We start from the raw sequence: 56808 nt of genomic DNA on the forward strand, positions 1-56808 counted from the left end.
AGCGTCCGACGATGGCGTACGCAAGATCAGTCAGGCGCGGCGGGCGACCGTCCATATCGGCGGCCCTTCCATCCTTGCCTACAAACTTTTCTCCGAGGCCGAGTTGAGCTTGGCATTGGGGGGTACAAATGTGATACATGCTGCCGTCCTCGCGGGAGACGCGGGTAAGGCGGTCCAGAAGCGCATGGTTGCGCTCGACCGATATCGGGGCGGAACCCCGGACGATCTTGCAATGCTTGCGGCCGTTGCTGACGAAGATGATGCCGCAGAGGATATGGAATGAGCGATACGAAATCGGGCGACGACAAGACGTTGAGTGTTACACCGAAGAAGACCTTGACGCTGAAGCGCCCCGGCATGGAACAGGGCACTGTGCGCCAGAACTTCTCGCACGGCCGTACCAAGTCGGTCGTGGTCGAGACCAAGAAGCGCAAGTTCTCGCTGCCCGGCGACAAGCCGGAGCCGGCTGCGGCTCCGCCTGCGTCTGCGCCCGTCTTCACGCCGAAGCCGGCAGTCGTGGCGGCACCTGTCGTGCAGGAAGCGCCCAAGGCACCGCCCCCGCCGCCGCCTCCGGTCGAGCGCAGCGGCATGGTGCTGAACGAACTGTCGCGCAGCGAAATGGAAGCGCGCCGCAGGGCGCTCGAGGGCTCGAAGGTCCGCGAGGTCGAAGACCGTCAGCGCGCAGCCGACGAGGCCAAGCGCCGCGCCGAGGACGAAGAGCGCCGCAAGCGCGAACGCGAGGACTCCGCACGCCGCCAGGCCGAGGAAGAGGCCCGGTTGCAGACCGAGGCCGAATCGCGCCGTCGCGCCGAGGAAGAAGCACGCCGCCGCGCACCGCAAGCCGCTGAGTTGGCGACCGCCGACGAGGAGGAAGGGGCCAAGCCGAAGCGGGCGACCGCCGGTGCACCGGTGCGCCGCCTGGTCACGCCCGAAGTGGCACGCCCGGCCAAACCCACCAAGAGCGAGGAAGATCGCCGCCGTGGCAAGCTGACACTGAATTCCGCGTTGTCCGACGAGGACGCGCGGGCCCGTTCGCTGTCGTCGATGCGTCGCCGCCAGGAAAAATTCAAGCGCGCAATGCACAATGAGCCGCGCGAGAAGGTCATGCGCGAAGTGATCCTGCCCGAAACCATCACCATCCAGGAATTGGCGCAGCGCATGTCCGAGCGTGCTGTCGACCTCGTCAAGTACTTCATGAAGCAGGGCCAGATTCTGAAGCCGGGCGACGTCATCGACGCCGATACGGCCGAGCTGGTGGCTACCGAATTCGGCCACACGGTCCGCCGCGTCGCCGAGTCCGATATCGAGGAAGGCCTGTTCAACATCGCCGATCGTCCGGAAGACCTCGTGTCGCGTCCGCCGGTCGTCACCATCATGGGCCACGTCGACCACGGCAAGACGTCGCTGCTCGATGCGATCCGCAACGCCAATGTCGTTTCCGGCGAGGCCGGCGGCATCACCCAGCATATCGGCGCCTATCAGGTCGAGAAGAACGGTCAGAAGATCACCTTCATCGACACGCCCGGCCACGCCGCTTTCACGGCGATGCGCGCCCGTGGCGCCCAGGCCACCGACATCGCCATCCTGGTGGTGGCGGCCGACGACAGCGTCATGCCGCAGACGATCGAATCGATCAGCCATGCCAAGGCTGCCGGCGTTCCGATCATCGTGGCGATCAACAAGATCGACAAGCATGATGCCGATCCGCAGAAAGTGCGCTCGGAACTCTTGCGTCATGAAGTCTTCGTCGAATCGATGGGCGGTGAAGTGCTGGACGTCGAGGTGTCGGCGACCAAGGGCACCAATCTCGACAAGTTGCTCGAAGCGATCCTGCTGCAGGCCGAAATCCTCGACCTCAAGGCCAACCCCGACCGCACCGCCGAGGGTGTCGTCATCGAAGCGCAGCTCGACAAGGGCCGTGGTCCCGTCGCCACCGTGCTGGTGCAGACCGGCACCTTGATGCCGGGCGACATCCTTGTCGCCGGCAACGAATGGGGTCGCGTGCGCGCGCTGGTCAACGATCGCGGCGATCAGATCAAGGAAGCGCCGCCGGCAATGCCGGTCGAGGTGCTCGGCCTTCAGGGAACCCCACAGGCCGGCGACCGCTTCGCCGTGGTCAACAACGAAGCCCGTGCCCGCGAGATCACCGAATACCGCCAGCGTCTGGCGCGCGAGAAGGCGGTGGCCAGGCATGCCGGCCAGCGCGGCTCGCTCGAACAGATGATGTCGCAGCTGCAGACGAGCGGGTTGAAGGAATTCCCGCTGGTCATCAAGGGCGACGTGCAGGGTTCGATCGAAGCGATCAATGCTGCCCTGGACAAGCTCGGCACCGATGAAGTGCGTGCGCGCATCGTTCATTCCGGCGCCGGCGCCATCACCGAAAGCGACGTCTCGCTGGCGGAAACGTCGGGCGCGGCGATCATCGGCTTCAACGTGCGCGCCAATGTGCAGGCGCGTGCCGCGGCCGCGGCCGCGGGCATCGAGATCCGCTACTACTCGATCATCTACAACCTGGTGGATGATGTGAAAGCGGCTCTGTCGGGCCTGTTGTCGCCGGAGCGTCGCGAGACCTTCATCGGCAATGCCGAGATCCTCGAAATCTTCGACATCACCAAGGTCGGCAAGATCGCCGGCTGCCGTGTCACCGAAGGCAAGGTCGAACGTGGCGCGGGCGTACGCCTGATCCGCGACAACGTCGTCATCCACGAAGGCACGCTGAAGACCCTGAAGCGCTTCAAGGACGAGGTTTCGGAAGTCCCTGGCGGCCAGGAGTGCGGTATGGCCTTCCAGAACTACGAGGACATGCGCGTCGGCGACGTCATCGAGTGCTTCCGCGTCGAGATGGTGACCCGCACACTCTGAGTTCGAGTGGCTTGTCGATACCGGGCGGTGGTCGAAAGACCGCCGCCTCAGTGCTATTGAGAATGACCGTTTGAGACATGCGGCACGGTCCCATCCCGCGCCTCACGCTTTCAGGATTGAGAAAAATGCCGCGTTCCACGACATCAAGTCCATCCCAGCGCATGCTGCGCGTCGGCGAGCAGGTGCGCCATGCGCTCTCCGAAACTCTGCAGCGTGGCGAGATCATCGACCCGTTGATTGAAAACTCGGTTGTTTCGGTCTCCGAAGTGCGCATGTCGCCCGATCTCAAGATCGCCACCGCCTTTGTTTCTCCGCTCGGCGCCAAGGACGCCGACGCGGTGATCGAGGCGCTGAACAAGCATGCCAAGTTCGTGCGCGGCCGCGTCTCCGGCGCGCTCAGGCAGATGAAGTACATGCCGGAATTCCGCTTCCGGCTGGATACGTCCTTCGACAATTTCGCCAGGATCAACGATCTGCTGAAATCGCCCGAAGTGGCGCGCGATCTGGATAGCGACGACAATAAGGAAGAAGAATAATGGCGCGTCGCGGCAAGAAAAAGGGCCGGCCGGTCTCCGGCTGGGTGGTCCTGGACAAGCCGGTCGGTATGGGCTCGACCGAGGCCGTGTCCAAGATCAAATGGCTGTTCCAGGCCGAAAAGGCCGGCCATGCCGGCACGCTCGACCCTCTTGCCTCCGGCATGCTGCCGATCGCGCTAGGCGAAGCCACCAAGACCGTGCCCTACGTGCAGGACGGCGCCAAGGTCTACCGTTTCACCGTTGCCTGGGGCGATGAGCGTTCCACCGACGATCTTGAAGGGCCGGTGACGAAGAGCTCCGAGCTGCGTCCGGCGGAAGCCGAGGTGCGGACGCTGCTGCCGAAATACACCGGCGTCATCATGCAGACGCCGCCGCAATTCTCGGCCATCAAGATTGCGGGCGAGCGCGCCTACGACCTCGCCCGCGAAGGCGGGACGGTCGACATACCCGCGCGCGAGATCGAGATCGGCCGGCTCGATATTGTCGAGCATAAGCCGGACCAGACGATTTTCGAAGTCGAATGCGGCAAGGGCACGTATGTGCGTTCGCTGGCCCGCGACATGGGCCGCGACCTCGGCTGCTTCGGCCATATCAGCGAGCTGCGCCGGGTCGAGGTTGAGCCGTTCACGCCGGAGGACTTCGTCACCATCGCCGAACTCGAGGCCGCCCGCTTCGGCGCGCAAGGCGAGGACAAATCGGACCCAGAGGCAGATTCTGCTGGCGCGGTGGAAGTGCCGATCGACTTCGGCGCCATTGACGGGCTTCTCGTCGACACGTCAGCGGCGCTCGACTGTCTGCCGCAGATCGCCATCAGCGATGACGCGGCGACAAAGATCCGCCTCGGCAATCCGGTCATCATCCGTGGCCGTGACGCACCGGTGGAGGCGGAAGAGGCCTGCGCGACGTCACGTGGCAAGCTGGTCGCCATCGGCGCCATCGAGCAAGGCATGTTCAAGCCCAAGCGGGTCTTTGCCGGGTGATGCCACACATCTAATGTCGGTGCGACATCGCGGCAGGGGGCTCCATGGCAAAGGCTGACACGGTCAAGAAGCGCGCGCCGGTGAAGACGAGGCGGCCGCCTGTCGGCGCCTCGCCGGGCACATTGATCGCCGATCCAGCGGCGCGGCGCTCCGAATTGCGGCTGACCCTGATCTCGCCGCAGAAGTTCAAGACGATCGACAATGCCAGCATCGACGATGTCGGGGCCAATTGCCGGAAATGGCCGGTCATCTGGCTTGACTGCACCGGCCTCGCCAACATCCAGTTGATCGAGGAGATCGGCCGCATCTTCAGCCTGCATCCGCTGGCGCTGGAGGATGTCGTCAATACCGGCCAGCGGCCGAAAGTCGACTTCTTCGAGGATCACGCCTTCGTCGTCATGCGCATGATCGACGATGTCACGTCGCATCGCTACGAACAGATCGCTCTCTTCCTCGGCGAGAACTTCGTCGTCACCTTCCAGGAACGCGAGGGCGATCCGTTTAATCCGGTGCGCAAGCGCATCGAGAGTTCGGCGCCCAACCGGTTGCGCACACGCGGCGCCGACTATCTCGCCTACGCGCTGATCGACGCCATCGTCGACAGCTATTTTCCGCCGATCGAGGCTGCCGGCGACCTTGTCGACAGCATCGAGGACCAGATGTTGCATTCGACGCACAAGCACCAAATGCGGCAGTTGCACGAATTGCGGCGCGATGCCAACGTCCTGAAAGGCGTGCTGTGGCCCATGCGCGATGCGCTGGCCACCCTGATCCGTAACGACGTGGCCTATGTCGGAGCCGAGACCAAGGTCTTCCTCAACGACACGCTCGACCATTCGCTCAGGCTGATTGAACTGGTCGAGACCCAGCGCGACATGCTGACCGGCCTGATCGAAATGCACTTGTCGCTGAGCCAGGCCCGCACCAACGACGTCATCTCCTATCTCACCATCGTCTCGGTCATCTTCATGCCGCTCACCTTCCTAGTTGGCATCTGGGGCATGAATTTCGACCCCGCGAGCTCGCCATGGAACATGCCGGAGCTGAAGGCGTACTACGGATATCCGTTGTCGCTGCTGTTCATGGCTGCCGTCGCTGTCGGGCTGATTGCATTCTTCAAATGGAAGAAATGGCTTTGACTGGGATTAAACCTGCCATTTGAGCGTCAAAAGCCGGCTTGTGAATTGGGCTGGTGTTTTTCGGGAAATTGCACTATATGCGCCGCAGCATAGCGCCTTGACGCCTTGCATGCACGGCCCCTGCTGGACGACATCCCGGCTGTGGGCGACCCGTTTCCTCAAACAGATAAGGAAAAACACGATGTCGATTACTGCCGAGCGCAAACAGGAATTGATGGGTGAATTCGCAACCGCCAAGGGCGATACCGGTTCTCCGGAAGTCCAGGTAGCCATCCTTTCCGAGCGCATCAAGAACCTGACCGACCATTTCAAGGACCACAAGAAGGATAACCATTCCCGCCGTGGTCTGCTCGCTCTCGTGTCCCAGCGCCGCAGCCTGCTTGATTATCTCAAGCGTAAGGACGACACGCGCTATCAGACACTGATCGAGAAGCTCGGTCTGCGCCGTTGACGAATTGACCGGCGGACTTTCCCGGGGAAGTCCGCCGGTCACGCATTCTGCCAGTCGTATCGGCTGGCCAGACCCGGTTTCGAGCGTGCAGAGGGCCACTCGAAACCGCCCATGGACGGTCATGGGGCAGGATTGCAGGACGCTCGTGCGCGCTCGTCGCGCTTAAATCATCCGAGCTTCCCGTTGTCTTGCCCGTGGCTGCCCGAGAAAGGAAGCCAGGGAAAGGGCATCCGCGCACCGTGAAACGGCGCGCCCCTTTCCGCTTATTAAGGACAAGACATGTTCAATCACCACAAAGTAGAAATCGAATGGGGCGGCCGTCCGCTCATCCTGGAAACCGGCAAGATCGCGCGCCAGGCTGACGGCGCGGTGCTCGCCACCTACGGCGAGACCAAGGTTCTCGCCACCGTCGTTTCGATGAAGGAGCCGAAGCCCGGCCTCGACTTCTTTCCGCTGACCGTCAACTACCAGGAAAAGACCTATGCCGCCGGCAAGATCCCGGGCGGCTATTTCAAGCGCGAAGGCCGTCCGAGCGAAAAGGAAACGCTGGTTTCCCGACTCATCGACCGCCCGATCCGCCCGCTCTTCGCCGCCGGCTACAAGAACGACACCCAGATCGTCGTCACCGTCGTCCAGCATGACCTCGAAAACGATCCGGACATCCTGTCGATTGTTGCCACCTCGGCCGCTCTGACGCTCTCCGGCGTTCCGTTCATGGGCCCGGTCGGCGGCGCCCGCGTCGGTTACATCAACGGCGAATATGTGCTGAACCCGCATGTCGACGAGATGCAGGAATCCAAGCTCGACCTCGTTGTCGCCGGCACCGCCGACGCCGTGCTGATGGTCGAGTCGGAAGCCAGGGAACTTGGCGAAGAGCTGATGCTCGGCGCCGTCATGTTCGGCCACAAGGGTTTCCAGCCGGTCATCGACGCCATCATCAAGCTGGCCGAAGTTGCCGCCAAGGAGCCGCGCGACTTCACCGCGCCGGATTATTCCGCGCTTGAGGCCGCGATGCTGAAGATCGTCGGCGACGAGCTCAGCGATGCCTACAAGAACGTCGACAAGCAGAAGCGTTATGCCGCCGTCGACGCCGTCAAGGCGAAGGTCAAGGCAGCGTTTGCCCCCGCCGAAGGCGAAGACGCCAAGTACACCTCCGAACAGATCGGCTCGGTGTTTAAGGAGCTCCAGGCCAAGGTCGTGCGCTGGAACATTCTCGACACCGGCTCGCGCATCGATGGCCGCGACCTCAAGACCGTGCGCAAGATCGTCTCCGAAGTCGGCGTCCTGCCGCGCACCCACGGCTCGGCGCTGTTCACCCGCGGCGAGACCCAGGCGCTGGTCGTTGCCACGCTCGGCACCGGCGAGGACGAGCAGTATGTCGATTCCTTGACCGGCATGTACAAGGAGAAGTTCCTCCTTCACTACAACTTCCCTCCCTACTCAGTCGGTGAGACCGGCCGCATGGGGTCGCCCGGCCGCCGCGAAATCGGTCACGGCAAGCTCGCCTGGCGCGCCATCCGTCCGATGCTGCCGAGCGCTGACCAGTTCCCCTACACGCTGCGCGTCGTCTCGGAGATCACCGAGTCCAACGGTTCGTCGTCGATGGCTACCGTCTGCGGTACCTCGCTGGCGCTGATGGATGCCGGCGTGCCGCTGGCCAAGCCGGTTGCCGGCATCGCCATGGGCCTGATCAAGGAAGGCGAGCGCTTCGCCGTGCTCTCCGACATCCTTGGCGACGAGGATCATCTCGGCGACATGGACTTCAAGGTTGCCGGCACCGAAGGCGGCATCACCTCGCTGCAGATGGACATCAAGATCGATGGCATCACCGAAGAGATCATGAAGATCGCCCTCGGCCAGGCCAAGGACGGCCGCCTGCATATTCTCGGCGAGATGGCCCATGCTCTGACCGGCGCCCGCCCCGAACTCGGCGAGTTCGCGCCGCGCATCGAGGTCATGCACATCCCGACCGACAAGATCCGCGACGTCATCGGTTCGGGCGGCAAGGTCATCCGCGAGATCGTCGAGAAGACCGGCGCCAAGATCAACATCGAGGACGACGGCACGGTCAAGATCGCTTCCTCGAACGCCAAGGAGATCGAGGCGGCGAAGAAGTGGATTCACACCATCGTTGCCGAGCCGGAAGTCGGCGAAATCTACGAAGGTACGGTCGTCAAGACCGCCGACTTCGGCGCCTTCGTCAACTTCTTCGGTCCGCGTGACGGCCTCGTCCACATCTCGCAGCTTGCCAACGACCGGGTCGCCAAGACCTCGGACGTCGTCAAGGAAGGCGACAAGGTGTGGGTCAAGCTGATGGGCTTCGACGAGCGCGGCAAGGTCCGCCTGTCGATGAAAGTCGTCGACCAGGCCACCGGCAAGGAAATCGCGCGCGAGAAGAAGACAGAAGGCGAAGAAGACGCCGCCTGAGCGATCTGACGGCAAATGAGGCGGGCGCGGCTTAGGTCGCGCCCGTTTTTGTTTATGGAGCACGGCTATGTCCGCTGAAGCGCTGAAGACGCTTTTTCATCCGTTCGCTGCCGAGGCTCTTTCCCCACCGCGCAAGGGCGAGCACATCCTCTTCATTGGCGCCGAACCTGGCCTGCGCTTGCCGCCGGCTTTCGAGGCTACGATGCATCTCGTACAGGGCTTCCGGCCGTATTTCCGTGCGTTGCAGGCGGCGGGCTTCACGGTCACGCCGCAATCGACCGGCGACCGTTTTGATGCCGCGCTCGTGCTCGCCGGCCGCCATCGCGGTCAGAACGAACTGCGCATCGCCGAGGCTTTCGAGCGCGTGGACGAGGGTGGATTGATCGTCATTGCCGGCGGCAAGGAGGATGGCATCGCCAGCCTGCGCAAGCGCGTCGGCGATCTCGCGCCGCTTGATGGCCACATGCCGAAATATCACGGCATTGCCTTCTGGCTGCGCCGCCCGGCCGACACGCAAGCCGCCGCCGCGCTACGCGCTGCCAATCCCGCCTTGCTGGTTGGCGAGCGGTTCCACACCGCACCCGGCATGTTCTCCTTCGATCGCGTCGATGCCGGTTCGAAACTGCTGGTCGAGAACTTGCCCGGCGATCTGCGTGGCAGTGCGGCCGATTTCTGCGCCGGCTGGGGCTACGTGGCGGCGGAGATGGCTGCCCGCTCGCGGGGCTTGTCGGCCCTCGATCTTTACGAGGCCGATTTCGATGCGCTGGAGGCGGCCAGGGGCAATCTCGGCAACACCGTGGCGCAGGGCTTCTTCTGGATGGATCTGCTCGCCGAGCCTGTCGAGCGCCGTTACGACGTCATCGCCATGAACCCGCCCTTCCATCGCAGCCGTGCGGCGGAGCCGGAGATTGGTGCCGGCATGATCCGCGCGGCAGCCAAGGCCCTGAAGCCCGGTGGACGCCTGTTCATGGTCGCCAACCGGCAGCTTCCTTACGAGCCGGTGCTGTCGGCCGCCTTTGCCAGTCATGCGGAGCTTGCCCGCGACGGCATGTTCAAGGTGTTTGCCGCGCGCAGGTAATGCGGAGCGGGGGGTTATCAATGCAGGTTGGCGACGCGCCTCATGTCGTCGGCGACATGCCCGTCGCCAACGCTGATCTTGAGCGGTGCTGGCCGGCCGAACAGGTAGCCTTGCACCACCTCGCAGCCGGCGGCCCGCAGCAGCGTCGCCTGGCTTTCGGTCTCGACGCCTTCGGCGATGATGCTGACGCCGAGCGCCCGCGACAGCCCGACAATGGTCGACACGACCGCGCCGGAGCTGGCATCGGTATCGATGCGGTTGACGAAGGAACGGTCGATCTTCAGCTTGCCGAACGAGAAGTCGATCAGATAGCTGAGATTGGAATAGCCGGTGCCGAAATCATCGACGGCGACCGAGATTCCCATCTCGGCAAGTTCTTTCAAGATGATGGCCGCGCGGTCGCGGTCCTGCATCATCGCCGTCTCGGTGACTTCCAGTTCCAGCCGTGACGGCTTGATGCCGGTGGCCCGCATCGTGTCGCGCACAATGCCGACGAAGTCCTTGGTCATGAACTGGACCGGCGAGATGTTGACGGCGACGAAACAGTCGTCAGGCAGATGGCGGGCATCGCTGCAGGCCTTGCGCAGAACCCATTCGCCGATCGGGTTGATCATGCCGGTCTCCTCGGCGATCTGGATGAACTCCATCGGCGGGATCATGCCGCGTTCGGGATGCTTCCAGCGGATCAATGCCTCGTAGCCGACGATGCGGCCGGTCGGGAGGTCGAGCTGCGGCTGATAGTGCAGGTCGAAATCGCCGCGTTCAAAGGCGCTATGCAGCTCGGATTCGACCCATTGGCGATGGTCGGCCACGCGTCCCATCTCGCTGTCGAAGACCGACCAGTTGCCAACCCCTCTGGCACGCGCATTCTGCAGCGCCAGGTTGGAGCGCCGCAGGATAAGGACCGGATCGATACCGTCCTTGGGCATCGCCACGATGCCGACCGACAGGCTCACCGATTGCTGGTGGCTGCCGAGTTCATACGGCTCCATCATCTCGTCGATGAGCCTCTCGACCATGCTTTCCAGGGTTCCCCGGATCAGATGGTCCGGGAGCAGCACCGCGAACTCGCCGGCCCCGATGCGGCCGATCAGGGCGCGCGCGGGCACGCAGTCGTGCAGCCGCCTGGTGAAGGCGCGGATCAGTTCATCGCCCTGGGTGTAGCCGATAGCGTCGTTGATCTGCTTGAACCGGTCAATGTCGATGTCGATCAGGAACACCGGTTCCCCGGTGCGGCTTGTCGCGCATGCCGCCTCGGCGATCTTGCCGACCATGGCCGAGCGCGCCAGCAGTCCGGTCAGCTTGTCGAAATGGGTTTCGTTGAAGACGAAATCGGCCGATTCATCGATGCCGGCGAAGAAGGACATTGCCGCCACCGATGCCGCCAGCGCGCAAAGCGCGGCCATCACCGAGACCATCATATCAGCCGATATGCCGGCAAACCCGTCGCCGAGGCCGTGCTTCAGGCCCCAGATGCCGAGGACGAAACTGCCAATGCCCGAACTTGCTATCGTGAGCAGTCGGAACACGGGTGTTCGCTTCGGGTTGCTGATGCCAGGCATGAGAAGGTCCCCAGATGGGGAGCTCTATAGCGGAAATCCCCTTAAAATGAGTTTCCGCGAATGAATCCAATTTTACTGGAGAGGATTATTTTCTTTACTGGCAAAGGACCCCACTTGGGGACGCTTCAGTCACGCCCGCCATCCGTCTGCTTCAACTCATCGAGTGTCGGCATCGAGACGATATGATAGCCGGAATCGACATAGTGGATCTCGCCGGTGACACCGGAAGCAAGGTCGGACAGGAGATAGAGCGAGGAGCCGCCGACCTCGTCGATCGTCACCGTCCGGCGCAACGGCGAGTTGCGCTGCTGGTAGGAGAACATGTGGCGCGCGTCAGAAATGCCGGCGCCGGCCAGTGTGCGCACCGGACCGGCCGAGATGCCGTTGACCCGGATGCCGCGTGGGCCGTAGTCGTTGGCGAGGTAGCGCACGCTGGCCTCGAGCCCAGCCTTGGCGACCCCCATGACATTGTAGTTCGGCATGACGCGGACCGAGCCGGCATAAGTCAGCGTGATCATCGAGCCGCCGGCAGTCATCAGCGGCGCTGCGTTGCGCGCCACTTCGGTGAAGGAATAGCAGGAGATCACCATGGTGCGGACGAAATTGTCCCGGCTGGTGTCGGCATAGAGGCCTTTCAATTCGTTCTTGTCTGAAAAGCCGATGGCATGGACGACGAAGTCCAGTCCGCCCCACGCCTTGCCGAGCGTCTCGAACGTGGCGGCGACCGAAGCGCTGTCCTCGACGTCGCAGGGAACGACCAGCGAAGCGCCGAGCTTGTCGGCGAGCGGCTTGACGCGGCGGCCGAAAGCCTCGCCCTGATAGGTGAAGGCGAGTTCCGCCCCATGTTCGGACAATTTCCGGGCGATGCCCCAAGCAATCGAATGATCGTTGGCGACACCCATGACAAGCCCACGCTTGCCCTTCATCAATCCGTCCATGGCCGGCAAATCCTTATATAAAAAAACTTGGCCTTATGCGGAATAGCGCTGGAAAACGAGCGTTGCGTTGGTGCCGCCGAAACCGAAGGAATTCGACAGAACGGTGTCGATCCCTGCGTTGTCGATGCGCTTGCGCACGATCGGCATGCCCTCGAATTCCGGATCGAGCGTCTCGATATGGGCGCTTTCGCCGATGAAGCCGCCTTGCATCATCAGGATCGAATAGATGGATTCCTGCACGCCTGCCGCGCCCAGCGAATGGCCGGTCAGCGACTTCGTCGACGTGATGAACGGCATCTTCTCGCCGAACACTTCACGGATCGCGCCCATTTCCTTGGAATCCCCGACCGGCGTCGAGGTGCCGTGGGTGTTGATGTAGTCGACCGGCGTGGAAACCGTCGCCAGCGCCTGGCGCATGCAGCGGACCGCGCCTTCGCCCGAGGGCGCGACCATGTCGAAACCGTCCGAGGTCGCGCCATAGCCGACGATCTCTGCGTAGATCTTGGCGCCGCGCGCCTTGGCATGTTCCAACTCTTCCAGCACCAGCACGCCGGCGCCGCCGGCAATGACGAAGCCGTCGCGATTGGCGTCATAGGCGCGCGATGCGGTCGAGGCCCTGTCGTTGAACTTCGATGACATGGCGCCCATGGCGTCGAACAGGTCCGACATCGTCCAGTCGAGATCCTCGTGGCCGCCGGCAAAGACCATGTCCTGCTTGCCCCACTGGATCAGCTCGTAACCATTGCCGATGCAATGCGCCGAGGTCGAGCAGGCCGAGGAGATCGAATAGTTGACGCCATGGATTTTGAACCACGTGGCCAGCGTCGCCGACGCGGTCGACGACATCGCCTTCGGCACCGCGAAGGGACCGATGCGCTTGGGACTGCCGTTCTTGAGCGTGGTTTCGGCCGCCTCGACGATGGTGCGGGTGGAGGGGCCGCCCGAACCCATGACGATGCCGGTGCGCTCATTGGTGATGTCGCTCTCGCCGAGACCGGCATCCGCGATCGCCTGGTCCATGGCGACGTGATTCCAGGCCGCGCCCTGGCTCAGGAAGCGCATCGCGCGGCGGTCGATCATGGCGGAAGGGTCGAGCGTCGGCGCGCCCCAGACCTGGCAGCGGAAGCCATGCTCGGCAAAGGAATCGGAAAAGCTGATGCCGGATCTGGCATCATGCAGCGAGGTCTGCACCTCGTTGGCATTGTTGCCGATCGACGACACGATGCCGAGGCCTGTGACTACGACACGTCTCATTCGCAACTCCTTCCAGGGATGCTGGCCAATGGGCGGGCCAGGGCTGCGGTCAAGCGACCGCCGACTGCTTTGACAGGCCGACCTTCAGGTCCGTCGCCGCATATATGGGCTCGCCATCCGCCTTCATCCAGCCATCAGCGATGCCGAGCACCAGCCGGCCGCGCATCACACGCTTGAAATCCACGCCATACTCGACCTTCTTGACCGATGGCGTGACCATGCCCTTGAACTTGACCTCTCCGGTCGACAGCGCCATTCCCCTGCCGGGTTCGCCAAGCCAGCCGAGGTAAAAACCCGTCAATTGCCACAGGGCGTCCAGGCCGAGACACCCAGGCATGATCGGATTGCCGATGAAATGACAGGCAAAGAACCACAGGTCGGGCTTGATATCGAATTCCGCGCGGATGAAACCCTTATCGAAGGCGCCGCCGGTCTCGCTGACCTCGGTGATACGATCGAACATCAGCATCGGCGGGTAGGGCAGCTGGGCATTGCCCTCTCCGAACAGCTCGCCGCGGGCGCAGGCCAGCAATTCTTCGTAGTCGTAGCTGGATTTCGAACCCGCCATCAATTTCGTCCCCATATCGTCCGGGCGGTAGCGTGCCCTTGTCGTTGGTGTCCTAACACAATCTGTTTCAGGCCGGAAACCGGCGTTTGCGCTTAACCCGCCAGTCCGCCCGGGTCAATGCGCGCTATTGATCGCATTCGGGCGACAGAATATATCTCAACAGGGGTCCGGTTTCGGCAGACATTCATTTTTTTGCCATTCTGGGCGTGTCTTGAAGCGGGACTGTGAGTTTGGAAGACCAGATGGACCGGGGCTGCCGGAAGGAAAATGTCGCTGTGGACAAGCGGGTACGTGAAGCCGGCCTGAGGCCGACGCGTCAGCGCATTGCGCTGGCCGACCTGCTTTTCGCCAAGGGCGACCGCCATCTGTCGGCTGAGGAACTGCACGAGGAGGCGCAGGCCGCCGGCGTGCCGGTGTCGCTGGCCACCGTCTACAACGCGCTTCACCAGTTTACCCAGGCGGGGCTGCTGCGCATCCTCGCCGTCGAGGGTTCCAAGACCTATTTCGACACCAATACCTCCGACCACCACCATTTCTACATCGAAGGCGAAAACAGGATTTTCGACATCGCCAACGGCCCGGTCACGGTCACCAACCTGCCGGATCCGCCCGAAGGCATGGAAATCGCCAATGTCGATATCGTGGTGAGGCTGCGTCCCAAGCGTCCGGAATGACCGGCGAGGCCGGAATAATGGGCCAGGGCCAGAACAATCCGTCAGGCCCGAATAATCGGTCTGGCCCGAATAATCGGTCTGGGATGAAGCCCCTCGATTGGATAGTCCGGCTCGAATGGGCTGTCGTGGCGGCGGTTGCGGTCGTCTTCTATGGCGCGACAGGCGTCTCCTGGTGGCTCTTAGCGTTGCTCATCCTGGCGCCGGACCTCTCGATGCTGGGTTATCTCGGTGGCCCGCGCATCGGCGCCATCGCCTACAATGCCTTGCACACCCTGATCGTACCGGTGCTTCTGCTGCTTGCTGGGCATCTCGCCGGCAGTGCGGTCGGCAGCGCCATCGCACTGATCTGGATCGCCCATATCGCGATCGACCGTGCACTGGGTTACGGCTTGAAGCTGTCGACAGGATTTCAGGACACCCATCTTGGCCCTATCGGGCGCAAACGCGAGACGTTCAGTCCTTGACCCGCTCGCCCGGATAAGCGCCCCAGACGACCGACTGGGCAAGCCAGCCGGTGTGGCCGTCGAGCGTCATTTCGCACCACTGGCCGTCGCAGGACTTGATCATGCCCATCACGCCGGGTTCGACGATCGCCACCACCCTGGCATCCTTGTCGGGAGCTTTCAGAAGATTGATCTGGCCGCCCTTGCCGCGCTGCCAGGGCGCGACGATCGCTGTGCGCCGGCCCGAAAGCAGCGACTGGTTGATCCACCCTTCCGAGCCGTCGGCGTCGCGAACCCGCCGCCACGTATCGAACTCCTGGATGATCTCCATCGGCAGGCCAGCCTTCATATACATCCAGTCGACGGAATAGTTGGCGCCGGGGCCGACGCGCGAGTTGACGCGGCCGGATTTCAGGCTGACGAATCGCGGCAGCGGCAGCCCGCTCGGTCCGAGCGTGATGGCGCTCTGGGCTGGGGCGGCCGCGCTCTGCGCGCCGGCAAGCGGAGAATAGAGGAGAGCGCCGAGAAATGCTGCGCTGAGGGCCAGGCGAAGCGACGCGAAACCAGACACTTTCGTTCCTTTCGGCGCCGGCCCGACGGCTGCGGCACCCCTTTTTCTTTGTCTTCGGCGGCACCGCTTGTTACATGGGTAAATCGGCTACCGCGACCAGCTTTCAGTTTCGCCGGTCTTGGTTAAAGAGGTCTCAACGAGGGAAACAATGCCAGGCAAAAAGAAGCCTCTCGTGGTCATCACGCGAAAGCTGCCCGACCCGGTCGAGACCCGCATGCGCGAACTGTTCGACGCAAGACTGAATGTCGAGGACAGGCCGATGACGCAGCCGGAACTGGTCGCCGCGGTCAAGGAAGCCGACGTGCTGGTACCGACCGTGACCGACCAGATCGATGCCGCGCTGATCGCCCAGGCCGGCGACAACCTCAAGCTGATCGCCAATTTCGGCAATGGCGTCGACAAGATCGACGTGGCGGCGGCGGCCAAGAGGGGCATCACCGTCACCAACACGCCCAACGTGCTCACCGAAGATACCGCCGACATGACGATGGCGCTGATGCTGGCCGTACCGCGCCGGCTGGCGGAAGGCGCCAGCGTGCTTACCGGCGACAAGAAATGGGCCGGCTGGTCGCCGACCTGGATGCTTGGCCGGCGCATCTGGGGGAAACGGCTCGGCATTGTCGGCATGGGCCGCATCGGCACCGCCGTTGCCAAGCGGGCCAAGGCTTTCGGCTTGTCCATCCACTATCACAACCGGCATCGCGTGCTGCCGGCGGTCGAAGATGGGCTAGAGGCGACCTATTGGGAGAGTCTCGACCAGATGCTCGCCCGCATGGACATCATCTCGGTCAATTGTCCGTCGACGCCGGCAACCTTCCATCTTCTGTCAGCACGGCGGCTGGCGTTGCTGCAGCCCACCGCCTACATCGTCAACACCGCCCGCGGCGACATCATCGACGAAGAAGCGCTGGTCAAGCTGATCCAGGACGGCAAGATCGCCGGCGCCGGCCTCGACGTTTACGAGCACGAGCCGGCCCTGAACGGCAAGCTCTTGAAGCTCGCCGCCAGGAACAAGGTCGTGCTTCTGCCGCATATGGGCTCGGCCACGCTCGAGGGCCGTATCGACATGGGCGAGAAGGTCATCATCAATATCCGCGCCTTCGTCGATGGCCATCGCCCGCCAGACCGCGTGCTGCCGCTCAGAACCTGAAAACCCTCCAGGCGTAGGCTCGCCGTTTATGAGATCGTTTTGCGCATGGTGATGGACGTCGGCCTGTCATAACCCTCATGCGCCGTCCGTTCGGTCTCGCGAAAGCCGAGCCGGGCAAAGGCGGCATGATTTGCGGTGAGCTCGATCCTCGTCTCGAGATGGATGGCGGACTTGCCGCGGCTGCGGGCCAGATCCTCGGCCGCTTGCATCAGCCGCCGGCCAATGCCTTGCCCTTGGCGGTCCGGGGCGACGGCGAGCTTGCCGATATAAAAACCGTCAGCCCTTTCAAGGGCAAAAACGCAGCCCACGATTCTATCGTCGCCGTCGAGTGCCAGAAAGCCCGTCTCCCGCAGGGCCTTGGCGCGTAGCGCATCGACTGTGAGCAGGTGAGCCGACGACGGCGGGTCGATGATGCCGTCCATGAAGGCGAAGGCACGCATGATGAGGGCAAGCACATCACCCCAGCGGCCGAAATCGGCCGGGATCTGCGTGATCGAAATACGGGATTGTTCCAAGATCAGCGTCTCTTGTAGCGGATCGTCTCGAAACGCGCGGCCAGCGCATCATAGAGCAGCAGCCGGCCGATGAGCGGCTCGCCTATGCCGGTCACCAGCTTGATCGCCTCCATCGCCTGCAGCGTGCCGATGACCCCCGTCAGTGCGCCGAGCACCCCGGCCTCCGCACAGGACGGCACCAGGCCCGGCGGCGGGGCTTCGGGAAACAGATCCCGATAGCTCGGGTTTGGCTTGCCGTCGCTGCCGTTTTCGAAAGGCTTCAGCACGGTCACCGAGCCGTCGAAACGTCCGACGGCTGCATGCACCAGCGGCTTCCCTTCGGCCGCGCAGGCATCGGCCACCACATAACGTGTCTCGAAATTGTCGGACCCATCGACGACGATATCGTACTTGGCCACGAGGGCAGGTGCGTTCTCCGCGGTCAGCCGGAATGTGTGCGTTTCGGCTAATATGTTGGGATTGATACGGCCGATCGCCGCCTCGGCGCTCTGGGTTTTCAGCATGCCGATCGTATCGGTGCCATGGATGACCTGACGTTGCAGGTTGGAGAGCGAAACTGTGTCGTCGTCGATCACGCCGAGCGTGCCGACGCCGGCCGCGGCGAGATATTCAAGCACCGGCGCACCGAGCCCGCCGGCGCCGATCACCAGGACCCGCGCCTGCTTGAGCTTCTGCTGGCCCGCGCCGCCGACCTCCGGCAGCACGATGTGGCGGGCATAACGTTCGATCTCGTCGGCGGTGAGCGCAGTGGTCATATCAGGACCATATAGCGGCCGAAAAACCTTGTCAGGGGTCTTCGGTTGGCCCAATCGTGCCGTGGTCGACCGTCAGGAACTGCGCGCGGCCATGCAGACTGGAAAACAGCGCCGCATCGGTTCCCGTCATGAAAGCCTGGCAGTTCAGTTCCTCCAGGATCGAGAACAGTGCCGCGCGGCGACCGCCATCGAGGTGCGCCGCGATCTCGTCGAGCAAAAGGATCGGCGTCAGGCCGGACATTTCGCCGGTCAGCCGGGCATGCGACAGCACGATACCGACCAGCAGTGCCTTCTGTTCGCCGGTCGAGCAAAGTTCGGCCGGCATGGCCTTGGGCCGGTGCCGGACCACGAGGTCCGAGCGGTGCGGGCCCTCGAGGGTGCGTCCGGCGGCACGGTCACGGTCACGGCCATCGGCAAGCGCCCGTCGGAACCGCTCCTCGACATCGACCGCTGGTGCATTGGCAATCCCGGCCTCCAGGTCACCCGAAAGGCCGATATCGGCCTGCGGAAATGGCCCCGTGTCGGGCAGCCTGCCGATCATGGCGGCCAGCAGCCGCACCATTTCGGCGCGCGCCGCGGCGATCGCCACGCCGGTCTCCGCCATCTGCGTCTCTATCGCCTCGAACCAGCCGGCATCGCGTGAGCCTTCCGTCAGCAAACGGTTACGGCCCCGCATCGCCTTCTCGTAGTCGAGCGCACGCTGGCCGTGTCCGGGATCGATCGCCAGCACCAGCCGGTCGAGAAAGCGCCGGCGATCCGCGGCCGGTCCGGTGAACAACGAATCCATCGCCGGCGTCAGCCACACGACCCGCAGCCACTCCAGCATGTCCTCGGCCCGGGCGGCGGCTCCGTTTATGCGCACCCGCCTGCCGCTCTCCGCCGTGTCGCCTCCGGAAATGCCGGTGCCGATCTCGACCTCGCCGTCAGGTCCGTGGAGCCGGGCATGCAGGGCAAAGCCGCCATCGCCACCCTCACGTGCCACATCCGCGTAAGGCGCGCGGCGCAAGCCGCGCCCCGGGGTCAAAAAGGAGATCGCTTCGAGGAGATTGGTCTTGCCGGCACCATTGTCGCCGGAAAAGATCACGGCGCCAGGAGCAACATCTATCGCCAGGCTTGCATAGTTGCGAAAATTGGTAAGCATAAGCTTACTTATGTGGGTTTGTACCGGCAACCGCTATCCGCCTGTGGAAGTCACCGCAACCAATATCCACCGCCGGTCGTATCGTCAGGCGACGCCGGGCCGGCTATACTCGCATCGGCATCAGCACGTAAAGCGCGGTCTCGTCGGCCATGTCGTGGATCAGTGTTGGCGAACCGGCATCGGCCAGCATGAATTTGGCTTCCGTGCCGGTCAGCTGCGCGGCGACATCGAGCAGATATTTCGCGTTGAAGCCGATCTCGATCGGGTCGGACGAATAGTCTGCAGCCAGTTCTTCCGTGGCGCTGCCTGAATCCGGATTGTTGACGGCAAGCGTCACCTGGCCTTCGCTGATCGAGAGCTTCACCGCACGGCCGCGTTCGGAAGAGATGGTCGAGACGCGGTCGACCGCGGCAGCGAAGCTCTGGCGGTCGAGGATTAGCTTCTTGTCGTTGCCGGTCGGAATGACGCGCTGATAGTCCGGGAAGGTGCCGTCGATCAACTTCGAGGTCAGGACGACGCTGCCGATGGTGAAGCGGATCTTGGTGTCGGACAGTTCGGTGGTCACGGCGACATCCGGATCATCGACCAGCTTCTGCAACTCACTCACCGTCTTGCGCGGAATGATAATGCCCGGCATGCCCTCCGAACCCGCCGGGGCGTCGATCTCGGCGCGCGCCAGGCGATGGCCGTCGGTTGCCACCGAGCGCAGCTTCAGCTTGCCACCGACTTCATGCGTGTGCAGGTAGATACCATTGAGATAGTAGCGCGTCTCCTCGGTGGAGATGGCGAACTGCGTCTTCTCGATCAGGCCCTTCAACGCCACCGCATCGAGACGGAAAATATGCGAGAAGGATCCCGCCGAAAGCTCGGGAAAGTCGGATTGCGGCAGACATTGCAGGCGGAAGCTGGAGCGGCCCGACGTAACCGTCATGGCGTTGCCGTCCTCATCCGTCTTCAGCATCACCTCGGCGCCGTCTGAAAGCTTGCGCACGATGTCATAGAGCAAGTGCGCGGGGACGGTCGTCGCGCCGCCGCGCTCGACCTTGGCGGGCGTCGCTTCCGTCACCTCCAGGTCGAGGTCGGTGGCCTTCATTTCGAGGCTGGCGCCTTCGGCGCTGAGCAGCACGTTGGACAGGATCGGTATGGTGTTGCGCCGTTCGACCACGCGGTGGACGTGGTTGAGCGACTTCAGGAGATTTGACCGTTCCAGGATAACACGCATGACGAAACAGGCTCGCTTGAATGAATGAACGGGTCTCCGGCTACCGGCGCCCCGCAAAAGGTCTGAACAGGCTTCAGAATCTACGCAAACTGACAGGAAAAAACCAGTGAGCGCAAGCCCGCGCCACCGGTTCGGGCCGGTTACGCGGGCTTTCTGGGGATAAAGCTGGCCAACCCTGCAAGCCGGCCGTTCTGGGCCGGTCAGGCCTGGTCGTTGATCAGCCTTCTCAGCAATTCCAGTTCCTGCGCCAGCGTGTTGTCATTGCCGGACAGGTCCTCGATCTTGCGCACGGCGTGCAGCACCGTCGTGTGGTCGCGGCCGCCGAAACGCCGCCCGATCTCCGGCAGCGAGCGCGGCGTCATCACCTTCGACAGGTACATGGCGACCTGCCGCGGCTTGACGATGGTGCGCGTGCGCCGGTTGGACAGCAATTCCGTCTTCGAGACGTTGTAGTGGCGCGCGACGATGCGCTGGATGTCCTCGATGCGGACCCGCTTCGGCTCGCCCGTGCGATAGATATGGCCGAGGATCTCGTCGATGCGGTCGATGGTGATCTGCGGCTCGAACGACTGGCGAAACAAGAGCTGGTTGAAGGCGCCTTCCAGTTCACGTCCGCTACCGGTCACGGTGCGGGCAACGTGGTTGAGGATCTCTTCGGAAATGTCGAGCGATGCATCGTCGATCCTGGCTGTGGCTAGGCGCAGTTTGAGCATGCCGAGCCGCATGGCGAAATCGGGTGCCGACATTTCGAGCGCGACGCCGCCATTGAGGCGCGAACGGACCCGCGGCTCGAGCGATTCCAGCTCCGACGGTGGCCGGTCGGCCGCGACGACGACCTGCTTGGCGCTGTCGAGCAGCATGTTGATCAGATGGCAGAATTCATGCTGGATCGACTTGCCCTGCAGGAACTGCATGTCGTCGATGATCAGGAGGTCGATGTCGCGCAGCTGCTCCTTGAGCGTCAATGCGTTGTTGTCGCGGATCGCCGTGGCGAAGCGCCACATGAAATACTCCGCGGTGAGATAGACGACGCGCGACTTCGGGTTCTGCTTCAGCGATTCCGCGGCGATGGCTTGCAAGAGGTGCGTCTTGCCGAGCCCGACGGTGGCATGCAGGAAAAGCGGATTGAAGCGCACCGCGCTCGACTGAGATTCCGCCACGGCCTTGGCGGCGGCGAAGGCGACGCGGTTCGAGGGCCCTTCGATGAAGGAGCCGAACGTGTAACGCGGATCAAGCGGTGATCCCAGCACATTGTGGCGGAACTCGCTCTCGACCGGCACACCCGGACGCGGCACGGGAGACCGCTCCACCCTGCCTGGGCTGACCGTGCCGGCGGCCAGCGCCGTCTGCGTCTGCCGCGTCATCTTGCGCGCCGGCGCCAATTCCGGTTCGGGCTGGCTGCGCCCCTGACGGGTCGCGGTGCGCACGATGATCTCGATCTTGAGAAGCTCGGGATCCTCGTGCTTCCACAGCTCGGAAATGAGATCGTGATAGTGGCCGTTGATCCACGAGCGCAGGAACGCGGTGGGCACGGAGATGCGGACAATGCCCTTGGAAGCTTCCGCGACCTTCATGCGGCCGAACCAGCTGGAATAGACTTCGGTTCCCAGGCGCGCCTTCAACTGGGCCTTGACCCGGTCGAACTTCTGTTCCGCGTCGCTGGAGACCGCCATCTCGTTTGCTCCGATCAAAGTTCCAGGAAATGGGAGGTCGCCCGTAAGCTCCCTTTCGATGCCGCTCTGCATGATCGAGTTCCTTGCCTTTCTGTACCCGTTTTTCGCTGGGGATGCGCCTCCTGCACCCTTTTTCCAGCGACCGTGTCTTCGCTACGATGCCCGTTGCCGCCGCCGGCAATGAACGTCGCCCACCATCCAAGGGAACCGGTGCCGGCTCATGGAAGCCAGCCCGCGTTGGGTATGTCAGGGCAATACAACACCGTCCGGCGAAAGAGCGCCGGCGCGCCGTCCTACCTGCCATGTCTAGTTACGCCAGTCCCCTACCGTATCGAAAAAGAGCAAACCATACCCGTCCGCGGATTTGATCCGCGTCGCAAATCCCGCCAATTTAAGCTGGCCGCGTCAGGCTGGGTTAAGGGCCAGAGGCCCGTCTCCTTCGATAGATCGGACATTACCGAAATCGCTGTGGATAGGGCAAGGCCACGTCTAACGGATTTTTAAGGAATCTGGTTACCTCGGGCGGGTTGGAGCGCCATGCCGCAGTGCTGTATTTTAACAAAGCCATTGTGATTCAAACCCTTTTCCGACGAATATGAAAAAGCCGGACCGGCGCGAAATTTTCTGAAATAATTCACTTGACAGCCAGTTGTCCTCCCGTCCCTTCGGCGCGTTGTGGACAAGCTGTGGATGACCATCGCTAAATATTTGAAAAGTATCGGTTATTTCTGATGGACATGGTTTTTAAAGTCGACGCTTTTCAAGCGTTCCGATCATCAGCGGGCATGAATGTGCCGGCAAACCATTTCAAACTGTGGACGCTGCATTTGCAGTTGTTCCGGCTATTCTTTTTAAGTACTTGCCGGCAAACGAAAAAACCCGGCGTGATCGGCCGGGTTCGAAGAAGATCGTCCTGAGAAGGCGATCTCAGGCCGACAGCACCTTGAGGCGCTGGGCGAGGCGCGATACCTTGCGGGACGCCGTGTTCTTGTGGATCACGCCTTTCGTCGCGGCGCGCATCAATTCCGGCTCGGCAGCCTTGAAGGCGGCCTGTGCTGCGGCCTTGTCGCCCGAGGCGAGTGCCTCCTCGACCTGGCGGACGTAGGTGCGGACGCGCGAGCGGCGGTTTTTGTTGATCGCCGCGCGGCGGGCGATCTTGCGCGTTGCCTTTTTGGCCGAGGATGTGTTGGCCATGATGCCTCTCTTCTGGTCTGGTCGGCGCACGCGGCGTGCCGCAGGGCGCAAAAAACAAACGGGCAGCCACGGGGCCGCCTCGGTTGGTGGGGCTTATAGTTCAGCTTTTCCGGCGCGTCAACGCCGCCTGGCGTTCTTTTTGGCCGATGCCACGGGTTTCGGTCGCTGACCCCCGACGCACTACCGGTTGGTGAAATTCGGCTTCCGCTTTTCGGCGAACGCCGCCATGCCTTCCTTCTGGTCTTCGAGCGCGAAAAGCGAATGGAACAGGCGGCGTTCGAAGCGCAATCCTTCGGCAAGCGTCGTCTCATAAGCCCGGTTGACGGCTTCCTTGGCCATCATCACCGACGGCAGTGAGAAATCGGCGATTTTGGCCGCCGCCTTGACGGCCTCCTCGACCAGCTCGCCGGCCGGAACGACCCGCGACACAAGGCCCGAACGTTCGGCCTCGGCGGCATCCATCATCCGTCCGGTCAGGCACATGTCCATCGCTTTCGATTTACCGACGAACCGGGTCAGGCGCTGCGACCCGCCCATGCCGGGAATGACACCGAGCGTGATCTCCGGCTGGCCGAATTTGGCCGTGTCGGCGGCAATGATGAAATCGCACATCATCGCCAGTTCGCACCCGCCACCGAGCGCATAGCCGGCCACCGCCGCTATGATCGGCTTTCGCGCCCGCGTGAACTCTTCCCAGCCGACGAAGAAGTCCTGGCTGTAGGCATCCGCATAGGAGATTGCCTGCATCTCCTTGATGTCGGCACCCGCGGCAAAGGCCTTGTCGGAGCCGGTAACAACCATGGCGCCGATGCCAGGATCGGCGCAGAAAACATTCACGGCTGCGACGAGTTCGGCGAGGATCTGGGAATTCAATGCGTTGAGCGCCTTTGGCCGGTTCAGCGTGATCAGTCCGACCTTACCGCGCCTCTCGGTGATGATCGTCTCATAGGCCATGGCTGTTCCTCCTTTGCTCGACACCGGTCTAGCTCACGTCTGACAGGTCCGGCAATAGAAGGTCGAGCGACCGCTCTGCACGATACGTTCGACATGGCCGCCGCAGCCAGGCTTGGGGCAAGGCTCACCCTCGCGGTCGTAGACGGCGAAGGAATGCTGGAAATAACCCAGCGATCCATCGGTGTGCATATAGTCGCGCAGTGAAGACCCGCCGGCCGCGATGGCATCTGATATGACCGAGCGGATCGCCTCGGCGAGGCGTTCGCTTTGTTCCCTGGCCTTCTTGCCTGGCCTGGCGATGGTGCCCGCCTCACGTCGCGGTGACAGGCCGGCGCGCCAGAGCGCCTCCGAGACATATATATTGCCTAAGCCGGCGATCAGCCTCTGGTCGAGAAGCGCTGCCTTGAGCGGCGAGCTGCGGCCTTTCAGCAACGAGGCAAGCAGAACGCCGTCCAGTGCATTGCCGGTCGGTTCGACGCCCAGTCCGGCGAGCATCGGATGCGTCTCCGGCGGCTCTTGCGCAAACAGCATGAAACCGAAGCGGCGCGGATCGTTGAAGATCACACGTGACCGCCTGCCGGCCGCGGAAACGACATGGAACACGACATGATCGTGTGCCGCGCTTTTCGAGCGCTCATGGTGGAACACGCCAGGTGTCTCGTCGTCGTCGCCGGTCTCGATGCGAAAGGAGCCGGACATGCCGAGATGGCAGATCAGCACCGGACCGCCCAGCATATGCATGGTCAGATATTTGGCCCGCCGTCCAAGCGCCGTGATCGTCCTGCCGGTCAGCCGCTCCGAAAACCGTTCGGGGAAGGGGAACCGCAGGTCGGGCCGTCTCATCTCGACCTCGGCCAGGTGGGCACCTTCCAGGACCGGCCGCAGACCGCGCCGGACCGTTTCGACTTCGGGTAATTCAGGCATGGCCGCCAATCGAGGCATAAAAGGATATGCCGTTGCGGCCGCGCGTCAACGCGAGATGTTCGGCAACGGTCTCGCCGATATCGGCAAATGTCGCCCTAAGCCCTATGTCGCCGCCTTTGAGGCCGGGTCCAGTGCCGATGACCGGAATGCGTTCACGCGTATGGTCGGTGCCGCGCCAGGTCGGATCGTTGCCGTGATCGGCGGTCAGGATGAGAAGGTCGCCCTGCTTCAGCTTCGCGAAGGCCTCCGGCAGTCTCCGGTCGAAGGCCTCGAGCGCGGCGGCATAACCGGCGACGTCGCGGCGATGGCCGAATTCGGTATCGAAATCGACGAAATTGGCGAAGACGATATCGCCGTCGGTGGCCTCGTCCATCGCGACCAGCGCCTGGTCGAACATGGCCATGTTGCCCGCGGCCTTGCGAACTTGCGAGATCCCGCGATGGGCGAAGATGTCGCCGATCTTGCCGACGGCGACGACGCGGCTGCCGCGCGCCGTCAGCCGGTCGAGCAATGTCGGCTCGGGTGGCGGCACGGCGTAGTCGTGGCGATTGTAGGTTCGCTCGAACGTGGCTGATGTCTCGCCGACGAAGGGGCGCGCGATCACCCGTCCGATCCTCAGCGGGTCGACCAGCCGGCGCACCACCTGACACAATTCATAGAGCCGCTCCAGGCCGAAATGGACCTCATGCGCGGCGATCTGCAGGACCGAATCGACCGACGTGTAGCAAATCGGCTTGCCGGTGCGGATATGTTCCTCGCCGAGCCGCTCGATGATCTCGGTACCCGGCGCATGGCAATTGCCGAGAATGCCGGGCACCTTGCCCTCGCGGATGATCGCCTCGGTCAGGTCGGCCGGGAAGGCGGGAACCGTGTCCGGGAAATAACCCCAGTCGAAGCGCACCGGCAGGCCTGCGATCTCCCAATGGCCGGAAGGCGTGTCCTTGCCGCGCGAAATCTCTTGCGCCGCGCCGTGGAAGGCATTGGCGAGCAGGTCCGTCCCGAAATGCGTAAACCCCAGTCCTGTCGCGGTCTCGGCCGCCTTGCCAAGTCCCAGCGATGCCATATGGGGGACGAACAGCGGTCCCTGACGAAGCCCTTCGCGATCCGCGCGCCCTTCGGCGCAGGCTTCGGCGATGTGCGCCAGCGTGTTGGCGCCGGCATCGCCATAGCTTTCAGCGTCGGCCGCGCCGCCGATGCCGAAGGAATCCAGGACGAAGAGGAAAGCACGCGCCATCGGGTTATTTGTTGCCAGTGTGGACACCCAGACATAGGGTTCCGCGGCGGCCTTGGCAATTCGGAAACCAAACGGCAACGGCTTGGCGCGATAGTCAACTCCATGTCGCCCCAATGTGCCCGGCGGTCTTGGCAACGAGATTCACACAACGATCGGGTGTTGTGACGAGGGATCCATGGACGGAACAAGAGGCGGGACGGTCCTGTCGACTGCGCTCAAGGCATGGACCGCCTTGATGGCGGTGAACGCGTTCTGGTGCGGACCGGCGTGGGCAGACTGGCGCGATGATATAGGCACATTTCGCATCGGCATCGTCGCCGAGCCCGGCGCCGGCAACACCGTTCCGGGGCTGGCGGTGTTGACGCAAGCCTTTACCAATGCGCTCGGCATGAAGATCGAGTTCGTCGTTGCCCACGATTATGCGGCACTGATCGAGGGACAGGCCAATGCACGGATCGAATACGCCATCTATTCGGCGACCGCCTACGCCACGGCGCTGCAACGCTGCGGATGCATCGAGCCGCTCGTGGCTCCGGTCGATTCCGACGGTGTGGCCGGCATCCGCTCGGTACTGCTGACCAGGGATGGTAAACTGCGCGGCTTGGCCGATATGGAGACCCACCGGGTCGCCATATCGGCGCCGGATAGCGTCGGCGGTTCTCTTTTGCCCTTGGCGGGGTTGGCTGCCGAACACGTCGAGATCGCCGAAGATGCACGGTTTCTTGTCCATGCCCCTTCGGCGTCGGCGGCCGAAACCATGCTCGTCGACGGCGAGGCCGACGCCATGTTCGGCTGGGTGAGGGCAGCGGCCGACGGCCAGCCGCGGCTGTCAGGGGGCACGCAGGCAAGGCTCGAGGCATCAGGCCTTTCGGCGTCGGCCCTCCAGGTTGTGTGGACGTCGGGTCTGCTGAGATACGGTCCCCATGCGGTGCGCAGCGATCTCGATCCGGAAGCCAAGCGTCGGCTGACCGTGTTCCTCACCAACCTCAAATCGACGACGCCGGATGTCTACGATCTTCTGGAATCGAAGCATGCCGGCGGCTTCATGCCCGTGGTTTCAAAAGATTATGCCCCGGCGGAGGCCATCGTGCGCCTGGTGTCGGTCGATGGTGGGCGGCGATAAGGTCTTCAGCAGTCGCCGCAAGGAATCGTGACGCTCCTGCGGGGGCGCAGAAAATAGGTTCCGCCCATCGGGATCGTCGTTGTGAGAGATGGGGTCATTCCAAGCTTCTGCTGGCTGTCCGTCGTCCAGCCGATGATCGGCAAATAGTTGAGATTGCTCTCGACGCGGATGAGGAAGGTGCCGGCGACCCTGAGCGTTGCCGGAACCGTGGTCGCGGTGCCAGCGGTGGCTCCGACGCCGTTCACACCGTTGACCACCTTGCGCGACCACACCACCAGCACCCTCGGCGTGGCTTCGGTGGTGATCTGTATGGCCGTGATGGTGATGTTCGGCGTCGAGCGGTTGTAGGGTTGAAGGGTTACGCTGCCGATCTTCATGATGGCATCGAGGTCCGCCTTGACGATGCTCGGCTGTTGCGTCACGAGGTCGGCGACCATGCTGCCGACACGGCTGACCTTCTTGCTTGTCTCGATGGCCTGCGAAGCCTCCAAGGTCATGAAATACATGACCAGCAGGATAGGCGCGATAAGCGCGAACTCGACCGCCGCGACGCCGCGGCGATTGGACCAGAACCTGACCGATTTGGCCCAGAGCCCTGCAATTCCCAGATGTGCCCCCGCACGCATCATACTCATTGCCTTTTTTCTTGTTGGTGCTTGCGTGATAGTCTCAATTGTCGAACGGCTCGTTCTGCCAGGTCACTGAAGCGAAATGCAGGGTTTTGTTACCCCCCATCGATTGCGCCATCAGGTCGGTCATGATCGGCCATTTGTAAAAGACCCGCAGCATGTTCTTTGATTCCGCCGCACCCGCCGTGATGGTAAAGGGCACATCGGCGCCGCTGTTCGTCAGCTTGATGTCACCGCCCTGAATCCTGAAGCCGGCCAAAGCCGCGTCGGCGAACGCCGTGTACTGGCGAAGATCGACGCTCAACTGATTGGGACAATCCTGGGAAACGATGATTTCCAGCTTGTCGCAGATCATGTTCTTCAAACTATCTCCGGCGATGTCGGCGGCCCTCAACTGGCCGGTGCGCAGCCGGCGTGCGACATCGTCAGTGATGTTGGCCATCACCTCCTGGCTGGCAAACGAGATGCAGCTTTCGAGGATGGCGAACACCAGGAGTGCGAACGGCATTGCAAGCAGCGCGAACTCCAGCGCAGTGCTGCCGCGCCGGTCGCGCACGAAGCGCCTGAAAGATCTGGTGCGCTCCATCTTGTGCTGACCTGTCGAGCTGAATTCCATGCTCATGCGATGTTCCTGCCATCCCTGGACGGTGCTGACAGGTCCACTAGCGCAAACCAATTGAGGTCCGGTTTGAATGATCGTTAAAGTCGGCGCGGGCGTTTTAACCAGGCGGTAACCTGGGCCATGGCGCACTCGGTGCAGCCTATTTGCTGAGGTTCATCTCGGCTTCGGACGATTTCTCCGCCTCGCTCTTGTAGGAGCTTTCGCAATAGGGTGTGCACGACATGGTCTGGACATCCGCGCGCCGGTAAATGCGAACCGACGAGGCTGCCTGGCGGACCACGGTAACCTGTGCGTCGACGATCGGGCTGCCGTCCGGGTCGAGGACGACGAGATTGGTGACACCGAAACCCTTGCCGGTGAGCACGATCGTCGAGGCATCCTGGACGGAAGCGTCGGCAATTGCCGGGTTGCCCACGACGATCGTATCGGCGGGGCGCGACAGTTTCACGATCTTGGCCTGATTCATGGTGACCTCGATGTCGGCGCCAGCCCTGGCGGGCGTAATCAAGCTGGCGGCGACAAGAAGCGCGGCAATCAGGATTGAGGATTTCGGCACGGCCATCAAGGCGCTCCACGCAAGCGGACTGTTCAACGGAACATGAACGAGATTGGTGAACCAACGGTTAAGTCGGCTTGCCGCCGCCGGACGTAGCGGTCGGCATGGCTACCGCATGGCCCGATGCGTGCAGGGCTCGCAAGCTTCCCCAAGCCCTTGCCTTTTACGGCGTTGACCCGCGAAACGGAATATTAGCCAGCGCTTAGTGTGGAGTTAACCACGCACTCGGTTCGAGCCGGGAAAGGAATCGGTAAGGCTGTTTATTAAGCCGATTGAAAGAGCTTCTCCCTAGATTGCCAGCATCCGATCAACCATCACAGAAGTTGACGGAAGTGCTGTAACACGTGGAGTAGGAGCTCTCGAATGTCTAATCTCATCGCACGTTTCGTGAAGGACGAATCCGGCGCGACCGCTATCGAATATGGTCTGATCGCCGCTCTCATCGCGCTTGCCATCATCACCGGCGCCGGCGCCCTCGGCAATGCAATCAATGCTAAGTTTACCACTATCGGTACCGCGATGAACACCGCAGGCAGCGGCAGCTAATCTGTCGTATTGCTAAACACTCGGACTGCATTCTGAACAAGGGCCGCCGCGTTGCGGCCCTTGTTCTATGCCGCTGCCAATACCAGTCGTCTTTTCGTTCGGGCCTCATCAATCGTTAATCGAACATGCATAGATTGAGCCCCGTGGAATCCGACAATAGGCATAGCCCCGATGCTTGAAGCCCTGATCTTCGTCGTCTTTCCGTTCTGCATGCTGTTTGCAGCGATCTCCGACATGCTGTCGATGACGATCGCCAATCGCGTGCCGGTGCTGCTTGTCGCCGTCTTCGCGCTGGTGGCGCCGCTGACGGGCATGGAATGGGCGGCTTACGGCTGGCATTTCGCCGCCGGCGCCATTGTCCTGGCCGTGACATTCGGTCTGTTCGCCTTGGGTGGCATGGGCGGTGGCGACGCCAAGCTGCTGGCCGCCACGGCCGTGTGGATGGGGCTCAACGTCCATCTCGTCGAATATCTTGTCGCTTCGACAATCATCGGCGGCCTTCTGACAATCGCGATCCTGTTTTACCGGAAATCGCCTCTGGCGATGTTCACCGGACGCAATCCATTCCTGCGTCATTTTGCGGAAGAATCAGCCGGTGTTCCCTACGGGATCGCGCTCGGCCTGGGTGGCCTGCTGACCTATCCCGATTCCCCCTTGATGGTGTGGGCGCTGGCAAGGCTGGCGAGCTGAATTCATTAAATTTTCGTCGGCCGATATGCCTTGCACGCCGGCTTTGCGGAGCGGCGGCCCAGCATTTCCGCGCCTCACGGCGTAATCTTTTCTAATTTATATAAACCTTAAATTAATCACGATCGTAAGCATTGCATTAACCTTGTTTTGACGATTGCCGCTGCAAAGTCCGGCTTGGCTAGGTTGGTTTGCCAAGGGCGAGGGTTCGGACAGATGCCAGCATCCCGATTGATTATTCTGAGCGTGGCGGTGGCCGCGGCGGGCGGTGCTGGCTATGTCGCGAAAAACATGGTCGCTCCGCCGCCTCAGGTCGTCGTCGATTCTGGCCCCCAGGCCCCCGCGGTGGCCCTGCAGGACGTGCTTGTGCTCTCGGGCGATGTCGCAATGGGCAACGCGCTCGAGAACAACATAGGCTGGCAATCCTGGCCTGCTGACGGCATCAACGCGAATTTCATCACCAAGGCCACAGCCCCCGATGCCCTGGAGAAGCTGAAAGGGTCGATTGCTCGTGTGCCGATGTATGCCGGCGAGCCCGTGCGGCGCTCCAAGCTGATCGGCGAGGGACAAAGCTTCATGTCGTCCATCCTGCCGTCCGGCATGCGGGCGGTCGCAACGACAATATCGGCGGACACTTCGGCCGGCGGCTTCATCCTTCCCAACGATTTCGTCGACGTCATCATGACCCGCAGGGCCGATGCCAACACCGGGGCCGGATTCAGCACCGAGACCATCCTGAAGAATATCCGCGTCCTGGCAATCGACCAGACCATCCAGGAAGACGAGGAAGGCAAGAAGACCAGGGTGGGCCAGACCGCCACGCTGGAGCTGACACCCAAACAGGCGGAGATCATCACCGTCGCCCAACAGATGGCGGATCGCCTGACGCTGGCGCTGCGGGCGATCACGGACACCCAGGAAAAGAATGTGGACGAGGCCGACTATCTCGTTTCCGGCAATGGCCGCCGGGGAACGGTGAGGCTGATCAAGTCGGGCGAAGTCTCCGAAGTAGGGGCAAGGAAATGAGGCTAAGCGCTAAACTGCCGGCAATCGTGGCCATGGCACTCGGCCTTTTGCTCGTCGGAGCGAATGTGCAGGGCGTCGAGGCGAAGAGCACTAAGGTGTCGGCCACGACAGCCACCCAGCGCGTCAAGCTTGGCCTCAACAAATCGGTGGTTATAGACCTGCCGAGCGATGCCTACGACATTCTTGTCGCCAATCCCTCCGTTGCCGATGCGGTGACCCGCACCGCAAGGCGTATCTACCTCTTCGGCAAGGCGGTCGGCGAAACCAACATCTTCGTCTTTGGGCCGAACGGCGAACAGATCGCCAGCCTGGACCTGGCCATCGAGCGCGACGTCGCCGGCCTGGAGGACTATATCAGGCGCTTCATTCCGACCTCGGCCGTCAAGGTGGAACTGCTCAACGACAACGTGGTTCTGACCGGCACCGTCGATACTCCCTTGGATGCTAAGCGCGCCGAACAGCTGGCAAATATGTTTGTATCCGGCGGTGAAGCAACGACGGGACAATATTCGCAGACCGCTGCCGGCGGCTCGGCCCAGAGCGGTGTCGACATCAACAACCCGGACCAGGAGCGCCGCGTCAGCCAAATCGTCAATCTGCTGCAGATCATCGGAGACGATCAGGTCACGCTGAAGGTGACGGTGGCCGAAGTCAGCCGCTCCGTGATGAAGCAGCTCGGTGTCAATATGGTCGGCAGCGGCGGCAGCAACGGCATCAGCTATGGCGCGCTCAGTGACCCTTTCACTGGTCTCGGAAAGCCGTTGTCGAACGCTGGCCTAAGCATCGGCTCCTCCGCACTCCAGGCATACATAAACGCCATGGAGCAGTCGGGGGTCATGAAGACGTTGGCCGAACCGACCCTGACCGCCGTATCTGGTGAGAAGGCGACGTTCAAGGTGGGTGGCGAATACAACATGGTGACCAACGTCTCCGCGAATGTATCGCAAGACAACCAGACCGGTTTGAAGACCTATTCCGTCGATAAGATCGAGTACGGAATCGGATTGGAATTTCAGCCGGTGGTTTTATCGCCCGGCCGGATAAGCCTGAAAGTCAGGACCTCGGTTTCCGAGCCGACAACCGAGGGGTCCGTCTCGGCATCCACGGACAATCGGAGTATCGGCATGAATGCCCTGTCACTGCGCAAGCGCCTTGCTGATACGACCGTCGAACTGCCCTCGGGCGGCTCCATGATGATCGCCGGCCTGGTTCGCGACGATGTCAGGCAAGCCGTCAACGGCTTGCCTGGACTGACAAAGATTCCTGTGCTCGGCGCGCTCTTCCGCAGCAGGGATTTCGTGCGCAACGAGACCGAGCTCGTCATCATCATCACGCCCTATCTGGTGAAACCCGTGGCACGCAACGATCTCGCCAAGCCGGACGACAATTTCAACCCTCCGAGCGACGGGGCGGGCATGTTCCTTGGGCGTGTCAATCGCGTCTACGGCACCATGCAGACCGACAGGCCCAATGGCCGCTATCACGGCGTTGTCGGCTTCATCTACAAGTGAACGGGAAAGCAGACATGTCTCAGTCAGCATTGAAGGCAAGGACCATGGCGATGCGCTCCGGCCGTTCTCGGATAAGCCTGCGGGTCCTTCCGATCATGGCGGTGGCGGTATCGGCTCTGCTGGCCGGTTGTGCCCACCGCGACAGCATTACCGTCGGCGCCATCCCCGACGACTATCGCACCAATCATCCAATCGTCATCGCGGAGAAGAACCAGAAGATCGATCTTCCTGTCGGCGCCGGCGACCGCGGCATGACCGGCTCGCAGCGCGACACGCTCCTGGGTTTCCTCGACGGCTATGACAAGAGTGCCGCTCCGGCATTGACGATCCAGATTCCAAGCGGATCGGCCAACGAAGTCGCCGCGACGGCGGCCGGCCGCGATTTCGCCCGGCTCGCGGTCGCCGCCGGCATCAAACGCGACCGGGTCGTCGTGGTCTCCTATCAGGCTGGATCGAGCGAGGCATCAGCCCCGGTTCGCGTCTCCTACATCGCGGTGAGGGCACAGACCGACAAATGCGGACGTTGGCCCGCCGACCTGGTGGAAACGTCGGAGAACAAGCACTACGCCGATTTCGGCTGCTCCTATCAGAACAATCTTGCCGCCCAGATGGCCAATCCAGGCGATCTTCTCGGGCCGCGCAAGTCTACCACTATTGATGCGGCAAATCGCAGCAAAGCCATCGGTGTCTACCAAGACAGGGGCATTTCGGATGAATTACTCGGCAACTCGGAAGTGACTTACTAAGCCGCCCTCGGAAAGAAGCGACGCCACGATCAGGCAACGGAAAGAGCATGACCATGAGCAACCTTGCCTATGACGCCACCGTGGAGGGCGGTGACACCTCGCCGCAGGACGTTGCCGCGATGCAGGCGTTGCGGCCGGTTCCGCGTATTTCGATCCAGGCATTCTGCGAGACGGAGGGCGTTGCCAATCCGGTCCAGCGCGCCGGCGAGGACCGCCGCATGACCAAGGCGCACCTCAAAGTCCATATGGGCGGCGTTCCCACCGCCATCGAGTTCTACCAGTCGGCGCCGACACCGAACCTGATCCTGCTGGAATCGCGCAGCGAACCCAAGCAACTGCTGGAGCAACTCGCCCAGCTCTCGGAATACTGCGATCCATCCTCGAAAGTGGTGGTGATCGGTCACTACAATGATGTTGGCCTCTATCGCGAACTCATCCGTTCCGGCATCTCCGAATACGTCATCGCGCCGGTGTCGATGGCCGACGTCGTCAGCGTCGTGTCGTCGATCTTCGTCGATCCGGAAGCTGAACCGCTTGGCCGCTCGGTCGCCTTCGTCGGCGCCAAGGGCGGCGTCGGCTCTTCCACGATCGCCCACAATGTTGCCTGGGCAATGTCCTCCCTGTTCAAATCCGAGGTCGTTGTCGCTGACCTCGATCTCGCCTTCGGCACCGCCAACATCAATTTCGATCAGGATCCTGCCCAGGGCATCGCCGAGGCCGTGTTCTCGCCCGAGCGTATCGACGAAGTCTATCTCGACCGGCTGCTGACCCAATGCGCCGAGCATCTGTCGCTACTCGCGGCGCCCTCGACGCTGGAACGCGTCTACGACTTCGATCCCGATGCCTTCGCGCAGCTTGTCGATACCGCGCAGCGCAGCGTGCCGATCCTTGTGCTCGACGTTCCCCATGTCTGGACGGGATGGGCCAAGAACACGCTGGTCAAGGCCGACGAGATCGTCATCACGGCAACGCCGGAACTGGCCAATCTGCGCAACACCAAGAACCTGGTCGACATGTTGAAGCGGCTTCGCCCGAACGACCCGCCGCCGAAATTGATCATCAACCAGGCCGGCGTGCCGAAGCGGCCGGAGATATCGTCATCCGATTTCGCCGAGCCGCTCGGCCTGACACCGATGTCGGTCATCGGCTTTGATCCCTTGCTGTTCGGCAATGCCGCAAACAACGGACGCATGCTGGGCGAGATGGATGCCAAGAACCCGGTTGTGGCCACCATCAACGAGATTGCTCATGTGCTGACCGGCCGCAGCGAAATCAGAGCGAAAAAGAAGGCTGGCCTGGGCAGTCTGCTCGGCAAGCTCTCGCGCAACAAGAAGTGACGCAATGGGGTCGGTAGTCGGTCATGTTCGGTAAAAGAGGCAACGACGACGGCAATCGGTTCACGCCGGAATTTCGCCAGCCGGCACCGGTCGCGCCGGCCGCCGCGGTCTCGGCGGACACCGCGGTTCTTGCCCGGCCCGCGGCCACGCCTCAGCCGAGCGCGCCTGTCGCGCCACCGGCCAGGCGCGCGGTCGAGGCGCCGCCGATGGCGCCGGAACCGAGGAGAGGCCGCGAAAAGAGCGAAACCTACTACGATACCAAGAGCCAGGTTTTCTCGGCCCTCATCGATACGATCGACCTGTCGCAACTCGCCAAGCTCGATCCCGAAAGCGCCCGCGAGGAAATCCGCGACATCGTCAACGATATCATCGCGATCAAGAACTTCGCGATGTCGATCGCTGAGCAGGAAGAACTGCTCGAGGACATCTGCAATGACGTGCTCGGTTATGGGCCGCTCGAGCCGTTGCTCGCGCGCGACGACATCGCCGACATCATGGTCAACGGGTCCAAGAACGTCTACATCGAAGTCAACGGCAAGGTCGAACAAACCAACATCCGCTTCCGCGACAACCAGCAGCTGCTCAACATCTGCCAGCGCATCGTCAGCCAGGTCGGCCGCCGCGTCGACGAATCCAGCCCGATCTGCGACGCCCGTCTTCCCGACGGGTCGCGCGTCAACGTCATTGCGCCGCCGCTGGCCATCGACGGCACCGCGCTCACCATCCGCAAATTCAAGAAGGACAAGCTGACGCTCGACCAACTGGTCAAGTTCGGCGCCATCTCTCCGCAAGGGGCCGAAGTTCTCAAGATCATCGGCCGTGTCCGCTGCAACATCGTCATCTCGGGCGGCACCGGCTCCGGCAAGACGACATTGCTCAACTGCCTGACCAACTACATCGACCGTGATGAGCGCGTCATCACCTGCGAGGACTCGGCCGAACTGCAACTGCAGCAGCCGCATGTCGTGCGCCTGGAAACGCGTCCGCCCAACCTTGAGGGCGAGGGCGAGGTGACGATGCGCGACCTGGTCAAGAACTGCCTGCGCATGCGGCCCGAACGCATCATCGTCGGCGAAGTGCGCGGACCCGAGGTCTTCGACCTTCTGCAGGCGATGAATACCGGCCATGACGGCTCGATGGGAACGATCCACTCCAACAGCCCGCGCGAATGCCTGAACCGTATCGAGTCCATGATCGCCATGGGCGGCTATTCGCTGCCGCAGAAAACCGTGCGCGAAATCGTCGTCGGTTCCATCGACGTGATCATCCAGGCGGCGCGCCTGCGCGATGGGTCGCGCCGCATCACCCACATCACCGAAGTAATCGGGATGGAGGGCGACGTCATCATCACGCAGGATATTGTCCTCTATAACATCAAGGGCGAGGACGCCAACGGCAGGCTGTTGGGTGAACACGTCTCGACCGGCATCGGCCGCCCCCATTTCTGGGAGCGGGCCCGATACTATGGCGAGGAGCAGCGTCTCGCCACAGCGCTCGAGGCTATGGAGAAACGTGCTGACTGACGCATCCGCGGGCGTGAAGGTTCTGGTCGATGTTTGGAATTGACGGCACCGTATTGGCGTTTGTCGTGCTCGCCGGTTTCAGCGCCGGCGCGGTCGCCTATGCATTCCTGTTCACCCAGATTAGCAATGAGAAACAGGCTGGAAAGCGGCTTGAAACGATCAAGGCCGCCGAGACGGACCGTTCTGTTGTCAAGGCGACCCGTGACCGCGCGGCGGACGCCGCCAAGCGCCGCAAATCGGTGCAGGATTCACTGAAGGAACTCGACGAGAAGCAGAAGACCAAGGACACCGCCGTCAAGAAGCCGCCGCTGAAAGCCCAGCTTCGCCAGGCTGGGATGAAGGTGCCGATCGAGCGTTTCTATATCTATTCGGCCATATTCGGCCTCGCGCTGACAATCGTCGCGTTCATGGCCGGAGCGCCGATGATTGTCTTGCCCGGTGTGCTGCTCGCCGGAGCGCTCGGCCTGCCGCGTTGGTTCGTCTCCTTTCGTCGTACCCGCCGCGTCAAGGCATTCCTCAACGAATTTCCAAACGCGCTCGACATCATCGTGCGGGCGGTCAAGTCCGGCCTGCCGCTGAACGACGCCATACGCCTGATCGCCAATGAATCGCCTGAACCCGTGAAGGCCGAGTTTCGCCGGATAGTCGATTCGCAGCAGATGGGCCTGTCGATCCCCGACGCGACCTTGCGCATGCCCGAAACCATGCCGTGCACCGAGGCGAGTTTCTTCGGCATCGTCATCCAGATCCAGTCGCAGGCCGGTGGCAATCTCTCCGAGGCGCTAGGTAACCTTTCGCGCGTGTTGCGCGACCGCAAGAAGATGAAGGCCAAGGTCGCGGCACTGTCGATGGAGGCGAAAGCATCCGCCGCCATCATCGGTGCCTTGCCTTTCATCGTCGCCTTTCTCGTCTATCTCTCCAGTCCCAACTATCTGATGCCGCTGTTCACGACCAGCGTCGGCCATTTGATACTCGGTTTCGCCGCCGTCTGGATGTCGATCGGCATCTTCGTGATGCGCAAGATGATGAACTTTGAAGTCTAGGGCCGCGGCATGACCGAACAAGCCATCAAATCACTGACGGATCCTAGCTTCCTGATTGCGCTGCTGGTCGCTATCGCCGTGTTCGCAACTGTCTTTACGCTGCTCCCGGCGCTTGGCGGAAACCAGCTCAAGGCGCGCATGAAATCGGTCGCGCTGGAGCGCGATGAGCTTCGCGCCAAGCAGCGCGCGCGGCTTGCGACCGAGGCCGATCGCCGCCGCAAGGGTCTGCGCGAGCAACAGTCGGTCGGCATGCGCAACATTGTCGACCGGCTCGATCTGCGGCGTGCGTTGGCCGACGAGGCCACCTTGCAAAAGCTCAAGGTTGCCGGCTTTCGCGGGCAGAATCCGCTAACGCGTTTTCTGTTCTTCCGCCTGGTGCTTCCTTTTGTCGGCTTCGCGCTCGGTCTGGTCTATATTTTCGTGCTCGGAGGATTGCCCGACAAGCCATTGGTGGTCCGGCTGTTCGTCTGCGTCCTGGTTGCGTATGGCGGCTTCTACGCACCGGTCCTCTACGTCAACAATCGCGCGACCAAGCGCAAGCAGTCGATCCAGATGGCGTGGCCGGATGCGCTCGACCTGATGCTCATCTGCGTGGAGTCCGGCATGTCGGTGGAAGCCGCGCTGCGCAAGGTCGCCGACGAGATCGGCGCGCAGTCGGTGGCCCTGGCGGAAGAATTCATCCTGACCAACGCCGAACTCTCCTATCTGCAGGAGCGCAAGCAGGCTTACGAGAACCTGGCCAGCCGCACGGGGCTGGAATCGGTCAAGTCTGTGTCGCAGGCGCTTGTCCAGGCCGAACGCTACGGTACGCCGGTAGCGCACGCGCTGCGCGTGCTCGCCGCCGAAAGCCGCGACATGCGCATGAACGCCGCCGAGAAAAAGGCGGCCGCCCTGCCGCCCAAACTCACCGTGCCGATGATCTTGTTCTTCCTGCCGGTGCTGTTCGCCATCATCCTGGGGCCGGCGGGCATCCAGGTCAGCCAGCGCGGTATCTTCGGCGATCATCCCGGGGCGGCCGCGTCGACCAGCCAGTAGCCAACGCAGAATCCGCCTGCGAAAACAAAAAGCCGCGCTGTAATCGAGCGCGGCTTTTACGATTTGCGGTAAGCTCGCGGCGATCAGTTGGTGGCGGTTTTCGCCGGTTTCGCCTTGTCCTGGTCCTTGAGCTGGCTCCAGGCGTTCTGCTGGGCCAGCATCTGCCTGAGATAGGCGATGTTGGCCTGTGCCTGTTCGGGGGAAAGTTCCTGCGAGGCGATCTTCTCGGCTTCGTCGAAACGGCCCTGCAGGCCGACGACGAGCGCCAGGTTCTGGCGCACCCGGCTGTCGGCGTTCGACTGCTGGGCGGCCGACCGCATATAGGTCTCGGCGGTGCGCAGATCCCCTTCCAGCACATAGGACATGCCGAGATTGGAAAGGATCGAGGGCTCGTTCGGCTTGAGTTCGAGGGCCTTGCGGTAGAGTTGGCGCGCCTCGTCCTTCTGGCCGGTCTGATCGAGGATGGCCGCCTCCGCCGACACCAGCCTCCAGTCGGGATATTCCGGCGTCTGTGCGCGGCGCACCGCATCGAGCGCCGCCTCGAACTGGCCGTTGGCGGCCAGCGCCTTGCCATAGGCGGCGAGTACGTCGCGGTCCTTGGGATAGGCGATCGCCAGCTTGCGCATCACGGCAAGCGACTGGTCGGCATCCCCATCCATCTGCAGCGCCGCCGCGAAATTGGTGGCGATTCGCTTGTCGGTGGGGTTCCTCGCATAGGACTGGCCAAGAGCGGCACTGGCGTTGTGCAATTCTCCCGCCGACATCGTCTCCAGCGGCTTGCCGCTGGTGCGTCCGATGGAGCCGGTGGTGAGCTTGTCGGTTGCGCATCCCGCGACACCTGCCGCAAGCGCCAGCATGAATGCCGTGGTGACGAGCCGCTTTCCCCGGATGTTTATCGTGCGGTTGGTCGGCATCGGCACCCTGGGCCTCCATTCATGCGCGTGGCCATTGCGTGGCCATCTTCCCTCCAGCAGAAATATTCTGTTAACCCTAACGGAGGGTTAAGAAACGCCGACTCGGGCGAGTTCGGCAGGAGAAACGTCTGATGTCCGTGGAACTGGTCGAGAACAAGCTGAAGAACCCGCTGCCGATCCATCTGGTCGCCAGGGACGGGCTGGACGCGGCCGGTCTGTCGCCATCTATTGTCGCTTGGGCCAAGGCAAACGGTTTTTCCGGCGAGGCCGGCAGGACGCTGGTCGTGCCGGGCGAGAACGGAGTGCTCGGCGGCGCCGTGTTCGGGCTTGGCGACGGTGAGGGCGCGCTCGGTCTGGGCGCGCTGTCGAAAACCCTGCCGGAAGGCGACTGGCACTTCGCCTCGGCGCCGGCCGAGCCTGAACTCGCGGCGGTCGCGCTGGCGCTCGGCGGCTATGTCTTTACCCGCTATGGCAAGAAGCCGGGCAAGGCGCTGCGCTTCGAATTGCCGGCCGGCGTCAATGCGCAGCGCGTTCGCCGCATCGCCGACGGCGTTTTCCTGACGCGTGACCTCGTCAACACACCGACCAACGATATGGGGCCGGACGATCTGGAGAGGGCAGTGCGGGTCCTGGCTGGGACCCACAAGGCCGAAGTCTCCGTCATCAAGGGCGACGACCTGCTCACACAGAATTTCCCTATGATCCACGCAGTCGGTCGTGCGTCGTCCGATGCGCCGCGCCTGATCGACATGACATGGGGGCAGCAAGGCGCGCCGAAGGTGACTTTGGTTGGCAAGGGTGTCTGCTTCGATACGGGCGGCCTCGATATCAAGCCTTCTTCGGGCATGCTCCTGATGAAGAAGGACATGGGCGGCGCGGCCAATGTGCTGGGCCTGGCTTCTATGATCATGGCTGCCGGGCTCAACGTACGGCTGCGGGTGCTGATCCCCGCGGTCGAGAATTCGATTGCCGGCAATGCCTTCCGCCCCGGTGACGTGCTGGCGAGCCGCAAGGGCATATCAGTCGAAATCGGAAATACGGACGCGGAAGGGAGACTGGTGCTGGGCGACGCGCTGGCGCTTGCCGACGAAGAGGAGCCGCAGCTCCTGGTCGACATGGCGACTCTGACCGGAGCAGCCCGCGTCGCGCTGGGTCCCGACCTGCCGCCCTTCTACACCGATGACGAGGCGTTTGCCGCGGAGCTGGCGGCCGCCTCCATCGCGGTCGAGGACCCGCTGTGGCGCATGCCGCTGTGGCGGCCCTACGACGCGAAACTGTCGTCGAAGATCGCCGACATCAACAACGTCACCACGGACGGTTTCGCCGGGTCGATCACGGCGGCGCTGTTCCTCAAGCGCTTTGTCGAGAAGACGGCAAGCTGGGCCCACTTCGACATCTTCGCCTGGAACCCCGCCGATCGCCCCTACGGCCCTGCCGGTGGCGAGGCGCAAGGCATCCGGGCGTTGGAGCGGATCATGTCGACGCGCTATGGCTGATGCGCAAGCAGGGCCGGAAAATTGCAGAAACTGAAACGGAACCGAAACAATTTGCCGTCATGCTGGCGCGATGTCGATTGCGATGCGCCCGAGCCAGGCCTTGCGACTGTGGCAGCAAGTGATGCTGTCGCAGGTGCGCGAGGATGCGCCTGATCTCACCATGCGGCAGACGGCAATTCTGTTCACCATCTATCTCGATCCGCCGCCGCATACGGTGCGCGGTCTTGCCGCCCGCCTCAACGTCACCAAGCCGGTCATCACGCGCGCCCTCGACACGATGGGCGCGCTGAAGCTGGTGTCGCGTCATCGCGACGAGCTCGACAAGCGCAACGTCCTGATCAAGCGCACTGTCGAAGGCGCGCTCTTTGTCGAGCGCTTCGGCGATGGTATCATTGCCAAGGCCCACGACCTGCCGATCTGAACAATTTTCCTATCTAACTGGATTGCCGATTTGACCGCCCACGACCCCCGCCTGCACGCCTTCCGCTCCGATCTCGCCGATGCCCGGTTGAAAGGAGAGGTCGCTGCCGACCGTTTCGTAGCGGGCCGGCCGGCGCGGATTTCGGTCCCGGTGGCCGATATCCGCAAGGCGCCGGCGCTGGATTCGGGCGTCAACACGCAAGCTCTGTTCGGCGACGATGTCCTGGTTTTCGAGAATAGAGAGGGCTGGGCCTGGATCCAGGCCGAGCGAGACGGCTATGTCGGCTATGTCGCCGACGCCATGTTGGGCGAGCGGGACCATGCGCCCACCCACATCATCTCGGTGCCGCGCACGTTCCTATATCCCGGTCCCGATCTGCGCTTTCCGATTTCCGGGCAATTGTCGATGGGATCGACGGTAACCGTGACGGGTGCCGCCGAAACGCGCGGCACGCACTATGCACTGCTGCCCTCCGGTGAAGCCTTGATCGCTGGCCATCTGCAGCCGATCGGCGAAGTGGCCGGCGACTATGTGTCCGTGGCCGAGACGTTTCTCGGCACGCCCTATCTCTGGGGCGGTGTTTCCGGCTTCGGCATCGATTGCTCCGGCCTGGTGCAACTGGCAATGCGCATGGCCGGCAGGGAGGTGCTGCGCGATTCCGACATGCAGGCCAATTCGGTCGGCGAGCCGCTTCAGCCCGGCCCCGATTATACGGGGCTGCGACGTGGTGACCTTGTGTTCTGGAAAGGCCATGTCGCCATCATGACCGGCGCCGAGACCATGATCCACGCCAACGGCCACACCATGCTGGCGTCGCGCGAAGGGCTGAAGGAAGCCATCGCCCGCATCGGTTATCTCTATGGCGCGCCGACAGGGTTCCGGCGGCCGTAAGGCTTTCGATCCCCTTTTGTTCCGATTCTGCTTGGCGGTTGCGCGCCGCCGCGCTACCTCTGGCGGGTGACCGAGCTGCCGCGCCTCGCAGACCAGAATGCCGCCGTCGTCTTGCCCGAGCCATTCGTAGAATGGTTCGGCGAGAAAGGCTGGTCGCCGCGCGCGCATCAGATCGAACTCCTGGCGAAGGCCCAAGCCGGGCAATCTGTGCTGTTGATCGCGCCGACCGGCGCCGGCAAGACGCTGGCCGGCTTCCTGCCGTCGCTGACCGAACTGGCCGTCAGGCCGAGGCGAAAACCAGGCCAGGCGCGGCGCGGTATCCACACGCTGTATATCTCGCCGCTGAAGGCATTGGCCGTCGACATCGAGCGCAATCTCGGCAAGCCGGTCGAGGAGATCGGTCTGCCCGTCACCATCGAAACGCGCACCGGCGACACCCCCGCCCACAAGCGCCAGCGCCAGAAGCTTGCGCCGCCCGATATCCTGCTCACCACGCCGGAGCAACTGGCGCTGCTGATCGCGGCAGGCGATGCGAGGCGCTTCTTTGAGGATCTGCGCTATGTCGTGCTCGACGAATTGCATTCGCTGGTGACGTCCAAGCGCGGCCATCTGCTGGCGCTTGGGCTGGCGCGGCTGCGCAGCTTTGTCCCTGGCTTGCAGACGATCGGGCTGTCGGCGACGGTGGCCGAGCCGGGCGAATTGCGGCGCTGGCTGGTCAGCCAGAACCCGCGGAGTGACATGGCGGAATTGATCACTGTGACGGGCGGTGCGAAGCCCGAAATCTCGATCCTCGATTCCGAGGAGCGCGTGCCGTGGGCGGGGCACTCGGCGCGCTACGCCACGCCGGAAATCTACCGCGAGATCAAGCGCCACAAGACGACCCTGCTGTTCGTCAACACGCGCAGCCAGGCGGAGCTGCTGTTCCAGGAGTTGTGGCGCGTCAACGAGGACACGTTGCCGATCGCGCTTCACCATGGTTCGCTCGACGTCGCCCAGCGCCGGCGCGTGGAGAAGGCGATGGGCGAGAACGCGCTGCGCGCCATCGTCGCCACCTCGACGCTCGATCTCGGCATCGACTGGGGCGATGTCGATCTGGTCGTGCATGTCGGTGCGCCGAAGGGCGCCAGCCGGCTGGCGCAGCGCATCGGCCGTGCCAACCACCGCATGGATGAGCCGTCGAAGGCGATCCTGATTCCCGCCAACCGTTTCGAGGTGCTGGAATGCCGGGCAGCACTCGACGCCAATTATCTCGGCGCGCAGGATACGCCGCCACTGGTCAATGGCGGGCTCGACGTGCTGGCCCAGCATGTGCTCGGCTGCGCCTGCGGCGCACCGTTCCGCGCCGATGACCTATACGAGGAGGTACGAACGGCGGCACCCTATGCCGGCCTCGATCGGCCGACCTTCGACCGTGTCATCGATTTCGTAGCCGCCGGTGGCTATGCACTGAAGAACTATGAGCGCTATGCCCGCATCCGCCTCAACAAGGACGGGCTGTGGCGCGTCTCCAATCCGCGCGTCGCCCAGCAATACAGGCTCAATGTCGGCACCATCATCGAGGTGCCCGCGCTCAACGTGCGTTACGTCAAGGCCGGCAGCAAAGGGGCGGCGTCGCACGGCGGCCGCGTGCTCGGCAAGATCGAGGAGGCGTTTCTCGAGACCTTGACGCATGGCGATACCTTCATGTTCGCCGGCAAGGTACTGCGCTTCGAAGGTATCCGCGAGAATGAATGCTTCGTCTCGAACGCGCCCGGCAGCGACGCCAAGGTACCCTATTATGGCGGCGGCAAGTTCCCGCTCTCGACCTATCTGGCCGAGCAGGTCCGCATCATGCTGGACGATCCGCAGCGCTGGAAGAAGCTGCCGGAGCAAGTGGCCGACTGGCTGCGGTTCCAGTCGGACAAATCGATGCTGCCCAAGCGCGACGATTTGCTGATCGAGACCTTTCCGCGCGGCAACCGCCACTATCTGGTCGCCTATCCCTTCGAGGGCAGGCTGGCGCACCAGACGCTTGGCATGCTGCTCACCCGTCGCCTCGACAGGGCGGGCGCCAGGCCGCTCGGCTTTGTCGCCACCGACTATGCGCTCGCTATATGGTCGCTGGGCGACATGGGCGCCATGTTCAAAGCCAGGAAACCTTCACTCGGCGCGCTGTTCGACCAGGATATGCTGGGCGACGACCTCGAAGCCTGGCTGGCCGACAGTTGGCTTCTCAAGCGCACTTTCCGCAATTGCGCGCTGATCTCGGGCCTGATCGAAAAACGCCACCCCGGCCAGGAGAAGAGCGGCAGGCAGGTCACCGTTTCGACCGACCTGATTTACGATGTGCTGCGCAGCCATGAGCCGGACCACATCCTGCTTCAGGCGACCCGTGCCGACGCGGCGACCGGCCTGCTCGATGTCAGCAGACTTGCCGACATGCTCTCGCGCATCCAGGGTAGAATCATGCATAAGGCGCTCGAACAGATTTCGCCGCTGGCCGTGCCGATCATGCTTGAGATCGGCAAGATGCCGGTGAACGGCGAGGCCGATGAAACGCTGCTGATGGATGCGGCGACGCTGGTCGAAGAGGCCATGGGGTCTGGGATGGTTGACGAATGAACTTTTCGCTGGCGCGCGCATCGCTGATCGCCGAGGCCGACATGATAGGCATCGCCGGCGAACGTGCGGTCTGCGATCCGCGCGGCGTGCTCTATTTTCCCGAGCTCAGGCTGCTGACAGTATCGGACCTGCATCTGGAAAAGGGGTCGTCGCTGGCAAGGCGCGGCACGCTGATCCCGCCCTACGATACCGGCGCGACCCTGCTGCGGCTGCAGGCGGTGATATCGGATTACCAGCCGTCGATCGTCATCAGCCTGGGTGACTCCTTTCACGACGGCGGCGGCGCCAAACGCATGCATCAAAGTTTTCGCGAACGGCTGGAAGCGCTGATGGCAGGCCGCGACTGGTTCTGGGTCGCCGGCAATCACGATCCGGAAGCGCCCGCCGACCTGCCCGGCGAAACCGTGCGGGAACTGGCCATAGGCTCGCTGCTGTTCCGGCATGAGCCATCGAAGGTGCGGGTCGAGGGCGAAATATCCGGCCACCTCCACCCCTGCGCCCGTATTGTGCAGCAAGGCCGCTCGGTGCGGCGGCGCTGCTTTGCCGGCGACGGCGGCCGCATGATCATGCCTGCCTTCGGTGCCTATACCGGCTCGCTCAATGTGCTCGACCGCGCCTATGCCGGGCTGTTTCGCCTGGAGTCGTTGATGGCTTACATGCTTGGCACCGAGCGCATCTTCGCGATTTCAGGCTCGATGCTGAGGCCGGGCTGAGATCTATCGCCCGTAGTAGAGCATGACCGTGTGCTTGGCCTCGGCGAAGAACAGCCAGCGCTCGACCAGCATGCCGGCGAACTGGACGATCGCGGCCAGCGCCGAGAACGCCGTCGCGAAGGGCCAAGGCAGCGCGAAGGTGACGATCAGCAGCAGGATGGGCAAAGCGAAGGCCAGTATTTGCGTGATCCGGCGCAGCTTCGCGCTGTGCTTGCGCGCGATGCGAAAGCCCATTTCCTTGAGCAGGTAGTTTTCTTCTGTATGCGGCCATTCCAGGGATTGCACCGTGCCACCGGTCAGCCCCGTCGCGGTGTTGGCGTTGGTCGGGATTTCAAGCCGGTCGTTGTGGCGCCAGGTCGCCAGCTTCCAGCCCCAGCCGAGCAAGATGAGCAGCGCGGAAGCCGTCAGAAGCATTTTCGAGTCGAGAGAAAATGCTTGCAGCACAGCGTTCAGAAGCACGCTGCCGCTCATCGCCGAGTAGATGAGATAGCCGGGCAAGGTGTAGGGGCTGTGCCACTGGGCGATGGGTTTCAGCGAGGCATAGATCATGCCGGTCATGCAGACGGTGACGATGGCGCCAATCGCGGCAAGAAGTCCGGCAGCAGCGACGCATCCATCGACCCGGCCAAGAAGGACCCAGCCGATGCCGAACAGTCCCGCCGGGACGAAGGTGGTTACCGAGGCAACGCCCTCGCGTGACAGCCATGAACTGCGCCATTGCGAGAACGCCCGCCAGGCACGTTCGGGCCTGCCGAGATGACCGGTCGATGACAACAGGCCGGCGGCGATCAGGCCGAGCGCCAGTCCCATGCCGACGAAGCCCGGCCAGAAATCGGGTGCGATGAAGCCGAGCGGACCGAGCACGCCGAGCAGCGCGAGCAGCCCATAGCCGGCACCCGTGGCGGTGGTGAAGAAGACGACCGAAAAAGCTGGATGCATGGATGGTCAGCTTGAAAGCATGCGGTCGACCCAGCCAAGGAAACCGCCCTCGGCCCGTACCGGCTCCAGCGCGGGAGCGGCCACCGATGCGGCGCGTTGCGTGTGAGCGCGCGGCGGCAGGTATTTGTTGGTCGGGCGATAGCCGAGTTCCGGCATCAGGTCGACACCGCCCCGCTCCGCCACCAGTTCCGAAACAGGGGATTGGGGATCGCCGAGGTCGCCGAAATGCCGGGCGCTGGTCGGGCAGGCGGCGACGCAGGCCGGCACGCGGTCTCCTTCGGCCAGGTTGTCGTTGTAGATGCGGTCGACGCAGAGCGTGCATTTCTTCATCACGCCGACATCCGTGTCGAATTCGCGCGCGCCGTAGGGGCAGGCCCAGCTGCACAGTTTGCAGCCGATGCACTTGTCCTCATCGATCAGTACGATGCCATCGGAGGCCCGCTTGTAGGAGGCGCCCGTCGGGCAGACGGTGACGCAGGCCGGCGTCTCGCAATGCAGGCAGGAGCGCGGGAAGTTCACAGTGCGCCCCCCCATCTCGGTGATGTGCTCGTAACTGTGTACGCGGTTGAACCAGACCCCGTCGACATGGCCGCCATAGGGGTCGATGTCGGTCAGCGGCGCCATGTGACCGCCGGTATTCCACTCCTTGCAGGCGGTGACGCAGGCCTGGCAACCGACACAGGTGTCGAGGTCGATGACGAGGCCAAGCTTCTTGCCGCCTGGATGTGGAAGACAGGTCATTCGCCCGCCTCTCTTGCCTGCCGGAACCCGGTGCCGAAAGTGAGCTTGTCCGGCGAGGATCCGAAATGCGGTGGCTGATGAAAACGCTCGAATTGCGGTTCGGTGAAGCCGATCTCTTCGGCCCTGCATTTCACGATGCGGACGCGCAGATCGAACCACGCAGCTTGTCCCGTGACCGGATCGGAATTCGAATAGCGTTTGCCGCTGACGTCAGCAGAAGTCTGGTCACCGATAATGTGGTTGAGCAGGAAGCCGCGATTGCTCTCGGCGGCATCGTCCTTCAGCCCCCAGCTGCCGCGCCTTTTGCCGATCGCATTCCAGGTCCAGACCGTGCTCTCGTTCACTCCGTCGACCAGCTTGATCTGCCCCTTCACCTTGCCGTTGATGCTCTCGATCCACACCCAGTCGTCGTCGGCGAGGCCGAGGCCGGCCGCGGTCCGGTGATGTACGAACAGCCGGTTCTGGCTGGTGATCTGCCGCAACCACGCGTTTTGCGAACCCCAGGAATGGTACATGTGCATGGGCCGCTGCGTCAGCGCGTGCAGCGGATATTTTCCAAGGTCGACGGCCGCTTCCTCGAATGGCATGTACCAGAACGGCAGCGGGTCCATGTAGGTCTCGACGCGCTCGCGTTCGCTCTCGGGCGGCACCACCAGGCCATGACCGCGCGCGGCCAGCCGAAAACGCTGTATCGGTTCGGAATAGAGCTGGAAGATGATCGGCTCGGCCTTCGGGATGAAGCCCAGTTGCACCGCGAAATCGAGATAGGAGCGGTTGGCCATCTTATAGTAGCGCTGGTCGTCGGTGAAGTCGTGGTGCCAGAAACCGCCATTGTCGATGTAACGTTGCAACTGGTTGGGGTTGACTTCGCCCTTGCCGATCGAGGTTTCATCCTTGCCGCGCCAGCCGGCGAGCGGGCCGATGCCGGGCGTGCGTTCATGATTGACGATGTAGTCGGCGTAGTCGCGGTACTTCGCCGAGCCATCGTTTTCGACGAAGCCGGGCAAGCCAAGCCGCGCGCCGAGTTCGATCAGCACCGACTGGAACGGCCTGACGTCGCGGTCGGGCTCGACGACCGGATGGCGGATGGCGTCGCCCGGCCCGTCGGCATGGCTGATCGGCCGGTCGAGCAGGCTGATACAGTCATGACGCTCGAGATAGGTGGTGTCGGGCAGGACGAGGTCCGCGAACGGCACGGTCTCGGAGTAGTAGGCGTCGGAATAGATGATGAAGGGGATCCTGTAGTTGCCCGCTTCATCATGATCGGTGAGCATGGCCATGGTCTCGACCGTGTTCATCGAGGAATTCCAGGCCATGTTCGACATGTACATCATCAGCGTGTCGATCGGGTAAGGATCGCCGGCCCAGGCGTTGCGGATGACGGTGTGCATCAGGCCATGCGCCGCAAGCGGCGAATCCCAGGAATAGGCTTTGTCGATGCGCAGCGGCGTGCCCGCTTCGTCGACCAGCAGATCATCGGGCCCGCAAACGAAACCGAGCGGCATGCCGTCGAGCGGCGTCATCGGCCTCACGTCCTTGCCGCACGGCTTCGGACCCGGCGGGGCGGATCTGGGGTAGGGCGGCTTGAAGCGGAAGCCGCCCGGCACGTCCACCGTACCCAGCAGAACCTGCAGCAGGTGGATGGCGCGGCAGGTATGAAAGCCGTTGGAATGGGCCGAGATGCCGCGCATCGCGTGCATCGAAACGGGGCGTCCCTTGATCGTCTCATGCCGGCGCCCCGCCCAGTCGGTCCACGCGACCGGCAATTCGATTGCCTGTTCGAAGGCGACGTGGGCCAGTTCGGCCGCGATCCGGCGGATCGTTCCGGCGGAGACGCCGCAACGCTCCGCGACCGCATCGGGTGCGTAGCTCTCGTCGAGATAGCGGTCTGCAATGAGCTGGAACACCGGCACGCAGTAGCGGCCATCGACATCGCAGCTGCCGGTCAGTGCCGGTTTGGCGTCGGCATCGGTGGCGTTCACCGTACGCTTCGCCACTCTGTCCCATGCCAGCGGATTGCCGTCGCTGTCGCGCACGAACAGCCCGTCATCGGCCGCACCCGGCTCCTGGATAACCAGGACATGCGCGTTGGTGTAGCGCAGCAAATAATCGAGATCGACGCGGCCGGCTTTCAAGAGTTCGTGGATCAGCGCGAACACGAACAGGCCGTCCGTGCCGGGCCGGATGCCGATCCAGTCGTCGGCGATCGCATTGTAGCCGGTCCGGCACGGATTGATCGAGACCACCTTGGCGCCGCGCGCCTTGAGCTTGCCCAGCCCGATCTTGATCGGGTTGGAATCATGGTCCTCGGCGACGCCGAACAGCATGAAGTATTTCGTGTTGTCCCAATCGGGCTCGCCGAACTCCCAGAACGAGCCGCCGATCGTGTAAAGGCCTCCGGCCGCCATGTTCACCGAACAAAAGCCGCCATGGGCGGCGAAGTTCGGCGTGCCGAACTGGCTCGCCCACCAGCCTGTCAAGGATTGCGACTGGTCACGCCCGGTGAAGAAGGCGAGTTTTTTAGGATCGGTGCGGCGGATATCCGACAGCCGCCCGGTGACGATCGAGAAGGCTTCCTCCCATTCGATCTCGCGGAACTCGCCCGAGCCGCGTGGGCCGATGCGCAGCAATGGCTTCTTCAGTCTGGCCGGGCTGTAGTGCTGCATGATGCCGGAGCTGCCCTTGCCGCAGATCACGCCGCGATTGACCGGATGATCCTTGTTGCCGTTGATGTAGCGGACCTTGCCGTCCTTGATATGCACGTCGATGCCGCAGCGGCAGGCACACATGTAGCAGGTCGTCTTGGCGATGCTGTCGGAAACGTCAGGCGAGGTGTCGACGCCATCGCCCTCATCGGGCGCGCGCGTGTCGGCAAGCTGGCGTTGCGAGGGGGCTGAATTGGCGCCGCGCGGCGGTCCTTGCATCATCATCCCGTGCTGCTCGCGCAGCCGGCGGATTTGGCTCGCGTCTTCGGCCCGGGGCCGCGCATGTAATGCTCTTCCGGGTGGTATTGATCACCGGCCAACCGCCGTCGGATGCCGCGGGTCCAATGCGCAAGCAGGGATCTGAACCGCCCGATCATTTTATCCTTCGCGATCCATTGGCGAATTTTTTCTAACTTCTTCCGAAAAAGTAGAATAAAGCTATCGATCCGTCTAATCAGTTGTTCTTGTAAATTCGATCGATATTGGTTCTTAATGCGCGCATGACCCTGGATCAGTTGCGCATTTTCGTCGCCGTCGCCGAGCGCGGCCACATGACCAAGGCGGCCGAACTCCTGGGCATTTCCCAATCGGCCGCGTCGGCGGCTATTCGCGCGCTGGAAGAGCAGCATGGCGTCCATCTGTTCAACCGCGTCGGCCGCAACATCGAGCTGGCCCAGACCGGCCACCGGTTCCTGCCCGAGGCCAAGGCCGTGCTGGAGCGGGCCGCTGCCGCCCGCAATGTGCTGGAACATGTTTCGCAGACGGTCGCCGGCAGCCTCTCTATCGCCGCCAGCCTGACCATCGCCAGCTACTGGCTGCCGCGCCGGCTGGCCTCCTTCCACGAGGCGCATCCGGCCGTCAGGCTTAGCGTCACCATCGGCAACACAAGGCAGGTCGAGGCCAGCGTGCTCGATGGAACCGCCGATCTCGGCCTGGTCGAAGGGCGCACCGAATCCGACATATTGCGCCGCGCCAAAGTCGATACCGACCGGTTGATGCTGGTCGTTGCCAGCTCTCATCCCAAGATCGTCGAAATCGCGCCGGGCCGCCCCGACATCACCGGCCTGCGCTGGATCATCCGCGAGGGCGGCTCCGGCACGCGCGAGGTGCTGGAGGATCTGGCGCGCCGCGAGGGGATTTCGCTTGCCGACCTCAGGATATTCCTGGTGCTGCCCAGCAACGAGGCGGTTCGTCAGGCCGTCGAGGCCGGCGCCGGCGCGACCATCATTTCGGAGCTCGTCGTCGGGCGCGCGGTCGCCGAGGGGAGCCTGAGAGCCGTGCCGATCGAATTGCCGAAGCGCGACTTCGCCATGATCACCCATCGCGACCGTCAGGCAAGCCTGGCCCAGATGGCGCTGAAGGCGCATCTGGCTGCGGAGATGAACGGGTCAGGGTAGGGTCAGCCGAACTTCCTCTGCGCGTCGAGCGCCAGGCCAAGCCCGACCGATCCGAACATGTCGCCGTCGATGACGGAAGCCTGCGGCACCAGCGACAGGATTTCCCGCCTTGCCAGCGGGATCGCCGTCGATCCGCCGGTCAGGAACACCGCGGTGATGTCGGACGGCTTGACTCCGGCGTCGCGGATGGTCTGCGCCACCGTTTCGGTGACCCGCTCGATATCCCGGGCGATCGTGGCCTCCAGTCCGTCGCGCGTGATTTCCGCGGCGAAACTCGCGTCCGGCAGCTTCACCGCCACGTCCGCCGATGACCTGTCGGTCAGCTCTATCTTGGCTTTCTCGACCAGCGCCGCCAGCGCGTGCCCGTAGCGGTGCTCGACGATATGGATGAAGCGGTCGACCAGATCGGCGCGCGCGGCCTCGTAGCGGATCTGGCGCAGATGCGTCATCGCCTTGGCGGTGTAGACCAGGTTGATGCGCTGCCATGTGGCGAGATCGATGAAGTAGCTGGCCGGCAGATTGCGTTTGCCGTCCTTGGTCGCGGAGAGATAGCCGAGCTGCGGCATGACATGGGCGATGCTCAGCAGCCGGTCGAAATCGGTGCCGCCGATATGGATGCCGCGGCTGGCCAGGATGTCGTCCTTGCGGTCGATCGATCGCGAGCGCTCCGGCGAGACCCGCACGATCGAGAAGTCCGACGTGCCGCCGCCCATGTCGATGATCAGCGCCAGTTCCTCGCGCGTCACCTTCTGCTCGTAGTCGAGCGCCGCCGCGATCGGCTCGAACTGGAAGGCGATATGCTTGAAGCCCTGGGCACGGGCAGCCTTCTCGAGTTCGCCTTGCGCCTCCGCGTCGGCTTGCGCATCGTCATCGACGAACTGCACCGGGCGGCCGAGCACCACGCTCTCCACCACGCCGCCGGCGTCCGCCTCCAGCCGCGTCCTCAGATGACCGATGAACAGGCCGATAATGTCGATGAAGCCGATCTGGCGCGCCTTGATACGCGTCTTCTCGTGGGCGAGCGAACTGCCGAGCACGCTCTTTAACGAGCGCATCAGGCGGCCTTCGATACTGTCGGTATAATCGCCGATCGCGCGACGGCCGAAATAGGTGTGGCCGTCCTCCAAGTTGAAGAACACCGCACTTGGCAGAGTGGGTTGTTCGCCCTCCAGCGCGACCAGCCGCGCCTTGCCGTTCCGGATCACGCCCACCGTGGAATTGGACGTGCCGAAGTCGATGCCGCCGAATGCCTGATGCATTGCAGCCTCCTGTCATTGTTTCACGGCGGCAAAACAGCGGCGGCGCATCGCGCTGTCATCCGGGACCGCTCTTGCGAATTGTATGTGCGTGTTTGCCCCTGGGCTGGGAGGCGGCGGTTTATCGCATGGCGGGAAAAAGGGGAACCCCTCTTTTCCCGCAGCATCAATCTTTGCGGAACACCAGCCGACCGAGCCAGCCCGTCACCATGGCCAGCGATATGGCGAACACGCCGTAGAGGAACGAATAGTCGTGGGCGACGCGGAAGATCGATTGTTCGAAGCCTGATTTGCGGATTTCGAGTTGCGCCGAACTCTCCTTCACGAAGAGGCCGCTCTTGAATAGGAACGCGCGCGCCTTGTGCGTGCCGACCGGCACATTAGGCGCCAGCCTGACGGTGGCGCGAAACAGGTTCTGCGACAGGAATTGCACGCCGCCGACATTCTCGCTGTAGAGGCCGGCGGCGGCCTTGCGCTCGCGCAGTGCCGCCGTGAATTCCTCGATCGTCGCCGGGCTGTCACCGGCATCGGCGGGCTGCATATAGAGGTTGGAGGCGCCGAGCGACAGTTGCTTGTAGCTGTTGGGTTCGGTGATGTCCTGCAACGGCCGCGTCGTCGCCACCGAATAAGACACCGGCACGTTCTCGAAGGTCTCGGAATCCAGATTGACCCAGACGCCCAGCACCCGGTCCTTGCGGCGCACTACCACCGGTTTTGGTGGCCCTTCGAGCACGACGATGACGTCGTAACGGCCCTGGCGTGCCACCAGCGGGTCGGGATTTTCCAGCGAACCGAAAATGGTCAGGTCGGCGCCGGAAAAACCGGCGGTGATCGACACGGTGTCGGTGGAGAGGCCGATCTGGATACCTTCCGTCAGCGGCGTCTGCGCCTTCGCCGGCGCCGCGGCGGTCAGGGACAGGAGAGCGACGGTTGCGAACGCTTTCAGGCCATTCATCAGTTGAGGCCCGCGCCGGACAGCGAATAAAGGTTGGGCGGCGTGACGAACAGATCGGTTGCGAGCCGGATCGCCACCGCCAGCACCAGCAGCGCCAGCAGGGCTCTCAATTGCTCGCCACGCAGCCGCTGGCCGGCCTTGGCGCCATATTGTGCCCCGGCCACGCCGCCGGCCATCAAGAGGAAGGCCAGCATCACATCGACGGTCTGGTTGGTGGTGGCGTGAACCAGCGTCGTGTAGGCGGAGGTGAAGATGATCTGGAACAGCGAGGTGCCGATGACGACGTTGGTCGGCACTTTCAAGAGATAGATCAGCGCCGGCACCATGATGAAGCCGCCGCCGACGCCCATGATCGACGACAGGAAGCCGATGCCGGCGCCAAGCCCGAGCACCGGAATGACGCTGACGAACAGTTTCGACGCGCGGAAGCGCATCTTCAGCGGCAAACGGTGGATCCAGTTGTGCTGGCCGGATTTCTTCAACACCGGTGCCGCCCCGCTGCGCGTGGCGCGCAGCGCGTTGATGCTTTCGACCAGCATCAGCCCGCCGACGCTGCCGAGCAGCACGACGTAGAGCAGCGAGATGAACAGGTCGAGCTGGCCGAGCCTGCGCAGGAAGCCGAACACGTAGATGCCGGCGGTGGACCCGACGATGCCGCCGGCCAGGAGCACGCCGCCGAGCTTGAAGTCGAGCGTGCCTCGCTTCATGTGCGAAAGGACGCCGGAGACGGAAGAAGCGATGACTTGGTTGGCGCCGGTGGCGACCGCGATCGCCGGGGGGATGTTGTAGAAGATCAAGAGCGGTGTGATGAGGAAGCCGCCACCCACCCCGAACATGCCCGACAGAAAGCCCACCGCGGCGCCCATGGCCAGCAGCACGAAGACGTTGACGGAAATTTCCGCGATCGGGAGATAGATGCCCACCCGTCAGTCTCGATCAGTTTGCCTGTCGGCGAATAAAGCCGTTTCGGACAGTATCGCATCGAAAAGCCAATTTTCTCTTGCGACGACGCGGCAGCGGGATCAAATCCCGCCACCGCGCCGAAACAAAAAGACAACTCAATCAGTTAACAGGCAAATATATGGCAAGGGCGTCGTGGAAACGACGCTTCTGCCGTTATTTGCGCGCCAGCAATGCCTTGACCAGTTTCTCGTCGACCGCGCCGGTCGCCGGCAGCTTGTTGGCGGTCTGGAAAGCGATGATGGCGTTCTTGGTCTTCCCGCCCATCACGCCGTCGGCGCCGCCGGCGTCATAGCCGTTCTTGTTGAGGATGAGCTGGATGTTCTTGACCGCCTTCTTCATGTCGATGCCGGCGGTCGTCTGCGGCGTGCCTTCCTGCCAGGATTCAGGAATGTCCACCGAATTGGCTGTCGCGTTGAGCGGCTTGGCCTTCCACAATTCGGTCGCGGCGCGCGCCCGCTCGAGCTGCTCGGGCCGCAGCGCATTCGCGATCTCGTCGCGCTTGGCCGCGGCATCCTTATCGCCGGTCTTGGCGACGAGCGCGAACCATTTGTAGGATTCTTCCAGGTTCTGCTTCATGCCGACGCCCTTGGCGGCGAGGATGCCGAGATTGAACTGGCTGTCCTTGACGCCGAGGTCGGCGGCCTCCTGGAACCAGTGCGCGGCCGATTGATTGTCGGTCACGCCATCGGCGGCCATGGCGAACAGCACGGCCAGATTGTGCATGGCGCTGGCGTTGCCCTGCGCGGCGGCGAGTTGGTACCAGGTCTTCGACTTCTTGATGTCGCGCGCGACGCCGATGCCCTTCTCGTAGAAATTGCCGATGCGGTATTCGGCCGGCGCGAAGCCGAGTTCCGCCGACTTCTCATACCATCTGGCGGCCACAGCCATGTCTTCCTTGACGCCGCGCGACTCGGCGTAGCGCGAGCCGACCTCGAACAGTGCCTTGGCGTCGCCACCGGCGGCGGCGTCACGCAAGGCGGCCGGGCCGGCATCTGCCGGGATGTCGAACTTGGTCGTGGCTGTCGCTGCCGCCTTGTCCATGGGCGCAACGGCGCCAGTCGTGTCGTTGGCCGTTGCCTCGGTCGCGACTGGCGTAGCAGGGGCCGGTTGGGCATCGGCATCTGCCTGCGTACCGCCGGCGATGGCGGCGGGTGCCGGATCCGTCATGGTAGGAGCAGCGGTCATCGGAGCAACAGGCGCCTGCGCGGCCAAAGCCATCGCCTCGGGAGCGGCTGTGCTCGGGCCGGAAGCCATGGCCGACGCGACCGATGCCGGAGCGGCCCCGGCGGCAGGTGCGGTATCCGGCATCGCGTCTGTATCAGACGGCGTGGCCATGACGGTCTGCGCCGCCATGTCGTCCTTGCTTGCCGGCGCGGATTGTTCCGCCTGCCTGACGGCAGGGGCCGGCGCGCTGTCTGTCGTCGCCGGCTGGACTTCGGTCTTCGGCTGGCTGGCGGTATCGACAGATGCCGTCTTCACCGGCTGCGAGGCGACGATCGGGGCCGTGTCGTTATTTGCCACCTGGGCGGCGGGATCCGAAAGAAACGCCTTGCCGAGCTGCAGGCCGGCAAGCGCCAGCATGATCGCTGCCGCAGCCATCAGGATCGGCTTGCGCCGCGCCTTGAGCAGGTCGCCTATCCTGAGCGCCTTGACCGGGCCTTTCATCGTCGACTGGCGCTTCAGGGCGTCGGCTTCGGCCGCGGCCGCCTGCGCCGCGCGCCGGGCAGCGGCGATGAAATCCGATTTCGCCGCGTCGCTGTCGCCGGGCTTTGCCGGTTGTCCGCGCTCGTCGCGCACGCGCTTCATGATGGCATTGAGGTCGGGCGCGCCGGAGCCGGGCTCCAGCGGGCGGTTGGCGACTTTCGGGTCGAGCGGCTCGTCGAGATCGACACTCGGGATATCGACGCTCGGCGCCGAGCCGGCCAGCGGCGGAACATCCGCCGCCTTCTTGCCCTTGAAGGCGCGCGCCAGGCCGCCGAACATCGACTTGCGGCCAGCAGGCTGGCCCTCTCCGGCGGTGGCGTCGGAACCGAGTGCGGCCATCGCGGCGGCGGCTGCTGCTTCCGCGGGCGAGCGCGCGCCCGGCCGGGCAGACAAGCCCGTTTCAACGTGCGGTGCCGGCTCGCCGGGCTCGGCGCGCAATATGGCCGCGGCACGCGCGTCCAGATCGGCCATGCCGGTCAGCGG

Annotated in this window: 52 protein-coding genes (2 of these 52 running past the window's edge); 27 read left to right on the plus strand and 25 right to left on the minus strand. The window is 63.1% G+C overall.

Annotated features, from left to right (window positions below; genetic code table 11):
• The 8 genes from FJ960_RS19285 to FJ960_RS19320 form a co-directional block, all read left to right on the plus strand.
• A protein-coding gene (locus FJ960_RS19285; protein WP_140716102.1) for an RNA-binding protein crosses the window boundary here: on the plus strand, positions 1-283 show its final stretch. 368 nt of this gene lie to the left of the window's left edge; only the last 283 of its 651 coding nucleotides appear in the window; its start codon lies off the left edge, out of view; the stop codon is at positions 281-283.
• On the plus strand, positions 280-2862 hold the full coding sequence (gene infB, locus FJ960_RS19290; RefSeq protein ID WP_140716104.1) for a translation initiation factor IF-2: 2583 nt from the start codon (positions 280-282) through the stop codon (positions 2860-2862). Before FJ960_RS19285 ends, infB begins: the two co-directional genes overlap by 4 nt.
• Before the next feature lie 125 nt (positions 2863-2987).
• Positions 2988-3398 carry a 30S ribosome-binding factor RbfA gene (gene rbfA, locus FJ960_RS19295; RefSeq protein WP_027142034.1) on the plus strand — a complete coding sequence of 137 codons (411 nt, stop codon included), beginning with the start codon at positions 2988-2990 and terminating at the stop codon, positions 3396-3398.
• The gene (gene truB, locus FJ960_RS19300) at positions 3398-4378 is read left to right on the plus strand and encodes a tRNA pseudouridine(55) synthase TruB (RefSeq protein ID WP_140716106.1); all 981 of its coding nucleotides are present in this window, start codon (positions 3398-3400) and stop codon (positions 4376-4378) included. The genes rbfA and truB overlap by 1 nt, the downstream gene beginning before the upstream one ends.
• A 44-nt stretch (positions 4379-4422) precedes the next feature.
• Complete coding sequence (gene corA / locus FJ960_RS19305; RefSeq protein ID WP_140716108.1) at positions 4423-5517, plus strand: magnesium/cobalt transporter CorA; 1095 nt, start codon at positions 4423-4425, stop codon at positions 5515-5517.
• A 181-nt stretch (positions 5518-5698) separates the two neighbouring features.
• Complete coding sequence (rpsO, locus tag FJ960_RS19310) at positions 5699-5968, plus strand: 30S ribosomal protein S15 (protein ID WP_027142030.1); 270 nt, start codon at positions 5699-5701, stop codon at positions 5966-5968.
• A gap of 279 nt (positions 5969-6247) precedes the next feature.
• Entirely contained in the window at positions 6248-8395 is a 2148-nt protein-coding gene (gene pnp, locus FJ960_RS19315) for a polyribonucleotide nucleotidyltransferase (RefSeq protein ID WP_027142029.1), read from the plus strand.
• A 67-nt stretch (positions 8396-8462) separates the two neighbouring features.
• Positions 8463-9473 carry a class I SAM-dependent methyltransferase gene (locus tag FJ960_RS19320; RefSeq protein WP_140716110.1) on the plus strand — a complete coding sequence of 337 codons (1011 nt, stop codon included), beginning with the start codon at positions 8463-8465 and terminating at the stop codon, positions 9471-9473.
• 17 nt (positions 9474-9490) lie between these two features.
• Here the strand turns inward: FJ960_RS19320 and FJ960_RS19325 are convergent, their stop codons facing one another.
• The 4 genes from FJ960_RS19325 to fabA form a co-directional block, all read right to left on the minus strand.
• Positions 9491-11035 (minus strand): bifunctional diguanylate cyclase/phosphodiesterase, encoded by a 1545-nt coding sequence (locus FJ960_RS19325; RefSeq protein ID WP_140716112.1) that lies wholly within the window; start codon positions 11033-11035, stop codon positions 9491-9493.
• 125 nt (positions 11036-11160) lie between these two features.
• Complete coding sequence (gene fabI / locus FJ960_RS19330) at positions 11161-11973, minus strand: enoyl-ACP reductase FabI (RefSeq protein WP_027142026.1); 813 nt, start codon at positions 11971-11973, stop codon at positions 11161-11163.
• A 33-nt stretch (positions 11974-12006) separates the two neighbouring features.
• Positions 12007-13227, minus strand: coding sequence for a beta-ketoacyl-ACP synthase I (gene fabB, locus FJ960_RS19335; protein ID WP_027142025.1), 1221 nt, complete (start codon positions 13225-13227; stop codon positions 12007-12009).
• Positions 13228-13276: 49 nt separating this feature from the next.
• Positions 13277-13795 carry a 3-hydroxyacyl-[acyl-carrier-protein] dehydratase FabA gene (gene fabA, locus FJ960_RS19340; protein WP_027142024.1) on the minus strand — a complete coding sequence of 173 codons (519 nt, stop codon included), beginning with the start codon at positions 13793-13795 and terminating at the stop codon, positions 13277-13279.
• Positions 13796-14037: 242 nt separating this feature from the next.
• Between fabA and irrA the strand changes: the two genes are divergently transcribed.
• A complete protein-coding gene (irrA, locus tag FJ960_RS19345) occupies positions 14038-14469 on the plus strand; it encodes an iron response transcriptional regulator IrrA (RefSeq protein WP_027142023.1) in 432 nt (143 codons plus the stop codon).
• A gap of 83 nt (positions 14470-14552) precedes the next feature.
• Positions 14553-14933: a DUF4260 family protein gene (locus FJ960_RS19350; protein WP_027142022.1), complete on the plus strand. Its 381-nt coding sequence runs from the start codon at positions 14553-14555 to the stop codon at positions 14931-14933.
• Here the strand turns inward: FJ960_RS19350 and FJ960_RS19355 are convergent.
• Entirely contained in the window at positions 14923-15483 is a 561-nt protein-coding gene (locus FJ960_RS19355; RefSeq protein WP_140716114.1) for an SH3 domain-containing protein, read from the minus strand. The genes FJ960_RS19350 and FJ960_RS19355 overlap by 11 nt on opposite strands.
• 148 nt (positions 15484-15631) lie before the next feature.
• Between FJ960_RS19355 and FJ960_RS19360 the strand changes: the two genes are divergently transcribed.
• On the plus strand, positions 15632-16633 hold the full coding sequence (locus FJ960_RS19360) for a D-glycerate dehydrogenase (protein WP_027142020.1): 1002 nt from the start codon (positions 15632-15634) through the stop codon (positions 16631-16633).
• A 26-nt stretch (positions 16634-16659) separates the two neighbouring features.
• Here FJ960_RS19360 and FJ960_RS19365 read toward each other — a convergent pair whose 3' ends face one another.
• The 9 genes from FJ960_RS19365 to FJ960_RS19405 all read right to left on the minus strand — a co-directional run bounded on the left by FJ960_RS19365 (position 16660) and on the right by FJ960_RS19405 (position 26245).
• Positions 16660-17148 (minus strand): GNAT family N-acetyltransferase, encoded by a 489-nt coding sequence (locus FJ960_RS19365; protein WP_181174273.1) that lies wholly within the window; start codon positions 17146-17148, stop codon positions 16660-16662.
• A 2-nt stretch (positions 17149-17150) separates the two neighbouring features.
• Positions 17151-17903 (minus strand): molybdopterin-synthase adenylyltransferase MoeB, encoded by a 753-nt coding sequence (locus FJ960_RS19370; protein WP_140716118.1) that lies wholly within the window; start codon positions 17901-17903, stop codon positions 17151-17153.
• A gap of 31 nt (positions 17904-17934) precedes the next feature.
• Positions 17935-19074: a DNA replication/repair protein RecF gene (gene recF / locus FJ960_RS19375; protein WP_140716120.1), complete on the minus strand. Its 1140-nt coding sequence runs from the start codon at positions 19072-19074 to the stop codon at positions 17935-17937.
• Positions 19075-19147: 73 nt separating this feature from the next.
• Positions 19148-20266, minus strand: a complete 1119-nt coding sequence (dnaN, locus tag FJ960_RS19380; RefSeq protein WP_027142016.1) for a DNA polymerase III subunit beta — start codon at positions 20264-20266, stop codon at positions 19148-19150.
• Between the two features lie 200 nt (positions 20267-20466).
• On the minus strand, positions 20467-22011 hold the full coding sequence (dnaA, locus tag FJ960_RS19385; RefSeq protein ID WP_027142015.1) for a chromosomal replication initiator protein DnaA: 1545 nt from the start codon (positions 22009-22011) through the stop codon (positions 20467-20469).
• 855 nt (positions 22012-22866) lie between these two features.
• Entirely contained in the window at positions 22867-23133 is a 267-nt protein-coding gene (gene rpsT / locus FJ960_RS19390) for a 30S ribosomal protein S20 (protein WP_027026587.1), read from the minus strand.
• A gap of 180 nt (positions 23134-23313) precedes the next feature.
• Positions 23314-24087, minus strand: coding sequence for an enoyl-CoA hydratase (locus FJ960_RS19395; protein WP_140716122.1), 774 nt, complete (start codon positions 24085-24087; stop codon positions 23314-23316).
• A gap of 33 nt (positions 24088-24120) precedes the next feature.
• Positions 24121-25011: a bifunctional DNA-formamidopyrimidine glycosylase/DNA-(apurinic or apyrimidinic site) lyase gene (gene mutM / locus FJ960_RS19400; RefSeq protein WP_140507631.1), complete on the minus strand. Its 891-nt coding sequence runs from the start codon at positions 25009-25011 to the stop codon at positions 24121-24123.
• The gene (locus tag FJ960_RS19405) at positions 25004-26245 is read right to left on the minus strand and encodes a phosphopentomutase (protein ID WP_140716124.1); all 1242 of its coding nucleotides are present in this window, start codon (positions 26243-26245) and stop codon (positions 25004-25006) included. Before FJ960_RS19405 ends, mutM begins: the two co-directional genes overlap by 8 nt.
• A gap of 202 nt (positions 26246-26447) precedes the next feature.
• Between FJ960_RS19405 and FJ960_RS19410 the strand changes: the two genes are divergently transcribed.
• On the plus strand, positions 26448-27368 hold the full coding sequence (locus FJ960_RS19410; protein WP_181174274.1) for a phosphate/phosphite/phosphonate ABC transporter substrate-binding protein: 921 nt from the start codon (positions 26448-26450) through the stop codon (positions 27366-27368).
• A 5-nt stretch (positions 27369-27373) separates the two neighbouring features.
• Here FJ960_RS19410 and FJ960_RS19415 read toward each other — a convergent pair whose 3' ends face one another.
• The 3 genes from FJ960_RS19415 to FJ960_RS19425 all read right to left on the minus strand — a co-directional run bounded on the left by FJ960_RS19415 (position 27374) and on the right by FJ960_RS19425 (position 29181).
• The gene (locus tag FJ960_RS19415) at positions 27374-27997 is read right to left on the minus strand and encodes a TadE/TadG family type IV pilus assembly protein (protein WP_140716223.1); all 624 of its coding nucleotides are present in this window, start codon (positions 27995-27997) and stop codon (positions 27374-27376) included.
• A gap of 40 nt (positions 27998-28037) precedes the next feature.
• Entirely contained in the window at positions 28038-28619 is a 582-nt protein-coding gene (locus FJ960_RS19420) for a TadE/TadG family type IV pilus assembly protein (protein ID WP_140716225.1), read from the minus strand.
• A gap of 139 nt (positions 28620-28758) precedes the next feature.
• Positions 28759-29181: a pilus assembly protein N-terminal domain-containing protein gene (locus FJ960_RS19425; protein ID WP_027142008.1), complete on the minus strand. Its 423-nt coding sequence runs from the start codon at positions 29179-29181 to the stop codon at positions 28759-28761.
• 357 nt (positions 29182-29538) lie between these two features.
• Here FJ960_RS19425 and FJ960_RS19430 point away from each other — a divergent pair, with 357 nt between their 5' ends.
• From FJ960_RS19430 to FJ960_RS19470, 9 genes are all read left to right on the plus strand, one after another.
• A complete protein-coding gene (locus FJ960_RS19430) occupies positions 29539-29721 on the plus strand; it encodes a Flp family type IVb pilin (protein WP_140507625.1) in 183 nt (60 codons plus the stop codon).
• A gap of 171 nt (positions 29722-29892) precedes the next feature.
• A complete protein-coding gene (locus FJ960_RS19435) occupies positions 29893-30411 on the plus strand; it encodes a prepilin peptidase (RefSeq protein WP_140507623.1) in 519 nt (172 codons plus the stop codon).
• A gap of 213 nt (positions 30412-30624) precedes the next feature.
• Positions 30625-31434, plus strand: a complete 810-nt coding sequence (gene cpaB / locus FJ960_RS19440) for a Flp pilus assembly protein CpaB (RefSeq protein WP_140507621.1) — start codon at positions 30625-30627, stop codon at positions 31432-31434.
• Positions 31431-32945: a type II and III secretion system protein family protein gene (locus FJ960_RS19445; RefSeq protein ID WP_140716128.1), complete on the plus strand. Its 1515-nt coding sequence runs from the start codon at positions 31431-31433 to the stop codon at positions 32943-32945. Before cpaB ends, FJ960_RS19445 begins: the two co-directional genes overlap by 4 nt.
• A gap of 14 nt (positions 32946-32959) precedes the next feature.
• On the plus strand, positions 32960-33691 hold the full coding sequence (locus tag FJ960_RS19450; protein ID WP_140716130.1) for a CpaD family pilus assembly protein: 732 nt from the start codon (positions 32960-32962) through the stop codon (positions 33689-33691).
• Between the two features lie 47 nt (positions 33692-33738).
• Positions 33739-35028 carry a CpaE family protein gene (locus FJ960_RS19455; protein ID WP_140716132.1) on the plus strand — a complete coding sequence of 430 codons (1290 nt, stop codon included), beginning with the start codon at positions 33739-33741 and terminating at the stop codon, positions 35026-35028.
• Positions 35029-35051: 23 nt separating this feature from the next.
• On the plus strand, positions 35052-36551 hold the full coding sequence (locus FJ960_RS19460) for a CpaF family protein (protein WP_140716134.1): 1500 nt from the start codon (positions 35052-35054) through the stop codon (positions 36549-36551).
• A 29-nt stretch (positions 36552-36580) separates the two neighbouring features.
• Positions 36581-37594: a type II secretion system F family protein gene (locus tag FJ960_RS19465; RefSeq protein ID WP_140507613.1), complete on the plus strand. Its 1014-nt coding sequence runs from the start codon at positions 36581-36583 to the stop codon at positions 37592-37594.
• Between the two features lie 9 nt (positions 37595-37603).
• Positions 37604-38629, plus strand: coding sequence for a type II secretion system F family protein (locus tag FJ960_RS19470; RefSeq protein WP_140507611.1), 1026 nt, complete (start codon positions 37604-37606; stop codon positions 38627-38629).
• Positions 38630-38712: 83 nt separating this feature from the next.
• Here FJ960_RS19470 and FJ960_RS19475 read toward each other — a convergent pair whose 3' ends face one another.
• Positions 38713-39543 carry a tetratricopeptide repeat protein gene (locus tag FJ960_RS19475; protein ID WP_140716227.1) on the minus strand — a complete coding sequence of 277 codons (831 nt, stop codon included), beginning with the start codon at positions 39541-39543 and terminating at the stop codon, positions 38713-38715.
• A gap of 131 nt (positions 39544-39674) precedes the next feature.
• On the opposite strand from FJ960_RS19475, the gene FJ960_RS19480 reads away from it, so the two are divergent.
• From FJ960_RS19480 to pdeM, 5 genes are all read left to right on the plus strand, one after another.
• Positions 39675-41039, plus strand: coding sequence for a M17 family metallopeptidase (locus tag FJ960_RS19480; RefSeq protein ID WP_140716136.1), 1365 nt, complete (start codon positions 39675-39677; stop codon positions 41037-41039).
• Positions 41040-41109: 70 nt separating this feature from the next.
• Positions 41110-41460 carry a MarR family winged helix-turn-helix transcriptional regulator gene (locus FJ960_RS19485; protein ID WP_140507608.1) on the plus strand — a complete coding sequence of 117 codons (351 nt, stop codon included), beginning with the start codon at positions 41110-41112 and terminating at the stop codon, positions 41458-41460.
• 30 nt (positions 41461-41490) lie between these two features.
• The gene (locus FJ960_RS19490; RefSeq protein WP_140716138.1) at positions 41491-42351 is read left to right on the plus strand and encodes an NlpC/P60 family protein; all 861 of its coding nucleotides are present in this window, start codon (positions 41491-41493) and stop codon (positions 42349-42351) included.
• Between the two features lie 66 nt (positions 42352-42417).
• The gene (locus FJ960_RS19495; protein WP_140716140.1) at positions 42418-44952 is read left to right on the plus strand and encodes a ligase-associated DNA damage response DEXH box helicase; all 2535 of its coding nucleotides are present in this window, start codon (positions 42418-42420) and stop codon (positions 44950-44952) included.
• A complete protein-coding gene (gene pdeM, locus FJ960_RS19500) occupies positions 44949-45665 on the plus strand; it encodes a ligase-associated DNA damage response endonuclease PdeM (RefSeq protein WP_140716142.1) in 717 nt (238 codons plus the stop codon). The genes FJ960_RS19495 and pdeM overlap by 4 nt, the downstream gene beginning before the upstream one ends.
• Before the next feature lie 3 nt (positions 45666-45668).
• On the opposite strand, the gene FJ960_RS19505 is transcribed toward pdeM, so the two are convergent.
• From FJ960_RS19505 to FJ960_RS19515, 3 genes are read right to left on the minus strand one after another with little or no spacing between them, the layout of a single operon-like run.
• On the minus strand, positions 45669-46604 hold the full coding sequence (locus FJ960_RS19505; RefSeq protein WP_140716144.1) for a DmsC/YnfH family molybdoenzyme membrane anchor subunit: 936 nt from the start codon (positions 46602-46604) through the stop codon (positions 45669-45671).
• A gap of 6 nt (positions 46605-46610) precedes the next feature.
• Positions 46611-47345 (minus strand): 4Fe-4S dicluster domain-containing protein, encoded by a 735-nt coding sequence (locus FJ960_RS19510; RefSeq protein WP_140716146.1) that lies wholly within the window; start codon positions 47343-47345, stop codon positions 46611-46613.
• Complete coding sequence (locus tag FJ960_RS19515) at positions 47342-50272, minus strand: molybdopterin oxidoreductase family protein (protein WP_181174275.1); 2931 nt, start codon at positions 50270-50272, stop codon at positions 47342-47344. Before FJ960_RS19515 ends, FJ960_RS19510 begins: the two co-directional genes overlap by 4 nt.
• Before the next feature lie 278 nt (positions 50273-50550).
• Between FJ960_RS19515 and FJ960_RS19525 the strand changes: the two genes are divergently transcribed.
• Positions 50551-51447 carry a LysR family transcriptional regulator gene (locus tag FJ960_RS19525; RefSeq protein WP_140507595.1) on the plus strand — a complete coding sequence of 299 codons (897 nt, stop codon included), beginning with the start codon at positions 50551-50553 and terminating at the stop codon, positions 51445-51447.
• A gap of 2 nt (positions 51448-51449) precedes the next feature.
• Here FJ960_RS19525 and FJ960_RS19530 read toward each other — a convergent pair whose 3' ends face one another.
• The 4 genes from FJ960_RS19530 to FJ960_RS19545 all read right to left on the minus strand — a co-directional run.
• Positions 51450-52706: an Hsp70 family protein gene (locus FJ960_RS19530; RefSeq protein WP_140716150.1), complete on the minus strand. Its 1257-nt coding sequence runs from the start codon at positions 52704-52706 to the stop codon at positions 51450-51452.
• A 163-nt stretch (positions 52707-52869) separates the two neighbouring features.
• A complete protein-coding gene (locus FJ960_RS19535) occupies positions 52870-53658 on the minus strand; it encodes a TIGR02186 family protein (RefSeq protein WP_140716153.1) in 789 nt (262 codons plus the stop codon).
• Positions 53658-54581, minus strand: a complete 924-nt coding sequence (locus FJ960_RS19540) for a sulfite exporter TauE/SafE family protein (protein WP_140716155.1) — start codon at positions 54579-54581, stop codon at positions 53658-53660. The genes FJ960_RS19535 and FJ960_RS19540 overlap by 1 nt, the downstream gene beginning before the upstream one ends.
• 193 nt (positions 54582-54774) lie before the next feature.
• Positions 54775-56808: the final stretch of a peptidoglycan-binding protein gene (locus tag FJ960_RS19545; protein ID WP_140716157.1), read on the minus strand. It continues 2049 nt past the right edge of the window; 2034 of the gene's 4083 nt are visible here — the last part of the coding sequence; its start codon lies beyond the right edge, outside the window — the gene reads right to left on this strand; its stop codon occupies positions 54775-54777.

The sequence above is a fragment of the Mesorhizobium sp. B2-3-11 genome (genome assembly GCF_006442215.1).
GTDB classification, from domain to species: Bacteria; Pseudomonadota; Alphaproteobacteria; order Rhizobiales; family Rhizobiaceae; genus Mesorhizobium; species Mesorhizobium salmacidum.

Excerpts from the sequence above, each read along its gene's own strand:
- fabA (WP_027142024.1), bottom strand. The coding sequence starts at position 13,795 with ATGGCGGGTTCGAAATCCAGCTACGACTACGAAGAATTGCTGGCCTGC.
- fabI (WP_027142026.1), bottom strand. The coding sequence starts at position 11,973 with ATGGACGGATTGATGAAGGGCAAGCGTGGGCTTGTCATGGGTGTCGCC.
- rpsT (WP_027026587.1), bottom strand. The coding sequence starts at position 23,133 with ATGGCCAACACATCCTCGGCCAAAAAGGCAACGCGCAAGATCGCCCGC.
- FJ960_RS19430 (WP_140507625.1), top strand. The coding sequence starts at position 29,539 with ATGTCTAATCTCATCGCACGTTTCGTGAAGGACGAATCCGGCGCGACC.
- FJ960_RS19460 (WP_140716134.1), top strand. The coding sequence starts at position 35,052 with ATGTTCGGTAAAAGAGGCAACGACGACGGCAATCGGTTCACGCCGGAA.
- pdeM (WP_140716142.1), top strand. The coding sequence starts at position 44,949 with ATGAACTTTTCGCTGGCGCGCGCATCGCTGATCGCCGAGGCCGACATG.
- FJ960_RS19535 (WP_140716153.1), bottom strand. The coding sequence starts at position 53,658 with ATGAATGGCCTGAAAGCGTTCGCAACCGTCGCTCTCCTGTCCCTGACC.
- truB (WP_140716106.1), top strand. The coding sequence starts at position 3,398 with ATGGCGCGTCGCGGCAAGAAAAAGGGCCGGCCGGTCTCCGGCTGGGTG.
- FJ960_RS19515 (WP_181174275.1), bottom strand. The coding sequence starts at position 50,272 with ATGATGCAAGGACCGCCGCGCGGCGCCAATTCAGCCCCCTCGCAACGC.
- rbfA (WP_027142034.1), top strand. The coding sequence starts at position 2,988 with ATGCCGCGTTCCACGACATCAAGTCCATCCCAGCGCATGCTGCGCGTC.
- FJ960_RS19475 (WP_140716227.1), bottom strand. The coding sequence starts at position 39,543 with ATGCCGACCAACCGCACGATAAACATCCGGGGAAAGCGGCTCGTCACC.
- irrA (WP_027142023.1), top strand. The coding sequence starts at position 14,038 with ATGGACCGGGGCTGCCGGAAGGAAAATGTCGCTGTGGACAAGCGGGTA.
- FJ960_RS19455 (WP_140716132.1), top strand. The coding sequence starts at position 33,739 with ATGACCATGAGCAACCTTGCCTATGACGCCACCGTGGAGGGCGGTGAC.
- FJ960_RS19325 (WP_140716112.1), bottom strand. The coding sequence starts at position 11,035 with ATGCCTGGCATCAGCAACCCGAAGCGAACACCCGTGTTCCGACTGCTC.
- FJ960_RS19465 (WP_140507613.1), top strand. The coding sequence starts at position 36,581 with ATGTTTGGAATTGACGGCACCGTATTGGCGTTTGTCGTGCTCGCCGGT.
- FJ960_RS19480 (WP_140716136.1), top strand. The coding sequence starts at position 39,675 with ATGTCCGTGGAACTGGTCGAGAACAAGCTGAAGAACCCGCTGCCGATC.
- fabB (WP_027142025.1), bottom strand. The coding sequence starts at position 13,227 with ATGAGACGTGTCGTAGTCACAGGCCTCGGCATCGTGTCGTCGATCGGC.
- rpsO (WP_027142030.1), top strand. The coding sequence starts at position 5,699 with ATGTCGATTACTGCCGAGCGCAAACAGGAATTGATGGGTGAATTCGCA.
- FJ960_RS19420 (WP_140716225.1), bottom strand. The coding sequence starts at position 28,619 with ATGAGCATGGAATTCAGCTCGACAGGTCAGCACAAGATGGAGCGCACC.
- mutM (WP_140507631.1), bottom strand. The coding sequence starts at position 25,011 with ATGCCTGAATTACCCGAAGTCGAAACGGTCCGGCGCGGTCTGCGGCCG.
- infB (WP_140716104.1), top strand. The coding sequence starts at position 280 with ATGAGCGATACGAAATCGGGCGACGACAAGACGTTGAGTGTTACACCG.
- FJ960_RS19510 (WP_140716146.1), bottom strand. The coding sequence starts at position 47,345 with ATGACCTGTCTTCCACATCCAGGCGGCAAGAAGCTTGGCCTCGTCATC.
- FJ960_RS19450 (WP_140716130.1), top strand. The coding sequence starts at position 32,960 with ATGTCTCAGTCAGCATTGAAGGCAAGGACCATGGCGATGCGCTCCGGC.
- dnaN (WP_027142016.1), bottom strand. The coding sequence starts at position 20,266 with ATGCGTGTTATCCTGGAACGGTCAAATCTCCTGAAGTCGCTCAACCAC.
- FJ960_RS19525 (WP_140507595.1), top strand. The coding sequence starts at position 50,551 with ATGACCCTGGATCAGTTGCGCATTTTCGTCGCCGTCGCCGAGCGCGGC.
- FJ960_RS19395 (WP_140716122.1), bottom strand. The coding sequence starts at position 24,087 with ATGGCCTATGAGACGATCATCACCGAGAGGCGCGGTAAGGTCGGACTG.
- FJ960_RS19370 (WP_140716118.1), bottom strand. The coding sequence starts at position 17,903 with ATGACCACTGCGCTCACCGCCGACGAGATCGAACGTTATGCCCGCCAC.
- pnp (WP_027142029.1), top strand. The coding sequence starts at position 6,248 with ATGTTCAATCACCACAAAGTAGAAATCGAATGGGGCGGCCGTCCGCTC.
- corA (WP_140716108.1), top strand. The coding sequence starts at position 4,423 with ATGGCAAAGGCTGACACGGTCAAGAAGCGCGCGCCGGTGAAGACGAGG.
- FJ960_RS19485 (WP_140507608.1), top strand. The coding sequence starts at position 41,110 with ATGTCGATTGCGATGCGCCCGAGCCAGGCCTTGCGACTGTGGCAGCAA.
- FJ960_RS19360 (WP_027142020.1), top strand. The coding sequence starts at position 15,632 with ATGCCAGGCAAAAAGAAGCCTCTCGTGGTCATCACGCGAAAGCTGCCC.
- cpaB (WP_140507621.1), top strand. The coding sequence starts at position 30,625 with ATGCCAGCATCCCGATTGATTATTCTGAGCGTGGCGGTGGCCGCGGCG.
- FJ960_RS19470 (WP_140507611.1), top strand. The coding sequence starts at position 37,604 with ATGACCGAACAAGCCATCAAATCACTGACGGATCCTAGCTTCCTGATT.
- FJ960_RS19425 (WP_027142008.1), bottom strand. The coding sequence starts at position 29,181 with ATGGCCGTGCCGAAATCCTCAATCCTGATTGCCGCGCTTCTTGTCGCC.
- dnaA (WP_027142015.1), bottom strand. The coding sequence starts at position 22,011 with ATGCAGAGCGGCATCGAAAGGGAGCTTACGGGCGACCTCCCATTTCCT.
- FJ960_RS19445 (WP_140716128.1), top strand. The coding sequence starts at position 31,431 with ATGAGGCTAAGCGCTAAACTGCCGGCAATCGTGGCCATGGCACTCGGC.
- FJ960_RS19350 (WP_027142022.1), top strand. The coding sequence starts at position 14,553 with ATGAAGCCCCTCGATTGGATAGTCCGGCTCGAATGGGCTGTCGTGGCG.
- FJ960_RS19320 (WP_140716110.1), top strand. The coding sequence starts at position 8,463 with ATGTCCGCTGAAGCGCTGAAGACGCTTTTTCATCCGTTCGCTGCCGAG.
- FJ960_RS19435 (WP_140507623.1), top strand. The coding sequence starts at position 29,893 with ATGCTTGAAGCCCTGATCTTCGTCGTCTTTCCGTTCTGCATGCTGTTT.
- FJ960_RS19405 (WP_140716124.1), bottom strand. The coding sequence starts at position 26,245 with ATGGCGCGTGCTTTCCTCTTCGTCCTGGATTCCTTCGGCATCGGCGGC.
- FJ960_RS19505 (WP_140716144.1), bottom strand. The coding sequence starts at position 46,604 with ATGCATCCAGCTTTTTCGGTCGTCTTCTTCACCACCGCCACGGGTGCC.
- FJ960_RS19415 (WP_140716223.1), bottom strand. The coding sequence starts at position 27,997 with ATGATGCGTGCGGGGGCACATCTGGGAATTGCAGGGCTCTGGGCCAAA.
- FJ960_RS19530 (WP_140716150.1), bottom strand. The coding sequence starts at position 52,706 with ATGCATCAGGCATTCGGCGGCATCGACTTCGGCACGTCCAATTCCACG.